Below are 57,671 nucleotides of genomic sequence, written 5' to 3' on the forward strand. Positions count from 1 at the left end.
ACGTGTTACTCACCCGTCCGCCGCTATCCCCGAAGGGACCGCTCGACTTGCATGTATTAGGCACGCCGCCAGCGTTCGTCCTGAGCCAGGATCAAACTCTCCAAAGTACCCCAAAAAGTGAAGCGAACCTCCGTAGAGAATTCCGATTACTTTTCGGGGGCCCCATACTAGATGGGTGTTACCTTTATTGAAAGCTGAATAGCTCAATTTCAAAGCTGACGAGATTTTGCAATCTCTTGTTTTGGTTGATTGCTCAACCTTGCTTCTTCACTCGTTGTTCAGTTTTCAAAGAACAATTTCTTTCGTTTGCTGCCGTGTTACCGGAGCAGCGAGTAGTAATATACCATGTCTAAATTTCTTTTGCAAGTACTTTTTTAAAAATTCTTTTTCGATCCATCCATGAAGAAAATCAACATATTCAGACCTTGTGTAGAACTTCATAAGTGCTTGCAATGCCTGTCCGTTTGGGGCAGGAGTTATAATATAGCACACATCGTTATAATTATGCAAATTCAAAATTTTGCCTATTTTATGAATCGCTTTAAACGATTTTTTTGTTTCGCTTATAAGCTCGCGCAAATATACGATTGGACGGAATATGCCCGGCGGACTGCGCCCCACGCGATTTAACGAATGGGCGGTCGGCAAACCAGGAAGGAAAAAACTTGCGAAAGTACAGGTCTTTCCTGCGGTGAGGTTCATTTTGGCGAAAAGCCTGCGAAAGTGCCGGAATTTTCAGCGAAAATAAGCCTGAATCCACGTACATAACGAAAAAACTGCACAATTGCAGGAATTCTTCATGTCCAGCGTATCAAGGACGCAAATTCATGTATTTTTGCAGGTTTTCTTCGTGCCGCACCGCCGGGCGGATTGTGGCTATCGGCTCCGGCGTGGGGATTTTTCAACAACCTGAGGCCTTTTTTTGCAAAAGGCGCTCTTTCATTCCCTCTACTTTAGTTTAAAATATCAAAATTTATAAACCGTTGCTTCTCCAGCTTGCTTTTCTCCGCGGCCGTTAGCACGGTAACGAAAACTCCCTGATCGATTTGAACCGAAGCATATTGGTACCCCGTATCGCTGATCATGTTATTTATTTCGACAAGCACACTCGTATCGATAAAATCGTTCAGAAACAAGGGATGTATCGTCCGCTTCTTTCCGGCCAACGTAAAACTGACTGTCAGCGGCCCCTCTTCGGAATCCCAAGACTCCACGATATTTGTGGGCTGAAAGGCGCCGCGGGAGATTTCACTCCATTGCCGCAGCGTCCGCACGTAGCTATCGCTGCCTTTTGCAACATCTGCCTCCGTATCCTCTAACCATACGCGATCCTTGTCCTGCATAAGAACGTAGAGATCCGCAAATTCGGCATCATACGCCTTGAAATCAAACGGATTCCAGTCATCGCTGACGAAACCTTTATACAATTTCAGAAATTTATCATCGAACTGCTGGCCTGTAAGATCCTTATCCTTTTGAAAAAATCCAGCTTCCCTATAATAGTGAGCCGCATCAAGCAAACGTTCTTGCGGAGTGAAAGAACCGAATTTCTCTTGTCTCTGCTCGAACGCCGGCTTTAGCTCCCGGAATGTTTGGATAATGTGCTGGTATTCTTTTTCAGCCTCGGAATGATCAGAGTCTCCCGACACCAGCACGATTCGATAGAAGGCGTATTGGCCTTTTATCAAAGTCTGAACAACGTTCAATGTAAGACCTTCGCTCGTCGCATAGGAATAGGAGAATTGAACGGTCTCTTTTCCGTTGGCATTCAACATTTTATCAGTGCTGAAATCCGCATTCAGGTAGGATAAAGAATCTTTTATCGCATCCTCATATTGTTGAAGCGTTTTTATGGATGACGTTTCCGGGAAATCGGACGCCAGCATAATTCGGTTGCCGCCGTTAGCCAAATAAGCCTGAGCGCCCTCGAAAGGCGCCTTCTGGTCGAGCCATTTGCCGCTTACCGTTATTTGAGCGCTTCCGTCCCGGCCGACTACGCTTCTCTCGGGCATAAGATGGATGGTGTTCGTCCTGCTTGCCCAAGTAACCCCATAGCCGGACGATTCCCCTACAAAACGAATAGGCACAAAAACGCTGCCGTCCATACGTTTCGAGGCAACCTCAAGCTCTGTTGTTTTGCCGTTTGCAGCAGCTTCCTTATGATTGACCTGCAAGGAAATTCGTATGCTTTCTTTTTCTGCCTGAACGGTTTGCGTTTCTTCATTCCAATGCACGGTAAAACCAAGCTTTTCAAAAAGCGGACGAAACTGCACAAGAGTCGTTCCATCCTCAACGACCGGCGCGCGCTCAAACAAAACCCTATCCCCATTGACCATAACGGCAATTCCCGGGTTACTGCCTGCCTCGGAAAATTTCCCGTTCACGGAGATCCCCGACTGTTTGAACAGTTGAATCAACGAACGGGATTTCCCACTCAGCTTCTCTTCGTCTACATAAAGATTGCGGAGCGAATTCATGGACGCCGCGGCCGATATATCTGTGACAGGATTGTCCGCGATATTGAGCCATTTAATCGGCAATTTGGACAAAGCCGAAATATCCTCGATTTGATTACTATCTGCCAGCAGGTCCGTTAACGAGGTTAATCGGTAGAGGCAGCTGACATCTTTGATATGATTGCCGCTGATTAAAAGCTTTTCCAGGTTGCCTAAGCCCGCAAGGGAGCAAACATTTTCAATCTTATTCCGCTCTAAAGCTACAAAGTCAAGCTGGTACAGCTCCCTAAGCGGACTGACGTCCGAAATTTCCTGGCCGGGCAAAAACAATTCCTTCAAATTGTAGGCCATTTCCAGGCCTTTCAGGCTTTTAATTTTCTCCTCCCCTTGCGGATACAAGGAGGTCAACTTCCGCATCTCGGAAAAGTCAAGTACTTGATCGGCGTCAAGCTTAAGCTCCTCCCGGATCGCTTTTTCCAGCACTGGGTCCTCAATCTTGACTGCAGTCTGTTCCGCCGATGCCGGCAAGGCCGAGAAGACCGGCGCCGCCAAAAAGCAAACGGCCATGCATAATACCCGAATTTTCAATGAACGCTCACCTCTTCACTTTAATGAATTTGTCGTTGTATGTATCGTGCGGTTCGTACCATCCCACTCTACCTGCGCGCGCCCAGAGCCTCGCTGATAAAACGCAAAGGAACAAATATGGAACCTGGATAAATGAAGTTAACCATGTTAATTATAGATACGGACTCGCCGGATGTAAATTATACTTTACAAGAAAACCCGCACTATCGCCCTGAAACCTCTCTGCCGGCGGCTCAACAGCAGCTCTTCAACAAATAAAAGCGCATGCGCGAGGTATTCATCCAGGCACATGCACTTTTTAGGCAAACGGTAATTCCTATGGCTGAAAATAATAGAAAAAATTCAAACCGCCGCATTCCGACGAACCGGCGCTGCCGGCATGAGCATGAATGCGCAAATTGTGCGCGGCGTCATCTTCGATGCTGACGAACCTTTCCGACAAATGAGCCAAGTGCAACAAGGCTTCGCAATCCGCGTCAACGATCATCGTTTTCGCATAGGTCTCGGTATGAAGCGTTTTATAGGGCTTCTCCTGGTCAAACTGCGCTGGCTCCGGTTGTATGCTCATGCCGGCTTTTTCCACAGATCCGAGGGAATCGATGGCTTTCCTGATTTCTTTTGGCCGGATGCGCAGGTGGCGGGAATCGAATAAAACAAGCTCAAGATCGAACTCGCCGACACGATACGAGCCTTTAATCTCATCGGCAGTCCTTGCAGGCGTTCTTTCATTAAACCGCGGCCCCGGCACATAGAACATCACATGAGGCTCTTTAGTTTGAGCTGCAATCAAAAACAAGTCTCTCATAAAAGCGAACCCTTCGCCATTGGCAAGCAGGCTGCGCGAGTCGATGACCGGTTCTCCGAACCACAGCTGGCTCGGCGTTTGAAGAGGTTCCAACACTGTTACATTTTGCTTGTCGATCTGCAAGTGATAGGCTAAAAAGTTCATACCGGCGCTCCAAGGCCCTCTCCTATATAATTTCCATTCAAAATGCTACTCAAATCGTACCACAAAACAGTGCCGTTGAACGAGAATTTTTTTAATGTGGTTAATATTTCGGCAGCATACCCTATCGGCTCAGCGATTCAAAACTTGCAGCGTTGCCTGCCCGAGATCGCCAAGCCGCCACAGCGCAATTTTGTGGTAGCCTGCACGCCGCGAAATATCGATCCACTGGGATAAAGTGACGGAGTCGGCATACCAAACCGTGTGCTTCACGCTGTGATCGTGAACTCACCTACCCCTTGAGCCAGCGCAACTGCATAGCAATGAGCAAAAAGCCTTCAAATGTGAACTCCCCCCCTAGGGCCGGCGCATCTGCATAGCAACGAGCAAAAAGCCTGCAAAAGTGCAGGTTTTTGCTCGTTGATACGCTGGCCACGAAAAATTCCTGCAATTGTGCAGGCTTTTTGCGGCGAACTGGGGCTCAGACCCATTTTCAGCGAAAATTCCTGCACAATCGCAGGCTTTTTGCCAAAACGGGCCGCAAACAGAGAAAAAGCCTGCACTTTTGCAGGCTTTTCGGGTTGGCTTGGGCCATGAGTCTGCCAGATAAACTCAGCAGAAGGTATGTGTATGCGATATGGCGGATGTTATGCAACGTGAGCGGCATATTTGCAGCCATGATTCAGTGGGGATGCACAAATGCAACTCCGCCCGCCAGACCCCAAGAGCTGGTCGCACCCTACATGACAACACTGAAAATGAGCCCCCCTCCGACTGCCCAACACACGCTGTAGACCCGATTTTTTCCATTCAGTGGGGTCTACTAGCGCCCGCGGCTGTCATGAGGGTTTTCGCGGGGTTTAAGCCGCCAAACTGCGCGGCTCCGCCCGGCTCTTGCTCATACAGATGATTCCGCGCTTCCTCCCGCCGCAGCCATACGTGCCACTGCCCGTTCGATGTTGGCCAGGGCACCTTCAAGCACTGCTTTCGGAAAAGCGATGTTCATGCGCAAAAAGCCTTCGCCAGCGCCGAATACGGCTCCGTCCCGCAATCCGACTTTCGCTTCGCGTTCGAAAAAGGCAACCAGCTCCCCCGTCGGCACGTTCAACTTCCTCGCGTCCAGCCACATCAAATACGTAGCTTCCGGCTTGATCAGCTCAAGCTGGGGGATGCGTTCCGCCAAGTACGAAGACAGCAGCTTTACGTTGCCTTCAATATAGGGAACCAATTGGTCGACGTAATATCCGCCTTGGCGATAAGCCGTCTCAAGCCCCAGCACGCCAAAAACGGGCCGATCCAACGCCTTGTTGTTGATCAGACTGATGCGGTACGCTTCACGCACCCGCTCGTTAGGTATAATAACCGCCGCCGCACGCAGCCCTGCAAGATTGAAGGTTTTGCTCGGATTGATGCATACGAGGCAGTTGTCCGCAATTTGCCCGGAAATGGCCGGCAGCGGAATATGCTTGTAAGACGCATATACCAGATCGGAATGAACTTCGTCCGAGACGACGAAGACGTGATGCCGGACGCACAAGTCCGCGATCCGCTCCAGTTCCTCCCGGGTCCACACTCTCCCGACGGGGTTGTGGGGATGGCACAGAAGCATCAGCTTCGCTCGCGGATGGCTGAGCTGTTTTTCCAAATCGTCGAAGTCGATCTCATACCTGCCCTGCTTCAATTGCAGCTGATTGACCGCCTTCACCCTGCCGCTGTTCTCGATCAAGCTGTGAAAATTATGATAGACAGGCGTCTGGATGACCACTCTGTCGCCTGGATGGGTAAACGTTTGAATCGCGTAAAGCAGCGATGTGCCTACGGAAGGCGCATACTCGACCCATTCCTGCTGTATAAGCCAGGAGAACCGGCTCTCCATCCAATGCTTGACCGCGTCCTGAAAGCTGCCGCTCTCGGCCACGTAGCCGAACGAGCCTTGCAGAGCCCTCGCCGCAAGCGCTTCTGTAATCGGCCGGGCCGTTCGAAAATCCGTTTCCGCCAAATGCATAGGCAGCACGTCGTCCGGGTATAGAGCGTACATTTGAGAATCGGTGCCCCTGCGGTCGATCCGCTCGTCGAAATTGTGCTCAAGCTGCACGGTTCTATCCCCTTCCATCCTTCTCCCCCCGCTGCACCGACGCCAAAAACTTGCGCGTCCGTTCCTGCTTCGGCTGTCCGAACAGGCTTTGCGGGTCTCCCTCTTCCACAATCAATCCGTCCGACATGAAAATGATCCTGTCCGCGATGTCTCTGGCAAAAGCCATTTCATGAGTGACGATGATCAGCGTAGTCTTGTGATCGACAATCGACCGGATGGCCTGCAGCACTTCGCCGACCAGTTCGGGGTCCAGCGCCGAGGTCGGCTCGTCCAGCAGCATGACGGAAGGCTTGACCGCCAAAGCTCTGGCGATCGCGACGCGCTGCTGCTGGCCGCCGGACAACGTCGACGGATAGCTGTCGGCTTTGTGCCCGAGGCCGACGCGTTCCAGCAGCTGCCTGCCGATCGCTTCGGCCTCCGGCCGGCTCATTTTTTTGACGATAAGGAGAGACTCCGTCACATTTTGCAGCGCGGTTTTGTTTTTGAACAAATTATAGTGCTGAAAAACCATCGCCGACTTCTGCCGCAAAGCCGAGGCGTCCGACTTCTTAATACGGCCGCAATCGACGGCGATTTGATCGATTTGAATAACGCCCTTCTCCGGCGTTTCCAGCAAATTCAGGCAGCGCAGCAAAGTCGATTTGCCCGAGCCCGAAGGTCCGATGATGGCCACGACTTCTCCTTGAGCGATCTCAAGATCGATATTTTTCAGCACCGGCAGCTCGCCAAAGCTTTTGCTTAATCCGTTAATTTTTAGCATAACCGAACTCCTATCGATAAGGTCTGTCCAGCACTTTCTCCAGTCTGCCCTGCAGCATCGTCAGCAAAATCGTAACTCCCCAATAAATAAGCGCGACAGCGATATAGCTTTCAAGGAATCTGAAGGAATTGCTGGCCATAATTTTCGTTTGCGCGAAAATATCGGAGACGCCTACCGTAAAGGCCAGGGACGATTCCTTGATCAGCATGATCAAATAGTTGCTCATCCCCGGAACGGCGATTCTGATCGTTTGCGGCAGCACAACTCTGCGCAGCCCCTGCCAGCGGGTCATTCCGACCGACAGGCAGGCCTCCATCTGGCCCGGATCGACCGAGTTCATCGCTCCTCTGAATTCCTCGGCCAAACTCGCGGCATTTTTAAAGCTCAACGCAATAATGGTCGCCGTGACCGCATTAATAATGCTGATTTCGGGAAAAATTTGCGGGATACCGAAATAAAAAATAAACAGCGTAACCAGCGTAGGAACCGATCGGAAAAAGGAAATGTAAATATTGGCCAGCGGCGTCAAAACTTTAACGTTATTTCTAATGATGACTGCCAGCACCAAGCCGAGGATCGATGCAAAAAGCATCGATGCAATGGCCAGCAGCAGCGTCATGGGCAAATACTTCAGCAGCTCCGGGACGGCCTTGAACAGAAATTCAAGATCGAAACTCATCGTCAGTGCGCCTTACTGATATCTTGCTTCAACCATTTATTGGATATTTCGCTTAATGTTCCGTCCTTGGCCAACTCGTCCAACGCCTTGTTAAACGCTTCCTTCTGCGTATTGCCTTTGTCGTTTTTCGGGAAAGGGAACGCTTCCTCGTACGTGTATACAGGGTCTCCGGCAAGCTTGAGCGGCAGCCCGGAATTATCAATCAAAAGCTGCGCGCCGGCGCGGTCCATAATATAGGCGTCGAGGCGGCCGAGAGCAACGTCTTTCATAATCGCGCTCGGGTCTTCATAGGTAACGATGTTCAGCTCTTTGTTCGGATCGTTCTCTCTCAGGTACGTTTCTTTGCTCGTTCCGACATTGACGCCGATTTTTTTGCCTTTCAGGTCTTTGAGCGACTGGATGGAATTGTCTTCCTTGCGGACTATAAGCTGGGCACCGGAGTAGATATACGTTTGCGAGAACGAATATTTGTCCTTGCGTTTGGCATTCGCTTCCACCTGGTTGGCGATCGTGTCGATTTTGCCGGAATCCAGCATGCCGAACAAACCGGTCATGTCTGCCGTCGTCCACGTTACTTTGGTATAACCGAGCTTTTTGGCAATAGCTTCCGTCACAGCGATATCATATCCTTCCAGCACGTTGGAACTGTTTTTGATAGAAAAGCCGATGCTCACCCCGTAGGTGCCGACCCGCAGTTCCTTCTCTTCCGTTTTGCCGGCGGCATTTCCGGAATCCGCCGGTTTTCCGCAGGCGCTAAGCAGTAACAGCATGGCCGTGCAAACTACAAGTATTCCCCTTTTTGACTTCAACATCTCTTCATCACCCTTCGTCCCATAGATCGATCTACTAAAAGCGAAAAAAATTTTCGAGCTGTTTCCGGGCTCATGATGCCCTCCTGGATGCCGATTCCCCCTTCATCCAAAAGCTGAAATATCATTTCCTATTAGTTTTATTGGAATTGATAATAGCAAGTTCAAATTTTAAAGTCAACAACATAATTTCATAGGGCGCATTCCTCAATGCGCACCCATGAAATTTGTGGAAGAATCGCGGACGACAAGCCGCGGCGGCACGATGATGCGCACCGCATCATGTTCCCCTTCTCCCGCTAATCTTTGGTGCAGCAGCTCGGCGGCTTCCACTCCCCATTGCTCCAATCCGATCGCAACGGATGTGAGCCCGGGATTGGAGGTCGCGGCCTCCTTGATGTCGTCAAAGCCGACCAGAGCCAAGTCTTTTCCAGCGGCGAGCCCGATCGACTGCAGCCCCGCTATCGCCCCCAATGCGACGATATCGTTATGGCACAAGGCGGCTGTCGGCGGCCTGTCGCCCCGCATCATTTCAATAACGGCGGTCATGCCGCCCTCCCTCGTTGGAATGCTCGGAACAACGAGCGATTGTTCAAACTGAATGCCGCATTCCGCGAGTGCGTCGAGATAGCCTTCCAGCCGCTCTTCGTAGGCCGAAGTGTTCGGCACCCCTCCGATAAATGCGATTCTGCGGTGTCCCTGGTCCGCCAAATGGCGAACCGCCTGCTTCGTTCCCAGCCTGAAATCGGTGCCGATGTAGTCGGCAGGCGCGCCGGTAATTTCCCGGCCAATCAGCACGCAGGGCACCTTCAATTTCTCCAGCCGCGTAAATATGTCCATCGAAGTGTCGGCTACCGGCGCCATAATAATCCCACACACCCGATGCTCCAGCATCGTTTCCAGCACGCGCTGCTGCTTGCTTTCCGATTCGACCGTCATTCCCAGCAGCATCGTGTAGCCCTTCTCGTCCAAGTTGTCCTCGACGCTCGCCAGCAGCTCCGAGAAAAACGGGTTTCCGATGTTTGTGATGATTACGCCTACCGTAGAAGAACGTCTTGAACGAAAACTGGCGGCAACCCGATCGTATACATAGCCGAGCTTGTTCATCGATGCGTATACTTTTTTCTTCGTTTTGTCGGGGATTGTGCTACTGCCCCGGATGACCAGAGATGCAGTAGAACGAGACACGCCGGCATCCCTGGCTACATCTTCAAGTGTAATACGCTTTTGAAAATCCTCCCCCACTGTTCGCACACCTCCGTCTAAAAAGTATAGTACATTACTGTGTATTTTGAAAATGTTTTCATTGAATCATTTGCCCGTCCACGTTATTGTTGACACGATTGTTTGGCTGTATTTATAATATAACCTAAACTAGATCGATCCAGTAAGGTGGTTCATAATGAACAATAAACCAAGTATTGAATTCAGAAAAGAAGGTTATGTAGGCATTATCCGCTTCGACAACCCTCCTCTGAATTTGGGAACGAACGGCGGCCTTCATTATTTGGAGGAAATTTTTGCGAATATCGAAGCCGACCGGGAGCTGCGCGTCGTCATCCTATGCGCCGCAGGCAAAGTATTTTCGGCGGGATCGGATATGAAAGAAATCGGCGAGCATCTGAATGCAGGCACTTACGTCAGCGCCAAAATGGAAGCGGAAATCCGGCTGCGCACCCGTCTCTCCATGCTCCCTATCCCGACGATAGCGGCTTTGGACGGCTCCGCTTACGGCGGGGGCTTCGACTGGGCGCTCAGCTGCGACATGCGCGTCGCAGCGCCGCATATCGTGCTCAGCCTGCCCGAAGTCAACATCGGCTCTTTTCCCGGCAGCGGGAGCGCCTACCGGTTAACCCGCCTGATCGGGGCGGGCAGAGCGCTGGAGCTCATGCTGTTCGCGAAGCAAATGACGGCGCAGGAAGCTCTGGAGCTCGGCGTCGTCAATGCGATTGCGCAGGAAGGAACGGCTTACGAGCTCGCCCTGGCATGGGCGGAAGAGATCGCCGCCAAATCCGCCACAGCGACCCGGGCCGTCAAAGCGGCGGTCAGCGGCATTTTCAGCCCCAGCCAGCCATGGATGGACCAGCTGCAAATGGATATTTCCCAGATCGTATCTGAAAGCGCGGATTTTCGGGAAGGCATGCAAGCTTTTTTTGAAAAGCGGCCTCCCCGCTTTGAAGGGCCGCCGCCAATAACTTCCACGAAGGAGAATAACTAGCCGTGAACGCAATCTCTCACAAAAGAACGGGCCCCGTTCCAGTGCTTAGCCCGGAAGAAGCGGTTCAGCTTATTCCCGACGGGGCGACCGTTGCCATCAGCGGGGCCGGAGGCGGAATCGTCGACCCCACCCATATCATCGAAGCGCTGGCCAACCGCTATCGCCAGGAGCAAAAGCCGAGCGGCCTGACGTTCCTGCATACGACCGGACTCGGAGACCGGGCCGACCGCGGGATGAGTCCGCTGGCCATTCCAGGCCTGTGCGCCAGAGCCATCGGCGGGCACTGGGGACAGTCACCGCGGATGTCCGAACTGGCCGAGTCCAACCAAATCGAGGCTTATTGCTTTCCGCAAGGCGTCATTGCGCAGTTGTTTCGCGCTACCGCTGCCGGGCATCCGGGCATTTTGTCCCATGTCGGGCTCGGATCTTTCGTCGATCCCCGCCAGCAGGGCGGCAAGCTGAACGAGCGGACTACCGAGGATTTGGTCCGCCTGATGGAGCTTGACGGCAAGGAATGGCTGTTCTACCCGTCCATTCGCCCGAATGTCGCCATCATCCGGGGGACGACTTCGGACACCGACGGCTACATCAGCATGGAGGACGAACCTGCGTTCCTCGATGTGCTGAGCATCGCGCAAGCTACCAAAAACAGCGGCGGAATCGTCATCGTGCAGGTGCAGCGAATGGTGCAAGCCCGCTCGATTCACCCCAAATCCATAAAAATCCCGGGCTTTCTCGTTGACGCCGTCGTGGTCGTCCCCGATCAGCAGCAAACGTACGAAACGGCCTCCAACCGCTTTATGAGCGGCGATCTTATCGCCGTGCCGGACGACATCAAGCCGCTTCCGCTCACCGAGCGAAAAGTGATTGCCCGGCGCGCCCTGATGGAAGCATCTCCAGGCGATGTGGCCAATCTGGGCGTCGGCATTTCGGACGGCGTCGGTTTCGTTGCCGCGGAGGAAGGAATCAGCGATCAGCTGACCTTTACCGTAGAGCTCGGCCCGATCGGCGGAACGCCGGCCAAAGGCATTATTTTCGGCGCGACGATCAGTCCCCGGGCGGTTATCGACCAGCCCTACCAATTCGACTTTTACGATGGCGGCGGACTCGATACAAGTTTCCTGAGCTTTGCCGAAATCGACCAGGCGGGCAACGTGAACGTTCATAAGTTTAACGGCAAAATCATGGGCGTAGGCGGTTTTATCGATATCGCGCAAAATTCCAAAAAAGTCGTTTTCAGCGGCACCTTTACGGCCGGAGGGCTCAAAACTTCCATGGTTGACGGCAAGCTGAACATCGATCAGGAAGGCCGGTTCCGTAAAATCGTACCGCAATTATCGGATATATCTTTTAACGGCTCCGAAGCCGCAAAAATCGGCAAAGAGGTTGTGTATATTACGGAGCGCGCCGTTTTCAGGCTGACCCCGCAAGGTCTCATGCTCTGCGAAATTGCGCCCGGAATCGAGCTGGAACGCGACATTTTGTCCCATCTGGCATTTAAACCGCTCATTTCCCCCGATCTCAAGCAGATGGACGCCAGGCTGTTCGCGCCTTCGCTTATGCATCTGAAAGCCGATTGGGGCACCGCATAACGATAGATCATTTGGAAAAACACCCTGATTCCCAGGGTGTTTTTGTTTTGTTTTGATCTCCCCTGCGTAGCTTTACAACGATTTTATGGCCGCCTGCGCGGCAGGCATCCATTTTGCGGCGGCGGCTGGCGCTTATGTTTTTGCCGCTAAGAATAGCCCCTTTCTCCGGGTGGATTGGTATATAGATTTGCAGGTATGAAGCGCCTGGGACTACATGGCACACAATTTGGATGTCGAATGATGCAGGTATTTATTGTAATATGTAGAATACGATTTTAATGCAACTCTAGAACCATGATCAGGGTTCTGCCAACAGAGTACGATGCATAATACGTTTTACGGGGAGAGTTGAAAGATGAAAGTAGTTTTAACGAAGAAAGTCTTGGTAAGCATGATAGGAGCAACATTGACTTTGGGCATTGCAGCAGGCGCATATGCCGATTCCGCTTTGAAGCAAGTTACAGCTTATCAAAATGCTAATCTGCAAGTTAAGGTGAACGGCAAACAAATCGACCAGTCAAGTGAAGACGGGACTATGTACCCATTGGTTTATGACGGGCACAGCTATGTATCCGCCAAAGGTCTTGCGGAAGCGATGGGCGGTAAAGTGTCCTATGACGAAGCGACGAAAACCGTTCATGTATCAACAAACGGATACGTGCCTCCGGCCTCCGGGGAGCCGACTAAAGACAATACTTCTTCGTCGGGGAAAAGTTCATCCGGTGCAAGTTCCAACACTAGTACTCAATCCGGAAATTATACGACCAAATTGCCTGCCGATTATTCTGCAGACGCTACTGTTGGTGCGATGAAACCTCTCGCGTTGGATCTGCTCAAAAAGTATGCTGCGGCGTTGAAATCGGGGGATACATCCGAGCTGGAAAGTTTCTATAACAAAACGGTTTGGTACGATAAAGATAACGGAATTACTGATTCTCACAATTACAAAGAAAAGATGGTCAAAGATATCAAAGCACTCCGAGATGCCAATGATGCTGACACCATCGCTAAATGGGCCAGTGAAATTCAAAATTCCTCAATATCGGATTTAGAAATTTTTTATAACGAGAAGCTGGATAATATCGGTGTTTTTCAATTTAATTTAAAAGTTTCCGGATTTTCTGCATATAGTCACCCGTTTATTTCCTTGGACTTCCAAAAACCTTTTCATGATGAAACGGTGTATAAACTGGGATCTATGCGTGTAGCATTGTAACCATGGCAGGACAAAATCGAAAATAGGCCACCTGCCCAAGGGGAACGCCATGTAATGGGCCGTTCCCCTTACAGGCTATGGCTTGGTAATTATAAAAGCCAGCCACCACTTAATACCAAACATTTTTTCGATACCTGCAAAAGTATCAGGGTAGGCTCTACCAACTTAAACAGGTCTTATCAACGATATACTCCGCGTTTGTGAGTACGTGCTTCCAATACCTTCTCTCGGATTGAGATCCGTTGCTCTTCATTAACTGCTATAATTCTCTCCTGTCTTCGCAAATGATACGAGATTCGTTTCAGAAGAATACGCAAACCCTCTGTATGGGAATGCCCTTTAAATAATATCCACCGAAACGTATATCCTACTAAGAGAGTCACGACAAGAACAAGGGCTGCAACTTTGGCAAGATCAATAGCTATCCAAAATCCACTTGATAATTGAATATCTGCTTGATGTTTCTGCAGTTCCCAGTTATTGCGGAACTGGTTATAGTTATCGAGGATTGAAAAGGACAACAATCCAAAAAGAGATAGTGGATAAGAAAGCTTCCATTGTGCGCGTGTATTGTCCACTTCCACTTCTTCAGCTATAATATCAATTTCTTCAGATATATCGATATTTTCTTTAATTAGAAATTCCATCAAGTTATGATAGCGTAGATCCTGCAGCCATTCAAAAAAATTATAAGATTCGATCCCATAGCGTTTTTTCCGTATTTCTCCCCAAATCATGCTTGTAATTAGAATCACTAGACCAGCTAGCATAATGAAGGCAAAATTGGCGTTTTGAGTTTTATCCAGGCTCTGTAACATGGCAGCTGACACCATGATTCCACCCCCACTAGAAAATGCAAGCATAGGAATTCGAATATACCTGAATTGGGATTTATCTTTGAGTCCGAGTAAAGCCAGCCCTGATAAAAATAACATCGCCCCGATAAAATTAATACTGACAAGCCAAACAGATAAATGATAGAAATTACTTGCAATATTTAAACCCAATAAGATAAGCAGCCCTACTATGACCATCATCACTTCGCGCCAGCTTGGATTAAATATCAGCTTTCGTGCAGTCAATTCGTACTTATAGTATTGAACTATTTTTTGTTTATTATCCATTATTATCCATCCTCTGTCGCCAATTACGATCTCATTTTGGGTTTCATAATTCGACATAATTTTCGCACTATATTGGGTAAAACTATATCCGCATAAGCGATTCCTTTGCGAATGGTGCGAAGCTTCATGCCGGAATTCGGGTTTTTCTTAATGAGAAAAGAAAACTGCGGATTGCTGGACTTAATAGCCATTTGTGCCTTTCCTTTGAAAGTCGACCGTTCTGTTTTAATCCTTATACGGATCAAATTCATCCGCTCCCGCCATGCAGACGCCGATCGGCTTCAGAACGTGCATAACCTCGATTGTTTCGGCATGAGCATCCAGCACTTCTTGGAGCTTCCTGTACACAAACGGGCTCTCGTCCGTACCGGCGCCGCGGAGCTCGACGCCAAAGCTGCGAACGGCATCCAGCATTTGCGCCGTGGAGATTTGTCCGCCGCTGCGGGCGCGGGTTCTCCAGTTCATTTTGCCAGCCGCTTGCGTCCGGCTCATAATGCGGCCCGCTCCATGAACGGTGCTGTAGTAAGCATCGCGGTTCTCCGCAGTATCCTTGCCTTTTACGATCACAGAGATGTCCCCCATGCTCCCGCCGATAAAGCCAAGCTGCCCCGGCGCGGACGGCGTCGCTCCCTTGCGGACCACAACCGCTTCCTTCCCGTTATGCGTCTCTTTCCAGGCAAAATTATGATGATTGTGGACTTCAAAATCCGCTTCCGTCCCCAGCATCGACAGCACTTCTTGAATGACATAATCGCGTCCGGCATATGCGTACCGCCCGGCGAGCTTCATCGCGCGGTAATACATATCGCCGAGTTCGCTGCTTAAATCGAGCAGCACGGGAGGCTGATCCATCTTTTCGCCGGGGGCGCTGTCCAAAAATCCTCTGCCGGCCGCCAGGTTGATGAAACCGCTGGCCGTTTTATGCCCGAAGCCGCGGCTGCCAAAATGGTTGCCGATCCAAACCCGGCCCGTTTCCGGTTCTACGAACAAGTCGACAAAATGGTTACCGCTGCCGACGGTGCCGAGCTGGCTCCGGGCCAGAGTTTTCAGCTTGTCGTGCTCCTGCTTCCCGACCGCCGCGTAAACCGCCCAGTCCGGGTCATCGAACAGGTCGTGATCGACCTTTTCATTATTGACGCGGCCTATGCCGAACGAGATTTTGCGCGCTATTTCGTCCATGACGGCTGCCAGCCTGGGCAGCACATCTTCCACAGTCAGCTTCGTCCTCACCGCTTTGTTCCCGCATGCGATATCGTACCCTACGCCGGAAGGGGAAATCTGCCCGTCATACACGACGACACCGCCGATCGGCTGGCTGTATCCTTTGTGATGATCGGCCATAAGCAGCGCTTGGACGACATTCCCGGTCTTTGCGCACGTTTTGGCTTGGTCTAGCGCACCTTCGTCGGGTTTCCCCCAGACAAGTACGCCGTCTATATTTTGATATGCCATAAAACTCAACTCCTATAATAAATGACTGCAGCTCCAGCTTATATGTTTCTTGCTTCCCGCAGCTTTTGAATACGTTCCCGCACCGACTCGTTCGGTTCGATTTCCGCCAGTCGCATCAGCGCCTCGACAAGCTCATTTCCCCATGAAGCAAGCTCCCAGGCTTCCAACGCTTTAAGCGCCATATTCCGGTTACGGGTCACCGGACTGTTCAAACCTGCAGCAATCAATTCTCTTCCGAACCCGGCATGCCTGTCCAAACTTTGCAAAATGCTGTCGAGGCACGAATGCGCCGCATACTCCTTGCCAAATCCCATTTCATCTTCGGGGCCTGTGGCGATTTGCCGCAGCGGCAGCCGGATTTCGGCGAACTGAACGAGCCGGCGGATTCTATCCGGATTTTCCGATTTCATCAGCTCCAAATAGTGCGCATCCTGAATCGGATTGTCCGCAAGCTGCGAGAAGAGCAGCTCCCATATATCGATGCCCAGTTTCGCAGCGCAAATCACGCCATAGTGACGGCCGAAAGAATCGCCGGATGCGACCGCATCCAGAACCATGCCGCTCCATCTGGCCTGAGCGATAATCGTTCGGCAAGCCTCCGCCTGCTCGCTTCTCAACTGCTCTGTCCGACCGTTTGCTCTTCGCCGCTCCCACGCAGAATCGGCTTCCGTCAAAAATTCAAGAATACTCAAAACCGCCGACAACTGCTTCAAGGTGCCGCACATGGTTCCGGCCAACCTCAAATAATCGGACATCGCCTGCGGCGCGTCATCATAATCATCGATGTTTTCAGCCGGGCCTCCGTATATCAGCGCTTGAATGATATCAGTCGCGCCTTCAAATAAATCGCGATCTACCGTGCTCGATGAGAGAGCTTCGCGCAAGTTCCCGTTGCGGGCACAAATGCAAGCTAAATATTCGTTCATCACGCTATTCTGACAGCCTTTGCGCACTAACCAGTCCCGAATCTCCCGGGTGCTCGGCTCCAGCCTCTCGACGATCTGAATTTTCCCCCAGCCGTTAACGCTTTTCGCCAGATCAAAAAGAACGTTGTTGCTGTCCTCCATCCCGTTTCGAATAGCGACTGCAGCATAAAGGGTAAATTCGTCATGCTTGCCGAGAGTGAGAAGCAGCTCCTTCTCCTGTTCAATTGCAAAAAGACCGAGCAGTGCGATGCCAAGCTTGACCGGATTGCGGTGTGCCGCGTTTTCCGCCAGCCATTTGGCCTCTATATACAGTTCATCGGGCCGGACGCCCGGATGCTTGCGCACCCCGTCCAACACATCGTCGATCATACTTCCTATATCCGCACCGATGAGCTTGGAATAAACAGCCTTTCGCCCGCTATGCCCAGGCTTTCGGGTCTGTTTGGCCAGCAAATGAACCAGTTCTTGCACCTCTTGGGTCTTGCTGCTTGGAACGGAGTGATGCCCCATCGCCCCATCCAAAGCGCCGGCTGCCCAGCGAAGTTGGCCCCCTGCCCAAAATTGCTCGTCGTCAGGCAAAGAACCGCCGACAACCTGCCCATGTTCGCAGACTTGCGCTTGAATGTAAGCGTAGATAGAGATCTTATCCGCCCAAGGCGCTTCCTTCGCTTTATTAAAAAAGATTAACATATTCATCACCTTAATCCCATATTTCCTTTAATACCGCCCGGAACAATTCGTCCAGCCGATGATCCTGATCGCCGGCAGAAGCAGGCATGCCGGATGCGGCCCGTTCGTAATAAGCTATTCTTTCCTCCAAAAATTCATTGATCGGATGGATTCTTGGCTCATAGTCCAATTCGTCGCCCGCTATTTTACGAGCCAGCAAATCCAGGATCACCGCCCTTAGCTCGCTGCCTTCGGGCACCAAATCGTCAACCAGCGTTTGGAACCGGGTGGGCGGCATCGTGTTGTGCTTTTCCATCCATTCGCATGCCAGAACCGGGCGCAGCACGTAAAAATATTTTTTGATTTTGACCTGCTCGCCCTGCAAATATTCCCGAAAGTTCCCTTTCGCCATATGCAGATAATGATGCATGCAGGATTTTGGCGAAAAAGTCAGCGGAGAGATGCCCCGGATTTGCTCGGCGACCGAGCTGTGCTCCATATAGACGATCGGGGATTGCAGCCACTCCAGCAGCGGCGGGTTCGATTTGCGAAACAGATTCAAAGCTTTTTTCAGGTCCCAACCGTTTACATCGAGCATATCGCTGATCGGCCTCTCGATGACGTCCCGCTTCTCGAAAATGGACAAATACCATTCCACCGGCCTGATATATAAAAATCTTACGTCATAGTCGCTATCCTGCGACGGGAACCCCCATGCCCGGCTGCCTGACTCGCAAGCGTATAAAATCCGGACGTTTTCTTCCCTTTCGATCCGCTTCAACTGTTCCACAATTTGCCTCCGATACTCAGGCATACGGTGCACCCTCCCTTATCCGTTTTATCCGGGCTTTCACCGTTCGGTGCCGGCCTCCTGAACTATCTTCGCCGATTTTCGTACAATCGAACATGGCAAAAGTATTACGACGGCAGAAAGATTTCCATTTCGCCCCAATCCAACCCCTGTTACAATAGAGAAAGGCACGTTGATTGAACGGAGGATTATAGTGGCCAAGGAAAGCTTCGATAAAGAGATCCAATTTCTGCGCATGCTCGTGCTGACAAGCGGCGCGTACAGCAGACAGCAATTCGCTGAACGGCTGGGCATTTCCGTACATACCTTCGACAAAACGCTCCGGCGGCTCAAAGAAATCGTGAACACCATATATAGGCAGCTGCCGCAGGAGCAGGGCAAAGAATTTGCCGAATCGATCCGCTTCAGCTACTACGAGTCGACCGATCCGATGCTGTTGTTCCTGTTTCGCGCCAAATCCTTGAAGGAATCCGAATCTCACAGAGTCTCGCTGCTCCTGGCGGCTTTGAACGAACAAGCGCTGACGACTATGGAGCTTATGGACATTTGCTGCAGCGGTTTAAGTTCCGATCTCCCCCTCCCTGATGAAAAGACGATCCGGTCGGATCTCAAATATTTGGAAGAGGTCGGCGTGATCAAAAGGGAGCCCGGGGCCCGCCCCTACCGGTACCGGCTTCAAAACGACCTGATCCGGGAATTGTCGGATGAGGAGCTTTTTGATCTGTACGATTTTGTGGACGTTATGGCGAACACGCAGGTGCCTTCCGTGCAAGGCTATTTGCTGCGCGACGGGTTGAAGAAACAATTTATGCGCAATCAAGCGGAAAAGCATGCTATCGAGCCATTTTTATATAAGTATCACTATTACTCGCGGATTTTGGATGAAGCGCATCTGTTCACGCTCCTGAGCGCCATCCGCGGCCGCCGCAAAGTCCGATTTTTGTATTTCTCGCCCAAAGCCGATAAAAGCTACGCCTCCAAGAACACCAACCCTCTGTTCGAGCGCGAAACGGAAGGCAAAATGGAAACGACGCTTCCGCTGAAGGTCGTCTACGATCATCAGTACGGACGGTGGTATTTGCTCGCGAGCGGCAGAGAGGGAGTTCGGAAATACCGTATGGAGGGCATGACTCAGATCGAAGAAGATGAAGTTGTCGCAGAGGATTTGTTCAAGGAGAAGACAACCGATTTGGAGGCAAAAATCAAGTACAGCTGGCTGATCGATACCGGACGGCCGGTGACGGTGCGCGCCCGATTTTACAATCCGGACAGCCTGGAGCCCAATTTCATTAAAGAGCGCGTCCTGCTGCAAGGACAATGGGGGCAAATCGTGTACGAGGATGAACATTCTTTTATATTTGAAATTACCGTTAACGGAACTACTGAAATTAAGCCATGGCTGCGAAGCTTCGGGTCAAGCTGCGAAATTTTGGAGCCGGTCCGGTTCCGCCGGGAAATGATTGCCGAATGGAAGGAGATTCAAGAGTACTATGAATCTTTTTGAAAAAATCTTCAACTACCAGATCATCTCCCGGCTGGAGGATTCCGGTACGTTCATGGTCACCTCGCACGAAAGGGCTTGGCTGAAAACGATGCTGGAGCATCCCGCTGCGGCCGAGGCTTTCACTGCCGGAACCTTGGAAAAGCTGCGCTCCCTGCTTGAAGCCGACCTCGTCATGGATACCTCGGAGCACCTGATCGAAAAAGCGAGAAGCATGGAGAAACAGGTCTACCACCCGCTCCTCCGCACTTTGCGCCGCTATATGACGAATAAGTGCGGGATTCGAATTACTTACTCGATCAAGGGCGGGCGAGTGAATTCGGACCATTCGGGGCTGCCGTACAAATTGGAATACTCCATGGTCAAAAGAGAATGGTACCTGCTGTGGTACCACCTCCGGCACCATGCATTAATGAGCACAAGGCTAACGAACATTGTCTCCGTCTCGGCAGAGCCTGTCGAGCAGGCGGAAGCAGACGCCATCTTCGCCAAAATCAGCCGGACGCTCGACTCGCGCAAAGCCGAAGCCGTCATCGGAGTGGTCCGCGAATACAACAGAGAATTGTCGCGCATCCTTTATGCCTTCTCCTGCTTCGAAAAGGATGTCGAGTACGACGCCGGGAACGACGTTTATCAAGTCAGGATATGCTTGCTCGAAGACGAATACGAATATTTGCTCTCCAAAATCCGTTTCCTCGGCAAGCGGGTCCGGGTTATCCAAGGCGATTATCTGAAAAAGCGGATGCTGGAATCGTCAACAAAAGCGCTGGAGCGGTATGGTGTTATGCAATCCGAAGAAGAGGAGCTTTCTTCGTAAAAATTACAGCAGCGGGGCCGCGGGCCCGCTTCTTTTGTCATTCGCACCGCTTTTAATCTACTCTGGCTCCAAAGGATTTTAAAAAGATAACCGCTTGAATACTATCCATTCGCACCCCCTTCAAATTAAGGCTCTTTAAATCAACCCCATCTAGGTTAGCGCCTCTCAGGTCCGCTCCTTGCAGCTTGGCTTTGGCCAATGACACTCTGGTCAAGTCGCAATTTCTTAAATCGGCCTTTTCCAAATTTGCATCCGCAAAATCGGTCTCAAAGAAGCGAACTCCCCTTAAATCTTGTTTGCTTAGCGCCACATGCCTTAAATTGGTGTAAGACCAGTCCCCTCCTTGAATCGTAATCCCATCCAACTGGGCGCCTGCAAAGTCGGAACCTGTCATTTTGCAAGACGTGAATTTAGATACGAAAAGATTTGCTCCGGTAAAATGACAGTTTTCGAAAGCTGTCTCCGTATGTACAGAGCCGTTTAAGGCGGCTCCGCGGAAAATGCATTCGACGAAACGGCAGTTGCTTGTAGTCACTTCTTCCATTGAGGCATTCATAAACGTACATTTTTTGAATGTACAGTGTACTAACTCGCCGTATCGTAAATCTCGCCCGTCAAATTGCACCTCATCATAGGACTGATTCTTGTATTGGTACATACTTAATCCTCCTGCCAACAAACATTTCAGCCGTTCGTACGGCTACTTCTTTTTTGTTACGGCTTTTTTCTTGGATGGCTTTGCTTTCTTATCAATGGCTTGTCGCTCGGCTAGTATGGAAGCTGCTCGCTCCGCCTCTTCTCTGAGCAGCTTTTCCCGATGTTGTTTTTCCGCTTCGAGCTGTTCCTGCTTCCGCTTATATTCCGAGAAAACAAAGTCCTGAATGACGGGGTTGTTCATTCGCAGGTATTGCTCGAAGACGTCCGGATATACAAACGTTTTTTGCCCGATTGTGTCCGTAAATACGACCATTACCCGCTCGTCATCCTTGTTCACTACCCGCCCGGCGCCAAATTTAATATGAGTAACTTCGTGATCAATCAGATTCATTCGTTTGCTTCCCCTTCAGCTCATTTCGCAAATAGTGCCCGGTATAGCTTATCTCGCATTCCGCCACTTCCTCCGGAGTACCGGAGCAGACCAGGTGACCTCCATTTATGCCGCCCTCGGGTCCCAGATCAATGATATAATCGGCGTTTTTTATCACATCCAAGTTGTGCTCAATTATAACAACCGTATTTCCGCTGTCAACCAAGTCATGCAAAATGTGAACCAATTGATGCACATCCGCAACGTGCAAGCCCGTTGTCGGTTCATCCATCACGTATAGAGTCGAGCCCGTAGCCGGTTTAAGCAGTTCCGCTGCAAGCTTCACCCGCTGCGCTTCGCCGCCTGAAAGCGTCGTTGAGGCCTGCCCGAGCTGAACATAACCTAGCCCTACCTTGCAAAGCGCCTCTATTCTTCTGCGGATTTTAGGAATACTTCCAAAAAACGCAACAGCTTCGTCTGCAGTCATCGCTAACACATCTGCAATGCTTTTGCCCTTATAGTGAATTTCCAGCGTTTCACGGCCATAACGTTTCCCTTTGCAAACATCACAGGGGACAAAGACATCGGGAAGAAAATGCATTTCTATTTTCATAAGACCATCGCCGGAACAAGCCTCACAGCGGCCGCCCGGAACGTTAAACGAAAATCTTTTCGCATCGTATCCGCGAATTTTCGCTTCATTTGTCTGCGCGTAGAGTGACCGGATCAGGTCAAAAAGACCCGTGTAGGTAGCCGGATTGGAACGGGGCGTGCGCCCGATCGGGCTTTGGTCGATATAAATAATTTTGTCGAGAGAAACCACTCCCTCTATTTGCTTATGTTTGCCTGCGCGAGTATGGGCCCGGTTAAGCTCCGCAGCAAGCTTTTTGTACAATATTTCATTGATTAAGCTGGACTTTCCGGAGCCCGAAACGCCGGTAACACAGGTCAGTGTGCCAAGAGGGATCGAAACGTCGATTCCCTTCAAATTATTTTCCGCCGCGCCGATGATGGTCAGGGATTTTCCGCTGCCCATGCGCCGCATTTGGGGCACCGCAATTTGTTTCTTGCCGGAAATATATTGACCGGTTATGGAGTTTGGTTCGTTTATAAGGTTGTCAAGCGTTCCTTGCGCAACAACTTGTCCGCCATGTTTTCCCGCTCTCGGCCCTATATCTACAATCCAATCCGCTTGCCGGATCGTATCTTCGTCATGTTCAACAATAATGAGCGTGTTCCCCTTATCGCACAAGTCCCTTAACGCGGACAAGAGGAGCGCATTGTCCCGCTGATGAAGTCCAATAGAAGGTTCGTCCAAAACATACAGCACTCCGGTCAAGCCCGAGCCAATTTGCGTAGCTAGCCGAATGCGCTGATTTTCACCGCCGGAAAGCGTGCCTGAAGCTCTGGAAAGCGTTAAATACTCCAGACCGACGTTTTTCATGAACATAAGCCGGGAGCGAATTTCTGCAAGGATTGAATCCGCGATTGCCGCTTTCGCTCCGGGCAGCCTCAGATTTGCTATAAAATCGATCGCGTCGTTAACGGATAATTTGCAGAAATCGGCAATGTTTATACCACCGACCTTTACAGCCAGGAGCATAGGGGCCAGGCGGTCGCCATGACAATCGGGGCACGGCGGTGCAGAGAGGTCATCCTCAACCTCCTTCTGCATGTTGGAAAACTGCTCATACGAGCCCGCTTTGAAATGAAATCCGAGTCCGTAGCAAGTCTGGCAGGCCCCGTATTGGTTATTGAACGAAAACATTCGCGGCGATAACTCGGGAAGCGATTGACCGCATCGCGAACAGCTGTAGCTTTGAGAAAAGCAAGTTTCTTTTTGACTCTCGTATTGATATATAGTTACGACATCGCCGGATAACGAAAACGCTGATTCCAGGGAATCGACCAGACGCTGCGCATCCTCCGCCCGAACCATGAGCCGGTCTACGACGATTTCAATCGTATGCATTTTGTTTTTATGAAGTTGAATATCTTCATTCAAGGAATAGAAAGTGCCGTCCACTCGAACACGCGCATATCCGTTCAGCTTGGCCTGCTCAAGTACCTTAAGGTGCTCGCCTTTTTCGCCCCGGATTACCGGCGCCAATACCGCAAATTTGGTTCCTTGCGGCAGCTTGTAAATATGATCGACGATTTCATCGATAGATTGCCGGCTAATTTCTTCCTTGCAATCGGGGCAATACGGAGTGCCTGTCCTAGCCCACAGCAGACGCAAGTAATCGTAAATTTCTGTCACCGTACCGACAGTGGAACGGGGATTTTTCGAGGTTGTTTTTTGTTCAATCGCGATAGCGGGCGAAAGCCCTTCAATAGAATCAACGTCCGGTGTTTGGACTTGCCCCAAAAATTGGCGGGCATATGCGGATAGTGATTCCACGTAGCGTTTTTGACCCTCGGCATAAAGCGTATCGAACGCCAGACTGGACTTCCCCGAACCGCTCACTCCGGTGAATACAACGACTTGATCGCGCGGAATTTTAATACTGATGTTTTTTAAATTATTTTCCCTTGCGCCGCTAACATGTATGAAGCTGTGCATAAGGTGACCTCCTCGAACACATCAAATAGATACCGCATCCAGCTCAGAAGTTGAGGACTTAACGGGCGACTTTGGGCATCGACATATTTAAAGGTATCATATACAATTATGACAACAGTATGTCATAGTTTTTATGCGCTAATTAAAAAATTTAAGGTGATTACAGTGAAGATAGATCGATTGCTATCCATTGTCATGCTGCTGCTTGAGCGTAATAAAGTCAGTGCTTCCAAGCTTGCGGAAATGTTTGAAGTCACGCCTCGAACCATCTTTAGAGACATAGAAGCAATAAACAAGGCAGGTATCCCGATCATTACTTATCCTGGCGCTAACGGCGGTATCGGCATCATGGAAGAATACAAAATAGAAAAAAAGCTGTTTACGGTTACGGACATCACTGCGCTGCTAATCGGACTTAATAGCATCCATTCTTCTATGTCCAGCGAAGAAATCCTCAATACGATGGCAAAAGTAAAAGGGTTGGTTCCGGAAGAGCAAATCAGGAATTTCGAAAGTCAGATTACCATTGATCATACGCCGTGGTTCGGCAGCAGAAACGTAAAGCCAAACTTTGAGGAAATGAAAGTTGCGCTCGATGAGAAGCGGTTATTGTCTTTTAATTATTCCGACCAAAATGACAGACGAACTCAAAGGAGGATCGAGCCATATAGATTGGTGTTAAAAGATTCGGCTTGGTATTTGCACGGCTATTGTACTTCCAAGCAAGACTTCCGTACCTTTAAACTTTCGCGCATTACGTCGCTAAAACTACTCGATGAGAGATTTGTTCCCAGAGAATTTGAATCCGGGACGTTGAACTCCTCCGAAAATAATACGATTACGATTAAACTTCTAATCGATGAATCACTCAGAGATTTTATGACGGACTATTGCGGAGAAGAAAACATCGAGTCTTATGGGGAAAATAAATGGATCGTTTCCTTTCCATTTATTGAAAATGACCACGGATACGGTTATTTGCTTCGTTTTGGAGATAAATGCGAATGCCTGGAGCCTGAAAATGTTCGATTAGAGATTATTCGAAGAATTAACAGATTAATGGGGATTTATAAAATAAAAAACGTCAGCCAGCTTTAGCTGCTTGACGTTTTGCCCGTGTTCTCGGAGTACTGCCCGCGCAGTCTTGCGATTTGCTCCGACAATGTATCGAGCTTGCTTTTAATAATTATCGCATCCGAATATTGCCGGGGAATATTGTCGAATCCATAATGGACGCCGGCCAGACCTCCTGCAATTGCGGCTATCGTATCGGAATCCCCTCCCAAATTGGCCGCATGCTGAACGACTTCAGGGAAGGAGGCGGTATGAAGCAGTATGTGAAGTACCCAACGAAACGTATGAACGACAAAACCGCTCGGTTCGCAGTCGGGTTCATTTGTAAGGATATCCCGGTATTCCGTATCGACGATTTCACTCTTGATCGCTTCATTGAGGGCCTCACCGTTGAAGAGTCTGCAAACTATGCGATTGTATATGTCACAGGCTTGATTGCAGCGTTCGTCATAGTGCGTCATTTTCGACTGCATTCGTGAAATTGTTTCAATATCCGAAAGATTAGGATAGCTTAATCCTACAGGGAGACAGCGCATGAGTGAGCCGTTGCCGGCGCTCTGTCCCAGATCCAAATCAGCCAGGAATGCGGCCTCAAACCAATTTCCGCGATAGGTGGCGAACACTCTTCGAATGATGTTCCCGATATCTTTGGGATCGGACCGGTACCACCCAAGAAACTTTTCACCGATTGCTTGGCCAGGGTCGTGAGGGTTTTCTAAAATTCCCTCCGCCACACACAAAGTCATCATCGTATCGTCAGTCACTTCACCGGGAGCTAAATCCCAGACTCCGCCGCCGATAATTTCAGTAAGATAGCCATATTTCTGCTGAACTTCTTTCTTCGTCATAAATTCCGTCGTACCGCCTAGCGCATCTCCAATCGCAACGCCGTATAGCCCACCCTTGATTTTATCGATACTCATCAAAATTCCTCCTTGTTCCCGCGGCGTTAAGGCTTATATTGATAGAGCGTAACTGCTACATCTGTGAAAATATCGTGGATCATAGTCGAGACAACGGCCCAGTCTCCGCCACCCCGATCACAACCGATTCGATAAGGGAGCGCAACGGAGTATTGATTCGTTTTGGCAAACTCATATAATTGCCCCAAAGCACCCCTTAAAGCTTCATCGTTCGTATATTTCTTACCGTCCCTGCCAAAATATTGCTGTCCAAACAAGTTGGCCACATACTTATCCGTTCCAACTGCAACTAGCTGGCAGCTTCCAAGCAAATTCTCTTTATTTCGCAGACAAAACTGTAAATATTCCGTAAACGCTTTGGGATAAAGCTGTTTAACCTGTTTGGCTACTCCCGATCCCATTACTGCCTGGCAATTCACCTGATGACCAATGATATGTTCCGATGCTTGAAGCAAATTTCCCGTAACAAGATTAACCGTCATATCCTCACTTCGCCCCTTCTCCACATTCTTCCTTCAGTGCCGATTCCAGCTTGGGTTAAACCGGTAAAGCTTAGAGGGACGATGTCCCGCGTCCTTTGTGAATTCATTTGTCTCCTTGACCATAGGCGCAATCTTTCTCCGGAATGCAGCGGCTAAAAGTTCTTTTCCAAGCACGACCTCATATACCTGTTGAAGTTCCGATAGCGTGAATAACGGGGGCATGAGGTTGAAGGCGATGTCTGTGTACTCGATTTTGTTGCGCAATCGTTCTATCGCGTACTCGATAATTTTGGCGTGGTCGAAAGCGATGCCCAGTGAGTCCACAACCTCTCGGATAATTTTTGTTGTTCGCTGAATCGCTGTCTCCGTAATTTTTACCGTTGCAGTTAAATTGTCGGTTTCGTTTCGCAGGACGATCTTGATAAGCCTTTCGATTTCATAACCTTCATCCAGATTGGTGATCTTCTCTTGGAAAACGGTATACGTTACATCGAACCATTTGGCGTCGTCCGCATCGTCTCCAGCCCGAACATCCAAGGATGTACGGGCTACAAGCGCCATATAAGAGCAGCTGATAACCCGCGTTCTCGGATCCCGGTCAACGTCGCCCCATGTAAACAACTGTTCCATATACACATTCCCGATATTGGTTTCGCTCTTCAGTTCCCGCCTGGCCGCATCCTCAATGCTCTCATGAATGGAAACGAAGCCTCCCGGCAAAGCCCATTGACCAATAAAAGGGTGCTCCCCTCTCCTAATAAGCAGAAGCTGTAACGACTTCTCCGGAAGCTTCCTGTAATTATCCTGAACTTGATCCATAACGGTAAAAATAAGCATATCCACTGTAACAGAAGGACTTTCGTATATACTTGCATCATAGGAATCTAAGTACTCCTTCTCAGTCATGCCATTCCGGTCACGGATGAATGATGGTTCGCTCATGATCATACAACCTGCCTCATTTTGTTATTATCAAAATGTTATTATCTATTTGTTATTATACATCAACTTCATAACGCAATGTCAATACGCACCGGTTCAGGAAAAATTAAAAAAACGCCGGCCCTTCACGGGCCAACGTTCTTCATTTTTTGCTTTATAAAGCCGGTGAATGCGTCATGATTTTCACGATGACTTTGTCATGACCCGTTTGCTGTATTCAGCTGAACATTCGGGCGTCGGCCCAATTTTACCCTAATGGAAACCCTGAGACTCATACTTCATTCATCCCTCGAGAGAGTCTTGCGGCCCAAAATATGATGACTGAGTCACAATTGTTGTCATTATGGGTCATGTTTTCGCAATTCCGGCTGCCTATCGATTGTAGGAGAACATGCTGGGCGTTATACTTACCGAAACGGATCCGGCAGATAGTTACTTTTTAATATTGAATCCGGTTGTTGAATCATAGCTTGCTGTTAGCGCAAGTTCATCGACGGCAAACTTCCATGTCATAGGGAAATATACAACGTCATTATAAACAATTACAGGATACTCTTCTTTGGCATTATCGAGCCATGCATCATTTACAAATATGTTGCCGGACGGAAGATTGACCACGTATTCTGCGTTCAAACTGTTATATGACCCTTTTTCTTGAGTAAAATCAGCGCCTTTATTATCAGTCTTTCTGATCGAAAAACCGGTATCCGCACTCCAGCTAATGTCTAGAGCAAGCGCTTGGGTGTATGTCCAAGTCATCGGAAAATAAGTAATGTCTTTAAAAGATAAGACGGGATACTTGGCATATGTATTATCGATTTCTTTGTCATTGATCTTAACTTTATAATTTGGCAAAGACGCCTTTAGTCTATGATCAGGCTCTGCTTTCTTGGGTTCGCTTGCCGGAGTTTTGGTTGAGGGCGATGAAGAGGAACTGTCTGAACTGCCGGAACTGGAGCTGCCTCCGTTATGATAGTGATAACCCGTACATAATCCTTTGGCTTGTGACTTGGCAGAGCAATTATGGCCGCCATTTGAATCCGTTCGTCCTGAATGAGCAGAAGCGATCGAGGATGAAGTAAAAAGAATGAGCAGTGCCATTATTAAGATACATAATCTGTACTTCATAGATAATTCCCCCTTTGTTGTAATCTTCATTCGACAGTGCCCCCATAAAGTTGTTGAAAACCAGCCCGATAGTTCTCACGACTTATTCCACATTCTAACTGGAAATTCCTTTTTTCGACAGTAATTTTTTCCACTCATATACACTGCCGCGAGCCTCATTAAATGAAAATGAGGACCATGCACAACGCACGTCCTCATTTCGTTCCCCAACTATCTCTTTAATTCGCTCTATAGAACTTTCGCCAAAAAATCCTTCGTACGGGCGTTAGACGGGCTTCCGAACACCTGCTCAGGCGTTCCTTCCTCCACGATCACGCCTTTGTCCATAAACACAATCCTGTCGCCCACTTCGCGGGCAAACCCCATCTCATGGGTTACGATAATCATGGTCATGCCGCCTTCAGCCAGCTTCTTCATGACATCCAGCACCTCGCCGACCATTTCCGGATCAAGCGCTGAAGTCGGCTCGTCAAACAGCATCACATGCGGCTGCATCGCCAATGCGCGCGCGATGGCAATCCGCTGCTGCTGCCCGCCGGAGAGCTGGGACGGGTAAACATCCCTTTTGTCTGCCAGTCCGACAGTATGCAGCAGCTCCATCGCAGTCTTTTCCGCTTCAGCGGCTGGCAGGCCTTTCACCTTGATAGGTGCAAGGGTTAGATTTTGCAGAACAGTCTTATGCGGAAATAGGTTGAAATGCTGGAACACCATGCCCATTTTCTCCCGGGTGGCGTTAATGTTGTGTCCACGGCTTGTAATGGACGCGTTCTCGAACATAATTTCGCCGCCGCTCGGCTGCTCAAGCAGGTTCATACAACGCAGAAATGTGCTTTTGCCCGAGCCGCTAGGCCCGATGACAACAACGACCTCGCCGCCTGCAATGCTGATATCGATTCCTTTGAGAATTTCTGTGCTCCCATACGATTTGCGCAACCCTTTAACGGTGATCACTTGCTCCCATCCTCCTTTCCCATGCACCAAGCAGTTTGGACAGCAAGAAAGTCAATACAAAATAAATCGCGGCTGCAATAATGAACGGGCTAAGTCCCTTGTACGTAATGTTTTTCACGATCCCCGCCTGGTACATAATATCTGCCATCCCGATCACAGAGATGATGGAGGATTCCTTGATAATCGTAATAAACTCGTTCCCGATCGCAGGAAGGACGGACTTGAACGCCTGCGGCAAAATAATATGGCGCATCGCCAGCGCCCTGCTCATCCCTAGCGAACGGGCTGCTTCCATCTGCCCGCGGTTCACGCCTTGAATGCCCGCGCGGAAAATCTCCGCCAAATAGGCCGAACTGTTCAGGGACAGCGTAATAATCCCCGACTGCAGCGGGGTAAAGTTGATGTTCAGAGTGAGCGCCAGCCCATAGTGGACGATCATGAGCTGCACCAGCATCGGCGTTCCGCGCAACACCTCGACATACGTGGTGCCCAGCCAGCGGATCACCCGGGTACCCGACATCCGCAGCAGACAGATGATCAGGCCGATCACAAAGCCGAACAAGACGCCAAGCGCCGACAGCAGCAGGGTATAGCCAAGACCAAGCGCATAATAGCTGCGGTATTCCCAGAATGTTGTGAATATATTGCCGGTAGACGGCTGTCTTTCAACAGATAGCTGGCTCGCTTGTTTAACCATCTCGGCAATGCGGTCCTCGCTCTTCAGACGGGTGATTGTCGAGTTGGCTTTGGCCAGCAGCTCTGCGTTGCCTTTGCGGATGCCAATGGCCGCCTGAACAGGTGCCTGGTCCGGAACGGCTTCCGCAAGTGTAAGCCCTTTGTCCTGCAGGTAGCCGAGCGCGACGGTATCTTCCAGGATGACGGCATTAACCCGTTTCGTCTGCAATTGCAGAACAAGATCCGGTATGCGGTCCAGGGATGTAATCACAGCCCCGGGAATGGACTGCGCGATCTCCTCCTGAATGGAACCTTTTTGCGCGCCAATTTTTTCCCCGTTGAGGCTGTCCATGGTTTTATAACGTTCCTTGTCTTCGGTACGAACCATCAAGACCTGCTTGGATTGGTAATAATTATCCGAAAAATCGATGCTTTGCCTGCGTTCATCCGTCGGCGTCATGCCCGATATGACCAAATCAACCCGGCCGCTCTGCAAAGCGGGCAGCAGGGCATCAAAACTCATATCCTCAATAACAAGCTTCGCTCCCATATCCTTGGCGATCTCGCCCGCAATGTCAATGTCAAAACCTACAATCTGATCTTTCCCATTGATCGTTTTATGAAATTCATACGGCGCATACTCGGCGCTGGTACCCAGCACAAGAGTTCTCTCTGACTGGCTGCCTGCCCCATAAGCGGTCAGAACGGGAAAACTTGCCAGCAGCATCAACAGCATAAGAACCGTATAACGGTAAATTTTTTTCAACCTGCTTCTCTCCCAACTCATAAAATAAACATGAACCCTGAGCAATTATAAAGGAGTACGGCTCATTATGCAATTAAAGCCGCGGCAGCAGCTAAGACAAACTATTTGTAACCTGGGGGGGATTTTGTCTAAAAGCTGTCCTCTAACTGAACAAAACCCAGGCGTTATCTCCGCTTGAGTTCTGCAGGCTATACAATTAGATAAAATGTGCTACTTTTCAATGATCTGCCATCACATCTGTAATACTCCCCTGCCTTTTATCTAATCAGCATTCATATACCTAATAACCTCTCGAACAATTTCGAATTTTTTTATCTTCGAAAAATCGTTTCCTACAGAAATAAAAGCATGTTGGATCTTTTTGCGCCATTCCGGATCCATATCCGAACGTACAGAAATGGTGTCGTTTGGGTATGTCACTTCTAGCACCTAATACCCACTAGAGCTATTATAGTACCAATTAACTATGATTGAATATACAAAGTTTTACAAAAAATCTATGAAGGGAATAGATTCCTAATGGAGAATTTATAAGTATTAACTTTACAAAAGGGGTTTGATTCATGGCAAAAAAGAGAAGGCTTCCATCCATCCTTGTTAGGCCCGCGTTAATAGTTCCCTTGCTCCTCTCACTTGTGTTTACGGTTCCCGCTCAAATCATCTATGCCGAGGATAGTTTTATCGGATGGAAGGACATAGCAGTAGGAGGCAGAGTCAGTCTCGGGATTAAAAATGATGGAACCGTATGGGCATGGGGGGAATCCAACCGTTCAGGTGTTTTTGGAAATGGGGAAAAGGGGCCATCAGCAGCCAACACAAAGTTTCCTACCCAAGTGAAAGATATACAAGATGTGATCTCGATTTCCGCCGGTGCCGATCATGCACTTGCAGTTAAGAAAGACGGTACCGTATGGACTTGGGGTGACAATACAGACGGTCAAATCGGAGACGGTACGGAAACAACTCGTGCAACAGGCTCCGGGCAAGTAGTCTCAGATAATAATAGAGCCATTCCGACTCAAGTTCAAGGATTGTCCCACGTCGTTGCCGTTTGGGGAACCTGGACCCAAAGCTACGCCATTAAAGATGACGGTACCCTTTGGGCTTGGGGAGGTCTATATTACAAAAAGTCTGATGGTACTATGGGCAACTACAAAACTCCAGTGCAATTGCGCTTCGACAATGTCGCTTCCATTTCCACGGGATACGGCGATAATCTGTTGGTTCTGAAACAGGACGGAACCGTGTGGACGTTAAATCGGGGTGCAGTGATAAAAATTGAAGGTTTAAACGATATAAAAGAAGTCGCGGCGGGCGGCGCAAGCTCTTACGCGCTACAAAAAGACGGAACTGTTTGGGTATTCGGTTCAAACGGCCAAGGCGTAGCAGCCGGACAAGATACCTCAAATAAATCCACGCCTCAGAAGGTGCAAGGAATCCAAGATGTCATGGATCTCCGTGCAACTGCCGGCGGTCCTCTTTTCTTAAAAAGCGATGGCACAGTTTGGGCAAGCGGCGATAACCGCGGCGGCCAATTAGGCATTGGTTCCTACGACAATAGCGATATCCCTGTACAAGTAAAGGGGCTCATGAAAATCAAAAAAATTGCCGCCCACGGTTCCGGATATCGCTCTATGGCACTGCGTGAAGACGGAACGTTATGGTCATGGGGCGGCGGATATACCGGCGACGGTACGGAGTGGTATCGTACTGAACCGGTGTGGATTAAAAGCAATGATACGGAACCAACACCTCCGACTGAATTAATCTCTGTCACTTTAGACGGTAAACCTCTATCATTTGAACAGCAACCAACAATCGTCAACGGAAGCACTTTAGTGCCGCTTCGAAAAATATTCGAATCATTAGGAGCGAGCGTAAGATGGGATGCGCCCACCTCATCGGTAACGGCGATGAAAGGCCTGAACGTGATTAGCCTGACCGTCGGCAATCAAACTGCTACATTGAACGGTAATCCTATACTCCTAGACACGCCGCCCACGATCATGAATAGCAGCACTCTTGTTCCCGTTCGATTTATTGCCGAGTCGCTAGGCACAAAGGTCGAATGGGTGACAGAAACAAAAACTGTCAAAATCATAACGAAGTGAAAATAAGGCCATTCCTCCTTTTAGGGAATGGCCTCTTTTACAAACAAGAGAGTGACTATTCGAAAGATATAAATGGGATATAACGATCCTGCTGTATCTTTGTCTTCTCTTCTGCCGTCAATACGGTCACAAATGCCTCTTGATCGACCTCAACTTCTACAAACTGATATCCGCTTTCCTTAATCATATCATTAATATCCTTGAGTATCCCTGTATCAATAAAATCATTCATATACCGAGGATGAATGACCTTCTTCTGACCATTAAGAGAAAAACTTAGAGTAACTGGCCCTTCATCACTTCCCCATGTTTCCATAATATCGGTCGGCTGGAAAGCGCCGCGAGATATTTCACTCCACTTTTTCAATACATCCACATATACGCCGCTCCCCTTGCCGACATCTGCTTCCGTATCTTCGAACCAGACCCGACCCAGGTCTTCCTTCAATACATACAAATCAGCAAGCTCATCATAATACTTAGCTGCGTCAAACGGGTCCCAGTTCTTAGTTACAAGCCCCTTGTAAAACTCAATGAATTTATCATCAAATTGCTGGCTCGTCAACCCCTTATCCTTCTCAAAATACCCTAGTTTCCGATAGTAATGTGCTGCATCCAGCAGACGTTCAGTTGGTTTAAGTGTTCCAAATTTCTCATGACTTTGTTGACTCATTGTTTTGATCTCTTCAAAAGTTTGAATGATGTCCTGATAGTCTTTATTTACTTCTGAATAAACGAGGTCCCAAATAACTAGAATCACTCTAAAATAGTTATACTTTCCCTCAAATAGGGTTTGAACGACCGTATAACTTGCTCCATTCGTCCCAGTAGCAGAATAGGAAAATTGACGAGCATTCATTCCATTAATTTTCATGATCGTGTCTTTAGAAAATTGCGTGACGTGCTGCGGTTCCATTGATTTTTTAACTGCTTCCTCATATTCCTCAAGCGTGCTTATCTTCGTCTCATTGGCTTCCGGTTTGGGTTCCGTAATCGTAATTAACCCATTATTACCGTTCACAGCATATATTTGATACATAGAGGCCGTTTGTGGCAGTGGTTTACTGAGCCATTTCCCGCTGACTGTTAACTTTGACTTCCCGTCATGGCTTATTATCGTATGAATCGGCATGAGATAAATGGTTTTGGTGGGACTTTCCCAGGTAACATCGTATTTGGATGCTTCCCCTACGAAACGAATCGGCACAAATATACTGCCGTCAACATTTCTTGGCGCAACCGGCATCGTATAGGGTGTACCATTCAAGGTACCAATCGGATTATCGACTTGCAGAGTAAGCTGCATTCCCTCTTTCTCCGCTTGAATGGTTCTGGTATTACTATCCCAGTGAATAACGAAACCCAATTTTTCGAAAAGAGGCCGGAATTGCACCAAAGTCGTCCCAGCGTCCACCAAAGGAGCATGATCAAATAAAACTCTTTCGTCATTAACATAAACAGATATACCTGATATGCCGTCCGCAGCGGCCGCAGTGCGATTCACTGCTACTCCCGATTGTTCGAGCTGCTGAAGCAGTGATTGTGACTGATCATTTAGATGGTCTTGATCAACGTATATATGATGGAGCTTCTCCATGGAGCCGATAGGTAATATGTCTGTAACGGGATTATTCGCAACATCAAGCCAACCTATTTTAAGCTTTACCAGTGGGCTTATATTTTGAATTTTGTTACTGCTAGCAAGTAAATCAGTCAGGGACCTCAGATGGGAAAAGCAACTAATATCCTCAATTTGATTGCTGCTGATCACTAGCTTTTGTAATTGAGGAAGGGTGGATATCGGACATGCATTTTGAATTTGATTATGATCCAATGCAAGAAACGTCAAATTATATAAATCACTTAGAGGGCTGATATCTGTAATCTCCTGATTAGACAGAAATAATTGCTGGAGATTAAGTGCCATTTCCAAGCCTTTTAAACTCTTGACTTTCTCTTTCCCTTTTGGATAAAGGGAGGTTAGCTTTTGTAAAGCCTTAAAATCCAATGTTGCGTCGGCATCCAGCTTCAATTCTTCTCGTATTGCTTTTTCAAGAACAGGGTCCTCAATGTTAACTCCTGTGGAGGCTGCATATGTCTTCGGTTGAACAAAAGCTGTCAGTAGCAGAAAAAAAGCTAGAAGAACGGTCATAATTCTATTTATCACTTCGGTCACTCCCCTATAATTACAGTATGATTTTGACCATCCCAATTTACTTTTACCCCAAAGGCTTCACTGATAATTCGGACCGGGACAAATGTAGTTCCATTTTGAAGTTTAGGAGCTGCTTCCAGTTGAACACTGCGTCCATCGACCCAGGCTTCATTCGAATCAATAGTTAACTTAATCACCGTGCTGCCCTTTGTCGCTGTTACAGTTCGGGTTTCTTCATTCCAAGAGGCACTAGCCCCTAGTGCAAAAAATATTCGGCGCATGGGAAGCAGCACATTACCATTCTCTAGTACCGGTTTCTCGCCATTGGAGAAAAGTTGAACAACTTTATTAATCATGACGACAACCTCATCGCCATAGGAAATGACAACCCCGCGTTTTTGGGCATCCTGGAGCAGTTTAACCGAAAGATCATCAAGCGGATTGTTTACTATTTCAATTTCCCAAAGATTCGAATGGTCGTTTAATGCCTCGATATTGGTTATCTGATTATGAGAAAGATTTACTTTATTTAACTTTCTAAGAGTATTAATTGCTGAAATGTCCTTGATACGATTGTAACTTATATCCAAATCATTTAAGGTTGAGAGCGTTTTTAGCGCTTGAATATCGGACAGCCTATTATTAGATGCGCTTAAACCTACCAAATGGCTAAGTCCTTTAACCGGGCTTAAATCCTGAATGTTATTCCCATCAAGAGAAATGTATTGCAGTCTCTCTAAGTTAGAAATGAAGTTGATATCGGAAATACTATTATAGTTCATAGTCAAAAATGAAAGATTAGTCATATAGCCCATCTTCGAAAAGTCTTGTGCAGGTACACGGTCCAAAAACAAGGTCGATAGGCTAGACAATTGTTGTAGCGGAGTAATATCCGTGATCGGATTACTACTGATCTGTAAATCCGTTAAGTTATTCAACAGGGTTAGCGGATTGAGATCCATGATCTGATTTTCCATTAAATTCAAACTGGTTAATGCTGTTAACTTGGAGAGCGGCCTTATATCTTTTATGTGATTTTTAGAAAGATCTAAATCCGTTAAACTTTGCATATCTTGCAGGAAAAAGAGATCTTCGATATCAAAATTTGAAATATTTAGACGTTCAAGTTTTTTCAAATATTTCAACGCGGTAAAGTCTTTCAAAGGGTTATTTTCAAGATGTAAAATCCAGATATCAGGCATGTTTCTAAGGACCTGAATGTCTGATATACGGTTTCCGCTGATTGATAGTGAAGTAAGTTTCGTTAAATTATGTAATGAACTAATATCATCGATCTGGTTATGATCTATATATAAAGTCTTCAAATTCGTTAAACCTGACAACGGAGAGATATCTTTGATGTGGTTAAAATAAACCGTTATCGAATCCAAATTTTTTAATCCTTGCAAGGGGGAAAGATCAGATACATTATTATCATATAAATCAAGACTTTGGAGCTTCGATAGCTGCTTCAGAGGCTCTAAGTTACTTATTTGGTTATTGTATAGAGAGAGATATTTGAGATTTGTAAGGCCTTGTAAAGGAGTAATGTCTGTTATTTCATTATGATTAAAATCAATAGAAGTTAACTGGCTTAAATTTGCTATAGGTGAAAGGTCTGAAATTTTATTTTCCTCAATATGCAGTGTGGTAAGATTGGTTGCAAACTCCAATCCTTTTAGACTTTTGATTCCTAACCAACTAGCTCTAGAAATAGTGTGTAACGACAGCATGTCCTCTTCGGTTAAAGGAGTGTCATCTGGAATTCTCAATTGTTTATGAAGAAAAGCATTTAATGCAGGATCTTCGATATTCACCACACTAGTCGAAACGGCCTTCGCAACGCTTGAATAAAATGTAAATACCCCAATTGACAAAGAGACTATTAGTATTGCAGCAATATAACGAAATCTGCTAAATATCAAGTTTTACTCCTCCCGCTCTCATTATAGTCAAACGTGACTAAATCGTATACTAAATTTTACAATTACAAAAATTTGAGCTGACTAGCTCTCGAACGATCTGCAAGCAATAACTTATTCCTCTTCATTCGACAAAATGGGAATACTTCCCTTCCATTTTTATTCTTGAAGTGCTAATAAGAGGCCACCTATTGGCATGGGTTCATAAATAATAAAAAGGAGGCAGCAATCGTCCTCCTTTATCCTTCTATATTTTTCTCCTAAATATCGATCGCATCGACCCGCTCCGCTAGCGAGGAGTAGCCTTGTACAGACTGCGCGATATAGGAAAGTACGGTATCGCTCCATCCATAAATGTAGAACGTTTGCGGATCCTGATCCGGTACCATCGCATGCCGGTAGGGAGCAATGTCAACGATAAATGCCTTCACATCCCGGTTTACTTTCGAGCGGTACAGTTTTAGCTGCTCGTAAAACGGGCTTCCGCTGTTTTGCTGCTCGTCTGTGATGATAATGATTTGGTCTACTTTCCTCCGCTCCTGGATCAGCTTCCGAACGGGCGCCCCCGTATCGGTTCCTCCACGGGCATGGATTTGCGCCGCCTGCGTTAAAATACTGTCTTTGCGGGAAGGCTTGGCGTCCATGACCTCCGTATCGAACAGCCAGAACAACGAGTTGCCCTGCGTTTTTTTGTACAGAGCCAAAGCAAATACCGAACCGATCTCCAAATATTGGCCGTTCATTGAGCCGGATATATCAAGGAAAATCGCCGTTTGTTCTCCGAGTTCCGGGAGGTTATCAAACGTAAGCTCAGCGGCTTCCCGCAAAGCATCCCGAAGCTCCGGATGATCCACCTGACGGAAAGCCGTTGCTAACCGGAACGGCAGGATTTTGGCTTTCCTCAGTGCCTGTTCGTCGGTTATACGTTGTACGACATAGTCCAGGTTGCGTTGTTCCTCCAAGACCCCGGCCCTCTGCAAAGCGTTCATATGCCGGAGAAGGGCGAATGTCGGCATCTGGTAAAGCAGCGCTTCCCAAACGGCTTTGGACGGTTTGATAGCCCCGGTAACCGTTTCATACGGAAGCTTGCCGCGTTCAATCCACGCGATCTGCTCTTCTTCGGTCAAAGCAAGCTTCAGCTTTTCCAGGGCCTCGACTTGGGGCACCAAGGTAAGATTAGCCTCCAGCCCCCTCAAATACCGGAACAATGCCTGCTGCTTCAAGTCTTCCGGCTTCGGATGTGCGGTTGCAATGGCATCCCCCAGACTGTATCCGCGTCCACGTCCGTTATACTTGATTGCCCAATATTCGGACACTCCGGATAAAAAACGGTTCACCTGCCGCTTGACGGCTCGGCCTCCTTCACCGCGTCCAAGTCCTTTCAGTATCGTTAGGAAATCCGACAAATCGGAAGGAACCCGCACAACCTGCAGGAAAATCTTCGCAAACAAATCCGGACGATAAATCGAAAGGATAGCTAAGCCAAACAAAGGCTGCAGCCTCATAAAACCTTCGTTCCGCGCAAACACAATCGCCTTGGCCATGAAACTCGGATTGCTGTCCGCCATCTCATGATGGAACTGTCCCGCCTCGCTAAGCAGCTCATTTTGATCCGCATAAAAAGTGTTGCTTATCGTATTGGTCAGAAGCGTCTGTAAATACTGCTCCTCAAGAGATCGTGTGAATGCCGGGTAGCGATCTTTATTCCATGTATCCGGTCTAAGCGAGCCGAACACTTTCTTTGCTATACTCACGATAAAATACCCTCCTTCATGTAACACCGGTGAGGAAAAAGCGGGATAGGTTTGCTGCAGGAGTCGAACCTGCCGTATTGCCCGGGTATACCATTGGTCGATTAAGCTCGAAGTAACCCATCCCAGCGCCTCATCGGCTGCTTAACTTATTTCATAACGAAGCGAGGAAATGATTGAAAAGGCCGTTAGTGCCTGACAGACACCATCAATACTTATCCCATATAAGTCGAAGGAACCCTTTCTGGCGCCTCGCTTCGCGATTCACTTTTTGAAGATCATCGAGGAAGTTGGTCGGAAAGGTACATGCTGCTCTACCAACTGAGCTATTCCCCCATCGGGAGGAAGTTGGACTCGAACCAACGACAAGCCGATTAAAAGTCGAAGTAACCCTTCCATGCGCCTCGATGATCTTTTCAGCCGCCACGTTTGCCGCATCGGCCTTCTGTGTCTATATTCGCTTATTTTCGGAGCAATGAACATGGCGAAAGTATTACGACCGAACATAAACTTTTCCATTTCGCCCAAATCCCACCCCTGTTACAATAGAGGAAGAGGATGACATTCTGAAAAATATCGAACAGAATTTGGATTCGCGTAAAAGATCGTAGATGAACTTACTGATGGAGGAGTAAAATGAAGGACTACATTAAGGTCAATCAAACTACCATTTCCCTGATTAAAGGGGACATTACGAAAGTAACGGCCGACATCATCGTCAACGCGGCGAACACAAGCTTACTAGGCGGCGGTGGCGTGGACGGTGCCATTCATAAGGCCGGCGGCAAAAGCATTCTCAAAGAATGCGTAAAGATCAGAGAGCGGCAAGGGGGCTGCGCAGTCGGCGAAGCAGTCATTACTACAGCAGGCAACCTGCCTGCCTCCTATGTTATTCACACCGTGGGCCCTGTATGGAATGGAGGAACTAACAACGAAATTGAAAAACTAAGAAGCTGCTATAAAAATTCACTGCTACTTGCCTCGGAATATAAAGCCAAGAGCATTGCTTTTCCGAATATCAGCACAGGTATTTATCGTTTTCCTAAACAGCTCGCGGCTGAAACCGCGCTTGAGGCTGTGTTAAGTGCCGACCAGGGAACGATTGAGCAGATATATTTTGTCTGCTTTGATGATGAGAATTTTGATATATATCGTAAATTGTTTTTCTGACATATGCTCCTCCCATGTTTCTATTCCAAAGTTTAACGAGTCTTCGCAGGCAACTAGGTGCTATAATGCTCCCCTCAGCAAGCCCTAATTAACCTCAGACTCCAATATTGATTTATAAAAATGTTCCGGATCCGCATGACTCGGAAGCCCGGAGACCTGCCCATCCCCTATTTCAATAACCGTCCATTCTCCGCTTGCGGTTTTGGCAATGTCCATCGTAAAAAAACGGCTCGCTACACCCTCGGCTAACTCTATAAATGAATCAAGCCCTGGAATCTCCTCTTGGTAGACCGCCTCATCCCAATACTCCGTACATTCTATCAGCTTGTGATGAAGAAAAAACAGCCGGTACTCGTTCGATAAAGGCATACCGCTTTTCGGATGCTTGGTGAGCGCCTCCAACTGAATAAACTCGCGAATCACGATGCCGCCGTTAAGCTCCGAGCCTTGGCGATCGATGAAGTTTCGAAGGACCATTTGAACTCTCTGCTTGTCGGATGCTTTGGGTATATAGCAGGCTTCTTCCCACTCATGCTTTCTGGATTTTACATAATCCTTGACAATAACCGGTTTGTTGTCGAATATGCGCATCTTCTCAAACAAAGCATCATACCCATTTGAAAGTTCTCCTATTTCGAGCCAAATACTCTGCGGGGTCGCCTTTTTAATGGCCTCATAAGAATAAGGGAAATAGTGCCCATTTTTATATTCCGTAGGAGAATTGATCAAGACGGCATTTTTCCGCTCTAGTGCATAATATAATTGTTCGTAATCGTGCGGCTTAAGCATCCATCCCCTGTAGATGAACCTTTCAGGCGTTTCGAATGTTGGAATTCGCTTAACTGCCTGGGTTAACTCCCCGTCTAAAACGGACTCCAGCGAGATCAAATGGACATCCATTCCCAATCGTCGGGCACATTTGTATTCCTGTTCATACTCCTGATCTACCGCCTTGCTATTCAAAGGATCAGAGCAAAATAAGATCTTCATCCGGTATCCCCCCACATAACAAAATAATACTAGCCAAATCGTACCATATGTTGGTGTTCCTCAGGGGGAGAAAATTTCATTTTTATGGAAACATATTTTTGTCGACGGCGTTTATATATACAGAAAACAACAAATTTTAGATGAGGTGAAATATGAAAACATTAGACGGCCTCTAGCTTCCCCCTAAGGAGGTTAGAGAGTCAAATGAGCAGAAGTGTAAAAAAATCAACCGTATGGACAGACCACCATACACCCGGTACCCGCTGGAGTAAACGGCAGGCCAACAAAGCGGTGCGACGCTTCACAGACGACGTTCAAAATGGCAAGTGGTATCGAAAATTATTCTGTTCCTGGAATATTTGCGACTACCGTTTCTTCAAAACCAGTCAGCAAGCAATACACGAATGGAAGACATCCCCATGGCTTCGGGGTCGGTTATTAACACAGGCAGAAGTCATTCAACACTGGGAAAAGTTCTATAAAAGAAAATAAGCTCAAGCGTCGGTCAGGGAAGCCCGGCGCTTGAACTTTTATATCCTTTTACAGACGCGGGTCAATCTCCCGCTCCTGCGCAACTTCAAACAGCAAATTGGCCGCGATCTCTTTATAGGCCTCATGCTCAGGCGCAATCTCGTCAAATGGCACCGCCAGCATTCGCATTCCAAGCTGATACTCATTAAGCGAGGTACGAAGCTTTTGACCCACATTCTTTTGCCTCATCAGCTTGCGGTATTTATGCGGGAACTTGTAGTCGTACCCGTAAATGATGGACAAATAATCGGGATTCCGCGCCTTCATATAGGGCACCGTTTTTCCATCCCACATCTCCGGTTTAATCACGACGCCCTCCATATGGTTCTCCATCGTAAGCTTAGAGAAGTAGTAATCCGCTTTCTCCAAGCAGTCCGGCTCGGACAGATCCAGCGTGAGCGCCTCGTCTTCAGACAGAAAACCGTACATTTCAGAGGTCTTCCATTCCGGGACTTGTTCGTTTCCGTCCTCATATACGATTTTCAGAACGGCAAACGGCTTATACTCCATGGCCTCGTCTTCCGCATACAGCTCCAACTGTCTTCTGTACGTTTGATAGGCCTCCATGTGTTCGGATAAAGGGACATAAGTTTCCCGAATATCATGGACGTACTTATAATTTTGGTACACACTCGCGCCGTATTTGTCGCTTAAAGCGGACTTGGCGGTATGATGCTGGTCTTTTTCAAACCCGCTCGCTTCATATTCGGCAATAAGTTTACTGTAGGCTTCTTCAAAACCGTTTTGCTGCAGGAACGCCAGCTCTGTCTCCAGCGCTTTCTCAATGGGCTTGAACTGTCTGTCGATCAGCCCTTCGCCCAGCGCCTTCCACGGGAGAAGCTCCCCGTCCAAAATCAGCATGGCAATCTTCTGCTCTTCCATATAGCCGCCGAACTTGAGCAGCAGCTTGCCGTAAATTTCGGATAAATCCACCTGATTGATCTTATAGCCGTTACGGCTGACTGCGAAGCATTGCTCCTGATTCTTATGCAAATAAACGTTGCATCTCGAACCCATATATTTGGGCTGCAGGACAACTTGCCGGACGCCGCGTTCCCTGAAATAATCGAGACCGCGCTTTAAAGACTCCAGTTCATTCGTCTCGTCGTTCTTATCCGCCGGTGACATGGTACCTGAGATGAAATTGATTTTGTTTCGCGTGCAATAGTGAAGTCGGCGAATGTCATCTTCCCCAAGATCTTGAATGGACACCTTTCGCTCTTGCTTGAATAGGATCTGCAGTTCCTCGGCAATCACCGCTTGGCTGGACTTCCGGGACTTCATAAACGGTTTATACGAAATGCTGACGGAGGTCAACAGGTTGCCATATACGCTGCCGGTATCGATATGGATTTTGTTCCTGATCCGGAAAGACTGCTTGGCCGCGACATGTCCGAACACGTGGTAAGGATGATTTTTGACCGCTTCCTCCTGCACAAAAGCAAGCTGCCCCTCCAGCGGCGCTTCCCGGTCGATCCGAAAACTCCTCTGATGCCGGACGGAATTCGTATCCAGCTTACCGATGTACTTATTCCGGCACGGGGCATGAGTGACATAGAAGGACGGCCCCTTCGCCCCCACATACCGATAAAATGGCTGCGAAATCGACGCCAGGTGCTGGAATTTTCCCAGCAAATCCGGATCGCTCAACAATACTTGCGCTGAGTCAAAATATGTATGCAGCAGCTCTTGGTCGACGCCGTTAATTTCGCCCCGCGTATACTTGTAAACAAAGTTTTCGTGATTCCCAAGCACGAAGTAAAAGTGCTCCTGGTTATCATACAGGAACTGAACGATGTCCTTCGTTTGTTTGCCTTTATCAATCCAGTCCCCGACCAGAACAAGCTTAGTTTGCTTCAGCTTCTCCGGCGCAACCAGCTTACCTGCTTCGATCCGGTATCCATAGTCAAGCAGCAGCCCCTTCAAATCATCCACACATTCGTGGACATCGCCAATGATGACGTACTGCTGATCCGGAGGGAGGATGGCCGCTAAGTAAGCATCCAAATCCTCGATGACGATGTTGTATTCTGGATTCGCCTTTCCTTCTTCGGCCAGATAAAAGTCCTTTGCACGCACTTTATGGATCTTGCCGTATCCTTCGCGAGCCAGCGAGCCGAGGACGTCCTTTTTCAACCGGTTAATGTGGTTCGTGATCAGCTTCTTCGAACGTTCCGACGCATAGTAATCGTCCCGCTTTCGATAATCGAAAACAATGACCTCAAGGTTATAGTTGTTCTGAAACGCAATCTCCTTCACCTTTGCCCGAAAATCCTCAGACAACCCGGTTGTATCAACGACCACAAACTCCGCCTTGACCGGAAAAGCCGTCGCCATCTTCAGCCTTTCAAACAACAGGTGAAAAGCTTGCTCACTGGCCTCAAGCATCACTTGGTCATACTTGTCGTATTCATAGCCAAGGATCTCCTGGCGGATCTGGTCGGAGGACAAATATTGAATATTGGCCCTGACATTCCTGCCGGCATCTTCAAAACGCAGCCCCGGAATCAGCACTTCCTTGGCAAACGTCGTTTTGCCGCATTCCGTAGACCCGATCAGCATGAAAACCGTGTGAACCTTCGTTTGGATGTCCATGGGTCAGGCCCCCCTTTTCTTAAGAATAACGCCCTGCGTAGTCTTGATATTGTTGACGCCGTCTCCGACAGCTACAAATTCGGCATGCAGATTCGTTTCCTTAATCACTTCACGCATCCACTGTTGAAAAGATTGTTCCCCCATCTCCCACTTGTGGTCGTCATGCCGGAAATCGCTCAGCTCATAGTAGCGGTTAAAATCGGCGTTAGGCGTCGTAATGATGAACTTGTCAAAATCGACATGCGCGCAGATTTGATGGATCAACAGCTTTGCCTCATCCTGGCTCATATGTTCAATGACTTCTGTCAAAATCACATCAACCTGCTCCCCGTTATAGCTTTCCAGGAACTGATCGATCGAGCCGAAAGTGACGATATTGTCGATCTCTTTGGCCCCCGCTTTACGCTTTACCTTCTCCAGCAGCTCCTCATTGATGTCTACCGCATAGTAGCTGCCCTCGATTTTCCCGGCAAAAGGAATCGCATAAAACCCCTCTCCACAGCCCACATCCAAGATCGACTTGTCAAAAGCCAGCGCACTCCCGATGTAATTCCTCCGCTGCAGCCCCGTCCCCCCGTAGGCGAACTGAATGTCATAACGCTCCGTTTTCTCAAGCTCCGCCTTGTACTTCTGAAACCGATCTCTGGAGGACAAAAAGTTCCGTACAAACAAGCTGCGAATATAAAATGGCGCATCAATCACATTCATGCTCTTGATGTACTTATCCAGGATGCTATCCGAGATATCGATATTTTCGTTACCGAACATGGAAAGGAACAAGCACAAAACACTTACGGCATGGAGCAGCTGATACAGGCTCTTCCTCGTCGTAACAGTAAGCGAATAGCTCTTATGAGCCTGATGGGTGATTTCAAACGAGAAATCCTTCAAATGCTTCTCAAAAAACTCAATATACCGAACCAGTTCGATATGGATCATATTGATGAAAAAAGTATGCTCGTAACCCTCCGCGTCGCGTTCGTCTCGTGCCTTAAGCGGTGCAGAGAAGAACTCGTTAATCGTATTCAGCGGAAATAAAGGCGTGTTGTACCTCGATACATTCAAATACTCGAAATTCTCCTGCTCATGCTGCTTATAGGAGATCTCATTGTCCGCATCTTTAAAATATACATTAAAAGTCCGCTCATCCGCGTACCAGCCATACGCCATACCCCTGCGGACCGAGCGAAGCATCATGCTGGAATTCGGATTTTTCTTGATCAAAAACGAAAACTGAGGGTTGGTGGATCTGACTTGGACAATTGCCATCTCAATCTACTCCTAAACTACAAATTGGGAACCGTGAGGGATAACCTTTACGGGCCCTCGTTTTGTCACTTATCGTGGAAAGACCATCGAGGAAAAAAGTTGGATAGGTTCGGACTGCTCTACCACTGAGCTATTCCGCTTTTTTCCAGCGGAAGTTGGATTCGAACCAACGACACGTCGCGTAATGGGCGAAGTAACCCATCCAAGCGCCTCGATGATCTTGGGCACTGATCGTATTTTCGCTTAGTTATAACCAAACGAACAGGGTGGAAGTATTACGAGGGTGGGAATATGAATCACACTAGCATCCCATTCCTCCTCTAAATCAGTTCAGGACAGAAACCAAACCCACCATCTCTGTTGACGGGTTAGTTATTCGCATTAACCAAATCGTGACTATGAAAACAAAGAGCCCACTTATAAAAAGCGGGCCCTTGATGGTTAATTATTATATAGAGTCTCTTTCTTACACTTCCTGAACCTCAATCCCCAAAACAGTACTCCCTAAATCCACATGCTCCCGATCCAGCGTCACCTTGACCTTACCAGTGCGCCGTTTCTCCCGCCAATCTCTAAGTTCTTCATCGCTTTCCAAGCGTAATTCCGCGACTTCCTTAGCTCTACGAAACATGTAATCCGTCGTATACACAATCCTATGTATACCGTGCCCCGCAGGAACAATAACGTCCTTCCGCCTATGCCATTCCTCCACTTCAAAAACAACGTAGAGCTCATCTGTTGCCCCTCTACTCGAGGGTATCTGCTTAATGGCCGAACGTGGAACTACCTTCCAATCACGGATCTTGCCATACCAGGAAATTCCCGCTTCAGCCCTACCAAATAGATGAATAGACTGGTATAGTGCCACAAATTCTAACCGGGTTAAAATCTTATGATCCGTAATGTTTCGAAGCGGGGTATGATAGAATCCATGCTCAAGTGCGGCATCCAGTTGCGTCTTTTTACTAAGCGCACCAACCAAGACATTTTTGCCGGACATCTTGTCCCTATAGTACTCCTTGGTCCCTCTAGGTCTCGTCGATCGCTCATATGCCTTCTCGGGACTATCCATTATAATCTCATCTAAGAACTTCTCCATCAAGCTCGTCGAATTCGGCAAGAATGGAAAAGCCCCAATATTGATAAGCTCAATACTCTTATAGAAACGATGCCCCTGAAACTTCCTCTCATCATGATAAGGGAATAGAACATACGCCCCAAACATGCTTCGCTCAAATTCTTTCCCCTGCCCCTCCGAGTATACAATGGCATCTCGATACCGATGCATCGTATTAATATCATCTTCTTCTGGTCCAGGCATCTGGTACTTTTCATAATAAGGAGTACCCTTATAGGCAGGATTAATGCGATACTTAGCATCGAAAATATATTTGTACTCCGCCGCGGCGTCGTTTTTCTTCAAAGTAAGGATGTTATCAGGCTTCTGGGCAAGCGTCTGACTCTTATCTCCTGAAGGCAGCGTGTTATAATATAACGTAAAAATCTCGCTATTTAGCGGATTCCTATAAACTATCTTCGCGTTCTGCGACTTATCCAACGTGACGAAAAGACCAGTATGATTTACCTTAATAATGTCTTGCTTCAGCAACTCATACTTTTTTCTTAGAAGATGATGAATCTTCAGAAAGCACCAATACTCATACAACTGAGCTAAGTCCTTCATTGATAGGCGGAACAGATCATTTTGAATCGACAAACCCTTCAATAGCATTAAATAATACCGATATACTTCGCGATACCCCGTAGCCATCTGCAAAACTAGAGATATCGATAGTTGTCTCATCCCGCCAACATTCAGAAAATCGTACTGCAACAAACGCTGGAGCTGACCTTGCATGAGATTCAGCTTTTTGGTTAACAGTGGATCCGCCACCCGATTCATTTTCGCTAATCGAATCTTTATCTCTTTTAACTTCTGTTGGATGCGTACAAGCACCCATTTTACGAAACGATTTTCGGCCGTATCATAATTGACATGCCGCCTGGTTTCCAGCAAGTAGCTAGGAATATAACGTCGTCCCTCTACCTCGACTACCCCATTCTTCCGATCCTCAAGCAATAAATGGGGCCGCTTAGCCAAATAAGAAATATTCTCTTTTCCAGCTTTCTTTACTCGTGCAGCTTCAATTAATCGATTTTCCACTTGTAACTTGGAATGGGGAGACAACTTAATCCGCTCAACCGCTTGAACTAGCTGTGTAAACACATGTTGCAGAATCGTAAAAAACTCTGTCAAACTCTGATGACTTGTTTCCTTCAATCCTGTAAGATTATAGGTCTTCCGTAAAAAATCAAACGATAGATTGTAAATCTGCTCGTTCACATCGTTCAGAATCATTTGGTAGTCATGCTTGTAATCCATTTTTGACGGGAAAATTTCTAATTGTAGACGAAAAATGGCTTCTCCATTTAGCCGAATCTCAAGCTCCGATAGTCCAACCTCATTTTGAAAATGGAGAACGCCTGATAAAATCATCTTCCCTAGTGGCTTAACAGCCTGCCTAAGTAGAACATTATCGTGATGGAAAGATAAGGGGATATCCGCCACCTTCTTTTCAATAACCAGTTCATACGATTGCGTCTCAAAAAAGCACGGAGTACACGTATCCCCCTGATTCCAGTCAACCATTCCCCCATGCTCACGAGAGAAAACAGAAATCGACTCTAGTTCAAGAGAATCCACAAGAGATGCAGCATGAAAATGAGCATCGATCCACTCTTCATTTACACCCCGATGGAGTTGTAAAGTTTCCACTGTAGGGTGAAACGGCTTCCCCTGAATATAGAGATTGAACAGATTCGTCTCAATGCGAAGTAATTCCGCACTCTGATTAAGAGAGCCAGTATGAGGTAAAGCCATCTTCTTCTAACCTCCGTAACATGAAGGCAATTTTTCGAGCGCTCTGCGGATATTTAGAGGCTGCGAGTTGATCCAGCGCAAAATAAAGTTTGGATGCATCTTCCATGTAATCCTGAATCCGCAAAGTACGATTCTGAGCCACTTGCATCAATTGAAGCAAGGTTTTTTTCACAGATGGACTACTTCCTTGAATCCGAGGCAAGATCTTCTGTAACAATTGCAAATCAAACGCCGTTTCCTTACTTAATAAATCAAAACGCTCGTTATAAATCATGTAAAAACAAATCGCATCCCGAATTCGAAAGCCTACATGCGAATGAATTTGCTCCAAAATTCCATTGATTTTAACTAAAATGTCCGTCGTCTCTTCCGTCAATTGCTTATAATCGCGATATACATCGACCAATTGCAAATATTCACTTCTCAACAACGAATTAAGCGGCGGCGAAACATGGGGAGCATCAGACAATCCATTGAGATCAGGGTACTGCCCGAGGTCAATGTAGTTGAATTCGATCGTATTGGCGCGGTCCAATACTTTTTTGCTAAAAGGATGCGTCGTCTCATCCATATTCACCGTTCCAACAATATACACATTGTCTGTGAGATGGAGATTACCATACACTTGTTTATCCTGCTCAGATTGCAATGAATCCTTATGTAAAAGAGGTGTAGTTACAATCCGATCGTTACGCCATTCTTGCGTCTCAAGTATACTTAATAAATCACTAAAGTAATGTTCCACGCGAGCCAAATTCATTTCATCCAAGCATATAAAATAAGGCTTATGCCGATTGCTTGCTTTTGAAGCTTCCACTAGCACTTCTGCTATCTTCCCAGGTCGGAAAGTTCCCGACAAATCCTTATACCCCAAAAGATCCGATGGATCGCTCCAGTCTGGCCGAACGGGAATCAACGTGAATTGGCCATTATTTGCAGTCGCTCCCACCGCTTCAGCAAAAAGCTTCACCAGCTTTGTTTTCCCCGTACCAGAAACCCCTGCCAAAATAACAAAAGGCTTAGATTTCAAAGACAAATAGAAGTTCTCAATCCAATGATCCGGGTACATAAAGCCTTTACTGACAATGAAATTCTTAATGGCTGCTACCCGCTCGCTAACAGTTAGTGAGTCCACAAGAGGTATCTCCTCCCATTGCATATACGTATACTGGTGCCCTGACTTTGAAATGAATTCTAGAAGCTCTAGCCAGTTGAGCATGAAAGTCGATTTATGCCTCTGAGTAACCTCCACCCAAGCCTGTTGCGTACCTAGCGCTTCGATAAATCGAGGGATGAAATCATCCAGTGTAAAAGATCCCAACTCCTGACAAATTTCGATTGCTTTATTGATACTTTGGACAAGTGGCGTTTGTCCTTCAGTGTTATTGAGCTGAGTTCTAATTAGCCTGATTTGCGTATCGCTTAACACCCAAATATTTTCGTCAAAATGTTTAGCATACTCCTGACCTAGGTAGGTTAATGAAAATTGATTCCCATTTATAGACAAAAGGCCAAGCTCTTGAAACGCCCGTCCCAGATGTCTGATCCTCTCCTTCGGATGCTTCACATCATCTCCAGAGAGAAGGACAGTGCCTTGGTTTGAGATTAAATCAGTCAATGAAATATTATCCGGGCCTTGATCATGCAAATATTTGATAATACCATGTCCAGCGTATAGGTGGCTGATCGTGTAATTAAAACTAACTGATGATTGAGAATCGTATTGTGGATTCAATACTTTTCCGACGTATTCGTTATAGTTTGTTACAGCATTATTTAAGTCTGAGATGAGCTCGTTATCATCAGGAATTTGTCCCACGTCATAACGGTAATAAGCAACGGTAGATACCTGATAATCTTGGCCTAAACCGCCGGACGTTAGGTAGATTGCGTCGTCTTTTTCCATTCCTTCTAAGGGCAGAAGTATTCGGATTTCTTGTACTTTTTGTTTGAAGTATTCGTAGGCTGCAGGCCTGCCTTTTGTGTCAATTGGGATAGTAACACCTTGATTAAAGGTCAGGTAGACAGATTTCATGTCTTCAGAAAAAAGGTATACAACATACTCCCCCTGCCGAGTGGTTTCAGTGATACGTTTATCCATAATAGCAACCCACGGAATAGTTGCCCAATTACCCTGTCCAACTGATCCTGCGATCTTCAAATTGGAATGGATGAAAGGCAGCTTTCTTAGCTCATTTGGAATCTCTTGGCGAACGAGGTTACCAAGTCTATGACCTGCAAGATTCTCCCTTTTGGCTTGAGTATAGGTTAATAGGATGTCTGATAAAACTTCTTTCAAAGAGAATCCCGTACTGTGCTGGTTGTAGTAGTACTCTAGCTCTCTTTGGGCATAATCATAGAGTTCGCCTAGAACTTCTTCTGGCCATTTGGCGTATAAGTTTTCCTTGAATCCGATTGTTTGTTGTTCAGTATTATGATCCAAAATGGAGCTTAGTGCTGAGATAGGGGTACTGATAACAGAATTCAAATTGCTTACGCTCATGGATTCCCAGCGAGCTCCGGCTTTCTCAGGTGGTTGATCGACAGGTAAGCCGCTTGCTTCTCTATCTTGAAGCAGTGCGAGGAAGCGGGTTTTTACTTTGAGTAGCGAAACAGTTTGCCGACCTGCTTCTTCCATCTCAGTTAAAAGCGCAAGTATTAACACCATTTTGTCGGATTTTTGTTTATTGAAAAATATGTTGGATAACTCTGATGGAAGTTTCACTTTATCACCTTTATTATTTATACAAGTTATATGACAATTGTCCAATGCATTCGACAAAATGGTAGTATATCCCTGCTTTTCACAGCAAAAACGCTAATGCAATTAACATTAGCGATTAAAAGTTATTCTCCGTCACTACTCGGTCGGTAAATATTAGGTCCTTCCGCAGCGATGGGTAAATTATTAAAGCTTGATACATATGAATGTAGTTGTATTGCTCAAATTCCAACTCATAGAAAAGTTGTGTTCTTCAATAAAAATATCATGAACCGTACTATTCCCTTTTCCTTCGATCTTCCAATCCCAACAGTATCCCGTAAGTATTCTTGCTTTATTATTAGCTAGGTTCTTCTTGAAAATTTCACTCTGAAGCTCATTCGGATCATCGAATATCTTAAGATCATATGCGTGTAATTCTAGAAAGAGCTAAAAAAGAAACCGCATATACTAATCCAAAAGGGAAAACTCGTTATCGGACCACCAAGAAAGAACTCAAACTTGCAATACCAAAAGAAGATCATAACTGGAGATATAAATATATTAACGAGAAAACAGAAAGTGACCAGTCGTTCTTAAAAGACTACCATGATGCCATCCCTTACTTGTACAGTAATAAAGCAATGACTGGTGCTGAATTAGACAAATTTATTTACTAGTCAGAACTAATACATAGTTTGAACTAAAGATCCCTACAAGGATTACCCTATTATCTCATCAAATAAAGTTGAAACCAACTTAATTAAAGCAATTGCTTGACGATTGAATAACAAGAAACAGCCCTCGACCGCCGAATAAAGCGGTAAAGGGCTGTTTCTGTGTATAGTTTACAATGAAGGCTTAGGCATCCCCGTTAATTGAAAACCCGATGCAATGACACTACCGCTTCCATATGCACCGTATGCGGGAGCATAGGCTATTTGGTTTCTACCTGGCGCGGCGGGATAAAGCCTTGATTTATAAGGGATTTCTCCAATCTTATAGGGTTCTGTCTGGTTGACGTTTACTCGGAATTGATGGCTTTCGTCCCCAATTCGTCCCCCATCATTATCTGAATTAATAGTACAGTTACATCATGCCGCCCATAACATTAGAACGGTTTTATGGGATTTTGCTGAACTTGTGGTCTTTTGCGTCTGGAAATTAAGCTAAATACGTTCAATGCGTGCTGATGAAATACTGCTTCCGACGAGTACGTGGTCAAATTATGGTCGGTACAAAAAGTATAATTATGCGATGCTTCAACGTCTGTATCCAGTAGTTCCATTATCGGGTATAATTATTTGTAAGTAGAGATCGAAGAGGTTCGTAGGAATCAAACGATTCAGAATTCAATTTAAAAGGAGTGGTTCTCCATGTCAATGGTACGCAAACTCCATCCTCATATAGCAAAGGACTTAAGGGAGTTTTTATCTGAAAACAATATTTCCACCAAGAAGCTTGTCATAGATCTTGAAGCAGAAACCATCGAGGACTTTGATGATTACTCAGTAGATGACATTTTAAGTGTGGCTGGAATTCTGAAGCCCGGGGAAGCGCAAGAATTATTAGACCACATTCAGGAGTCACGGGAGGGCTGGGGAAAGTGACCCACAACCACTCCGGATATTTATTCGATTCGAACATCGTCATCGCCATTCTGGACAACGATCATGCCGCCGTTAACTTAGTACGACAAGCCCAAGAAGAAAAACGGCGAATATTCTTTTCGACGATTACGGAATGTGAAGTACTGAGCGGTGTCAAACACAATCAGTTCTTAATCGCAGAAAGGCTTTTCTCCCCTAGGCATATGATACATGTCGATTCCGCTGTCGCAAGAAAAGCAGCTTCTATGCAAAGCGAGCAAAGAAGCAAGGGACGGAAAATAAAAACTCCTGATGCACTCATTATTGCAACTGCCTTTACAGCTAATTTAATACTGGTTTCCCGGGATTCAGACATGAACTTTGTTACGAATGAGTATGGGATGACTTTGTTAAAAGTATGATGATAAAGACAACGTAGAAGACGACTTAGATTTTCCACACTCTTGGTCTGTACATGTAAGCGAAGGGAGAGCGAATAAATGCTCTCCCTTTCCAAATCCAGATACTGAAGCAGCTTTATGCGATAGCATCTGAATTTAACAAATTGTAATAATGTACGAGAAAGGCCTCCAACTCTCGCGTACGGGAAATGTTATCACTGATAATGTCTAGTCCTCCGGCTGCATAACGGTTTAGAAAATCAAACCCATTAGAACTTAATTTAGTTGGCTCCTCATGATCGATGAGTGATAAAATCAGATTTTGAATACTGTCTCGGTTGTGAGACTCAATCTTTTTTCGATCCATTTCTGCGTCAACAAGTAATCCCGCAATCAAATATAATTTGTCTGCGTATGGACCAGGGTAAGAATCTGTGAAGTGATCGTGTCTAATTCTATCTATATCCCCGAGTTTACGCTTTGCAAGACCGACCATTAAACACAAGTAGTAAATATCAAAATCATATTTAAATTTCACGCCACCAGGTTGTTCTTTAATCAGCCGGAAATAATCCGCAGCACCCTTCGGTAATTTAAAGGCCAAGTACAGTTCTTCCTTTCTTAGCTAATCTCTTTTTCTTGTTCATGGTCTTGAAATGTCTGAAACGTATCTCTTCCCTCAATGCATGTCGCGCTTTCACCAAGTGCTCTTGAAATAGTCAAAAATTGTACTTTATCACCCATTCGATAAAAAAAGTCCGCAAAGCCGCCGCGCTCACCTGATGTAATAAAAATAATTAGCTGTTCAAATAAATTTGGCAATATTACTGAAACCTCTCTTCGGACATCCAAATCTAAGGCACCTGCAGGAGAGTCAACCACAAACGGAAGCTCATATGAAGAAGCTTCAAACATCGAACCTAGGAATGAATAGGCAATAGCTAGAGTTTGACCTACACTTGCCCCTGACTTATTTTTGAGTGACAAATGACCATCAATTTTTTCAACATGAATTGATTCTGTACGTATAATACTGGAAATTTTCTCGTTGGTGTTCTGTTTAATCTTTTCTTTTAATTTTTTTAATGCCTCTTTTTCTATTAGCTCGAGGTACTGCTTCGTTTTGGCAGCTTTTTTCGATAAATTAACAGTACCGGTTGCTTCTTCAAGTCTTTTCTCTGCTTCTGCTAACTTTTCTCTACAAAGTGGGATGTTCTGATCATACTCCAAATTTGTCTGTTCGGCTTTATCTTTTGTTATCATTTTTTTTAGCGTAGTAGATAAATCATGAATTGCAATTTCAAGCGTTCTCTGTTCTTGCTCAAGTTGTTCAAGCTCTATATCCCCCGCTTCTTTGCGCTTCGTTTGAAGCCTATCCCAGTCACTTGTAATTGTGTATCTTTCAGTAATACTTTGTTGCAGCCCATCTACCTCATCTTTGATATCAACATTATATTCCAAACTTCTAATTGATAACTTAATCGCATTAACAACACTGATTTGATCATCGGCTAAGTAGTCCTCTGACTTTTCTAAGATAAAATGTCGATGCTCTTCTTCGATTTGACGTCCGCAGACGCAAAATGGTTGATTTGAAAGCTCCTCAAAAAACTGCTTTGACATTGTTTTCGGTAATTTAAGTTGTTGCATTTTTTGGGATAGGGATTGAAGCCGCTCAGGGATGGCGTTACTTAATAAAAAGGGACTTCGAAATGCATCTAGAATAGCTTGTGTTTTTTCAGCAATATCAATGTCGACTTTTTTCTTCTTACTCTCCAGTTCTTCTGCTTCGACCCGAAGATTGTTATCAGCTTTAATATGTTCGGAAACTTTAGTTCTGATGGCCTCACTTCGTTTTCGTTTTACTTGCAGTTCAAGCTCTAACTTCCCCTGTAGTTCCAGCAGCTCGCCAAGTTTGATGCTGACTTTTTCTTTATCCGTTCTTAATCTGTTTAGTCCTTGTTCTGTTTTAGCCGATGTATTCTCCGACTTTTGTTGCGCATGATCGACAATATTTTTAATTCGTTGACTAAGCATGGAGATGTAATTCAACTGATATAAATATCGAATAGCATCCTCTGCTTCACTTTTGTTACTTTGAAGAATGCTTGTTGCCCATTCTCCATCAAAAATAAATCTTTTTACAAAATCAGTGGTAAAGATATATTTAGCTTTGCTAACTAGATTGTGCCCATCATCAAGTCCGCCTTCATCTCCTACCCTTGATGTCTTATATTCAGCTCTACCTTGTTCATAATTTAAACGCAAGAGAATCACAAACCTCTGGTTATCTATCATCAACGTTGCTTTAAACTCTCCTACTCTAACAAGACTGCCTGGAGGTTTAAATTCTCGTACTTCACTTGAGGACCAGTTTGTAGCCTGCCCATCAAAAACTGCTCGTAACAATGTAATAGTTGTAGTTTTTCCGGTACCATTTGGCATCATCAAGAGAGTAGTAGAATATGGAACCCCGACATGGTTAACAAGAGAAATCTCAAGATCATTGACACCGCGTATTCCTTTGTATGACCATTCTATTATGCGAACTTTCATGTGATTACCCCACTTTCAAATCTTTACCAAGTCAATCACATCGTGTATATCGTCGTCACTGTATGAATTATTAATATAATTGTAGATAAGTTGTTTTAAACGTTGTTTAAATTCCTCATCTTCTTCTGCCTGACCGAGTATTATCTCAATTGCTTCATGAAGTTCATTATTATTTCGCATACTAACGCTCCCTCTTTATGCTTGAAAGTTCCGTCAACCATATTCGACGTTGTTCATCTGTCGACAATTTATCGGGATCTTGTTCTGAATCTTGGTCGCTCACACTTATAAAATCAAGTACGCTGGCACGTTTACTTGGCGAGTTTGGATCCAATCTCAAGCTTCGGCCAATCCTTTGAATCGTTTGGATCTTGGCCTTATCTGCAGAGAATAGAAGGATGTTACTCACAGAACTAATATCAATGCCCTCAGATATTCGCTTACTTGTAATGAGGCAGTTCAGTTCCCCTGAACTAAAGCGGGTTAAATTATTTCGATGATCATCCCCATAATAAGTATGGTAGTTTGGTTCATATTGAATCAGAATGTTTTGCACATCTAATCCAAATTCTTTCGTTTCCACGAAAATAATGGAACGATTTAGCACCTCACGATGGTTCTTGAGAAATGTACGGAAAACAGGAAGTTTTGCTAGAGAGACTTTCTTTACCCTAGCAATATTTCGGTAAAGTTCCTCGTCGCTAACGTGCTCGCCCATTTTTCTACGTGCATTATGAGCCGCGATTAAACGCTTAATATCATTTTTATCTTCTTGCGTCATTTCGAATTCCAGAGGGACATAATCAAATTCACATAAAATTCCCCTGCGAATTGCATCTTCAATTTGAAACCGGAAGATAACCTCGCCTATTTCTTCAAGCAAAAATTGATTGCCTTCCTCATCATATTCGCGTTCTGGAGTCGCACTTAACCCGAGTCGATATTTAAAAGGTTTGATTTTCCCGCTAAGTCCAGCGATGGAAGAAGGAGAACCAAGACCATGCACCTCATCACATATAATGATGCTTTTTTCAAGATTAGTTGGATTACGGCCGAAAAACTTTATTGCATCAGCCAGAAATTCTCTTGATACAACTAATGCGGAATTAATCGGAGCCAAAGTGAAGGCAGACAGCTCCTTATGGGAAGAATAAAATCGAAATAGCTTCATCTTGGTCCATTTTCTGACTTCGTCACACCATTGGTCAAGTAGATCCGTTCCATCAACCGATATAATAACACTGTTAATTTTATTTTGTTCAAGTAGCTTATTAACAATCGTCAAGGATGTTCTTGTCTTTCCAGTACCAGTCGCCATTTCCAAAATACCATTTCCATTTTTCAAAAAAGTGGCTACTGCTTCATCCTGATGACGCCATTTGTTCTCTATTTGATAAGTTGCTCCTGTCTCAACAATACCACTGGCACCCACTTCATCATTTTCCTTTGGATGTTTATTTGAATAATGAAAATCTGTAGGAGATAACTCAATTAATTGCTTCCTAAAAGCATCTGGGAACTCATACGTTTTCATTGTCTTAAAATCGCCATTCCAAAGTCGTTCAAAATATTGCTTCCGGGATTTCGCTCTATTGGACACTCCCGCATCCCAGCTTCCATAAACCTCAAACGATTCCAAATTGTGGAACCATCCCCCGATTGATTCATTATTCGAGCCAAAAAAAACAACGAAATCATTTAACCGATCAGAGAAAACTCCAATTTTGTCATGAAAAATTCCGAGTGGCGTTTGTTCACGAATTGCCGATAAATCAGGCATTGTGATTCGAATGTCCAATCGACCGCACTTGATTAACCAGAAGAGATTTGCCACATCGTAATTGTGGCGTCTTGCATAA

General features: G+C 46.7%; 47 protein-coding genes, 1 rRNA gene and 2 pseudogenes (1 of these 50 running past the window's edge). 12 read left to right on the forward strand and 38 right to left on the reverse strand.

Annotated elements, in window-relative coordinates; translation table 11 throughout:
* From AC0LWT_RS27685 to AC0LWT_RS27730, 10 genes are all read right to left on the reverse strand, one after another.
* Nucleotides 1–107 (reverse strand): 16S ribosomal RNA (locus AC0LWT_RS27685); the annotation flags it as partial.
* 178 nt (nucleotides 108–285) lie between these two features.
* Nucleotides 286–702: a hypothetical protein gene (locus AC0LWT_RS27690; RefSeq protein WP_474684522.1), complete on the reverse strand. Its 417-nt coding sequence runs from the start codon at nucleotides 700–702 to the stop codon at nucleotides 286–288.
* Nucleotides 703–953: 251 nt separating this feature from the next.
* Nucleotides 954–3,044 (reverse strand): stalk domain-containing protein, encoded by a 2,091-nt coding sequence (locus tag AC0LWT_RS27695; protein ID WP_474684523.1) that lies wholly within the window; start codon nucleotides 3,042–3,044, stop codon nucleotides 954–956.
* A 316-nt stretch (nucleotides 3,045–3,360) separates the two neighbouring features.
* On the reverse strand, nucleotides 3,361–3,993 hold the full coding sequence (locus AC0LWT_RS27700) for a hypothetical protein (protein ID WP_474684524.1): 633 nt from the start codon (nucleotides 3,991–3,993) through the stop codon (nucleotides 3,361–3,363).
* A 129-nt stretch (nucleotides 3,994–4,122) separates the two neighbouring features.
* On the reverse strand, nucleotides 4,123–4,263 hold the full coding sequence (locus AC0LWT_RS27705) for a hypothetical protein (RefSeq protein WP_474684525.1): 141 nt from the start codon (nucleotides 4,261–4,263) through the stop codon (nucleotides 4,123–4,125).
* A 625-nt stretch (nucleotides 4,264–4,888) separates the two neighbouring features.
* Nucleotides 4,889–6,103 carry a MalY/PatB family protein gene (locus AC0LWT_RS27710; RefSeq protein ID WP_474684526.1) on the reverse strand — a complete coding sequence of 405 codons (1,215 nt, stop codon included), beginning with the start codon at nucleotides 6,101–6,103 and terminating at the stop codon, nucleotides 4,889–4,891.
* Nucleotides 6,090–6,845, reverse strand: coding sequence for an amino acid ABC transporter ATP-binding protein (locus AC0LWT_RS27715; RefSeq protein ID WP_474684527.1), 756 nt, complete (start codon nucleotides 6,843–6,845; stop codon nucleotides 6,090–6,092). The genes AC0LWT_RS27710 and AC0LWT_RS27715 overlap by 14 nt, the downstream gene beginning before the upstream one ends.
* A 10-nt stretch (nucleotides 6,846–6,855) precedes the next feature.
* Entirely contained in the window at nucleotides 6,856–7,524 is a 669-nt protein-coding gene (locus AC0LWT_RS27720) for an amino acid ABC transporter permease (protein WP_474684528.1), read from the reverse strand.
* Between the two features lie 2 nt (nucleotides 7,525–7,526).
* Entirely contained in the window at nucleotides 7,527–8,336 is an 810-nt protein-coding gene (locus AC0LWT_RS27725) for a transporter substrate-binding domain-containing protein (RefSeq protein ID WP_474684529.1), read from the reverse strand.
* A 204-nt stretch (nucleotides 8,337–8,540) separates the two neighbouring features.
* Entirely contained in the window at nucleotides 8,541–9,578 is a 1,038-nt protein-coding gene (locus AC0LWT_RS27730) for a LacI family DNA-binding transcriptional regulator (RefSeq protein ID WP_474684530.1), read from the reverse strand.
* 157 nt (nucleotides 9,579–9,735) lie between these two features.
* On the opposite strand from AC0LWT_RS27730, the gene AC0LWT_RS27735 reads away from it, so the two are divergent.
* The 3 genes from AC0LWT_RS27735 to AC0LWT_RS27745 all read left to right on the forward strand — a co-directional run bounded on the left by AC0LWT_RS27735 (nucleotide 9,736) and on the right by AC0LWT_RS27745 (nucleotide 13,359).
* A complete protein-coding gene (locus AC0LWT_RS27735; RefSeq protein WP_474684531.1) occupies nucleotides 9,736–10,551 on the forward strand; it encodes an enoyl-CoA hydratase/isomerase family protein in 816 nt (271 codons plus the stop codon).
* Between the two features lie 2 nt (nucleotides 10,552–10,553).
* Nucleotides 10,554–12,143 (forward strand): acyl CoA:acetate/3-ketoacid CoA transferase, encoded by a 1,590-nt coding sequence (locus AC0LWT_RS27740; protein ID WP_474684532.1) that lies wholly within the window; start codon nucleotides 10,554–10,556, stop codon nucleotides 12,141–12,143.
* A 355-nt stretch (nucleotides 12,144–12,498) separates the two neighbouring features.
* A complete protein-coding gene (locus AC0LWT_RS27745) occupies nucleotides 12,499–13,359 on the forward strand; it encodes a stalk domain-containing protein (RefSeq protein ID WP_474684533.1) in 861 nt (286 codons plus the stop codon).
* A gap of 179 nt (nucleotides 13,360–13,538) precedes the next feature.
* Here the strand turns inward: AC0LWT_RS27745 and AC0LWT_RS27750 are convergent, their stop codons facing one another.
* The 5 genes and pseudogenes from AC0LWT_RS27750 to AC0LWT_RS27770 all read right to left on the reverse strand — a co-directional run bounded on the left by AC0LWT_RS27750 (nucleotide 13,539) and on the right by AC0LWT_RS27770 (nucleotide 18,344).
* On the reverse strand, nucleotides 13,539–14,483 hold the full coding sequence (locus tag AC0LWT_RS27750) for a hypothetical protein (protein WP_474684534.1): 945 nt from the start codon (nucleotides 14,481–14,483) through the stop codon (nucleotides 13,539–13,541).
* Nucleotides 14,484–14,575: 92 nt separating this feature from the next.
* A pseudogene (locus AC0LWT_RS27755) lies at nucleotides 14,576–14,674 on the reverse strand (hypothetical protein); the annotation flags it as partial.
* Between the two features lie 34 nt (nucleotides 14,675–14,708).
* Nucleotides 14,709–15,935: an RtcB family protein gene (locus tag AC0LWT_RS27760; protein WP_474684535.1), complete on the reverse strand. Its 1,227-nt coding sequence runs from the start codon at nucleotides 15,933–15,935 to the stop codon at nucleotides 14,709–14,711.
* Between the two features lie 38 nt (nucleotides 15,936–15,973).
* Complete coding sequence (locus tag AC0LWT_RS27765; protein ID WP_474684536.1) at nucleotides 15,974–17,551, reverse strand: limonene hydroxylase; 1,578 nt, start codon at nucleotides 17,549–17,551, stop codon at nucleotides 15,974–15,976.
* Between the two features lie 10 nt (nucleotides 17,552–17,561).
* On the reverse strand, nucleotides 17,562–18,344 hold the full coding sequence (locus AC0LWT_RS27770) for a nucleotidyltransferase domain-containing protein (RefSeq protein WP_474684537.1): 783 nt from the start codon (nucleotides 18,342–18,344) through the stop codon (nucleotides 17,562–17,564).
* A gap of 190 nt (nucleotides 18,345–18,534) precedes the next feature.
* On the opposite strand from AC0LWT_RS27770, the gene AC0LWT_RS27775 reads away from it, so the two are divergent.
* Nucleotides 18,535–19,845 (forward strand): helix-turn-helix transcriptional regulator, encoded by a 1,311-nt coding sequence (locus AC0LWT_RS27775; RefSeq protein WP_474684538.1) that lies wholly within the window; start codon nucleotides 18,535–18,537, stop codon nucleotides 19,843–19,845.
* On the forward strand, nucleotides 19,832–20,659 hold the full coding sequence (locus AC0LWT_RS27780; RefSeq protein ID WP_474684539.1) for a WYL domain-containing protein: 828 nt from the start codon (nucleotides 19,832–19,834) through the stop codon (nucleotides 20,657–20,659). Before AC0LWT_RS27775 ends, AC0LWT_RS27780 begins: the two co-directional genes overlap by 14 nt.
* Before the next feature lie 52 nt (nucleotides 20,660–20,711).
* Here the strand turns inward: AC0LWT_RS27780 and AC0LWT_RS27785 are convergent, their stop codons facing one another.
* The 3 genes from AC0LWT_RS27785 to uvrA are packed head-to-tail and all read right to left on the reverse strand — an operon-like array spanning nucleotide 20,712 to nucleotide 24,249.
* Nucleotides 20,712–21,317, reverse strand: a complete 606-nt coding sequence (locus AC0LWT_RS27785) for a pentapeptide repeat-containing protein (RefSeq protein ID WP_474684540.1) — start codon at nucleotides 21,315–21,317, stop codon at nucleotides 20,712–20,714.
* A gap of 42 nt (nucleotides 21,318–21,359) precedes the next feature.
* Nucleotides 21,360–21,707 (reverse strand): hypothetical protein, encoded by a 348-nt coding sequence (locus AC0LWT_RS27790; protein ID WP_474684541.1) that lies wholly within the window; start codon nucleotides 21,705–21,707, stop codon nucleotides 21,360–21,362.
* The gene (gene uvrA / locus AC0LWT_RS27795; protein ID WP_474684542.1) at nucleotides 21,694–24,249 is read right to left on the reverse strand and encodes an excinuclease ABC subunit UvrA; all 2,556 of its coding nucleotides are present in this window, start codon (nucleotides 24,247–24,249) and stop codon (nucleotides 21,694–21,696) included. Before uvrA ends, AC0LWT_RS27790 begins: the two co-directional genes overlap by 14 nt.
* Nucleotides 24,250–24,414: 165 nt before the next feature.
* On the opposite strand from uvrA, the gene AC0LWT_RS27800 reads away from it, so the two are divergent.
* On the forward strand, nucleotides 24,415–25,347 hold the full coding sequence (locus tag AC0LWT_RS27800; protein WP_474684543.1) for a helix-turn-helix transcriptional regulator: 933 nt from the start codon (nucleotides 24,415–24,417) through the stop codon (nucleotides 25,345–25,347).
* Here AC0LWT_RS27800 and AC0LWT_RS27805 read toward each other — a convergent pair.
* The 7 genes and pseudogenes from AC0LWT_RS27805 to AC0LWT_RS27835 all read right to left on the reverse strand — a co-directional run.
* Entirely contained in the window at nucleotides 25,344–26,246 is a 903-nt protein-coding gene (locus tag AC0LWT_RS27805) for an ADP-ribosylglycohydrolase family protein (protein WP_474684544.1), read from the reverse strand. The two genes, AC0LWT_RS27800 and AC0LWT_RS27805, sit on opposite strands and share 4 nt — an antisense overlap.
* Before the next feature lie 26 nt (nucleotides 26,247–26,272).
* Nucleotides 26,273–26,728, reverse strand: coding sequence for a macro domain-containing protein (locus AC0LWT_RS27810; protein ID WP_474684545.1), 456 nt, complete (start codon nucleotides 26,726–26,728; stop codon nucleotides 26,273–26,275).
* A 33-nt stretch (nucleotides 26,729–26,761) separates the two neighbouring features.
* Nucleotides 26,762–27,670 (reverse strand): NUDIX hydrolase, encoded by a 909-nt coding sequence (locus tag AC0LWT_RS27815; RefSeq protein WP_474684546.1) that lies wholly within the window; start codon nucleotides 27,668–27,670, stop codon nucleotides 26,762–26,764.
* A gap of 432 nt (nucleotides 27,671–28,102) precedes the next feature.
* Nucleotides 28,103–28,798: a YHYH domain-containing protein gene (locus AC0LWT_RS27820; RefSeq protein ID WP_474684547.1), complete on the reverse strand. Its 696-nt coding sequence runs from the start codon at nucleotides 28,796–28,798 to the stop codon at nucleotides 28,103–28,105.
* A 228-nt stretch (nucleotides 28,799–29,026) separates the two neighbouring features.
* Nucleotides 29,027–29,749 (reverse strand): amino acid ABC transporter ATP-binding protein, encoded by a 723-nt coding sequence (locus AC0LWT_RS27825; protein ID WP_474684548.1) that lies wholly within the window; start codon nucleotides 29,747–29,749, stop codon nucleotides 29,027–29,029.
* Nucleotides 29,736–31,190 (reverse strand): ABC transporter substrate-binding protein/permease, encoded by a 1,455-nt coding sequence (locus tag AC0LWT_RS27830; RefSeq protein WP_474684549.1) that lies wholly within the window; start codon nucleotides 31,188–31,190, stop codon nucleotides 29,736–29,738. Before AC0LWT_RS27830 ends, AC0LWT_RS27825 begins: the two co-directional genes overlap by 14 nt.
* A 261-nt stretch (nucleotides 31,191–31,451) precedes the next feature.
* Nucleotides 31,452–31,601: pseudogene (locus tag AC0LWT_RS27835) on the reverse strand (phosphate/phosphite/phosphonate ABC transporter substrate-binding protein); the annotation flags it as partial.
* A gap of 152 nt (nucleotides 31,602–31,753) precedes the next feature.
* Here AC0LWT_RS27835 and AC0LWT_RS27840 point away from each other — a divergent pair.
* On the forward strand, nucleotides 31,754–33,301 hold the full coding sequence (locus AC0LWT_RS27840; RefSeq protein WP_474684550.1) for an RCC1 domain-containing protein: 1,548 nt from the start codon (nucleotides 31,754–31,756) through the stop codon (nucleotides 33,299–33,301).
* Between the two features lie 55 nt (nucleotides 33,302–33,356).
* Here the strand turns inward: AC0LWT_RS27840 and AC0LWT_RS27845 are convergent, their stop codons facing one another.
* From AC0LWT_RS27845 to AC0LWT_RS27855, 3 genes are all read right to left on the reverse strand, one after another.
* Nucleotides 33,357–35,468 carry a stalk domain-containing protein gene (locus AC0LWT_RS27845; RefSeq protein ID WP_474684551.1) on the reverse strand — a complete coding sequence of 704 codons (2,112 nt, stop codon included), beginning with the start codon at nucleotides 35,466–35,468 and terminating at the stop codon, nucleotides 33,357–33,359.
* Between the two features lie 5 nt (nucleotides 35,469–35,473).
* Nucleotides 35,474–37,381 carry a leucine-rich repeat domain-containing protein gene (locus AC0LWT_RS27850; RefSeq protein WP_474684552.1) on the reverse strand — a complete coding sequence of 636 codons (1,908 nt, stop codon included), beginning with the start codon at nucleotides 37,379–37,381 and terminating at the stop codon, nucleotides 35,474–35,476.
* Nucleotides 37,382–37,638: 257 nt separating this feature from the next.
* A complete protein-coding gene (locus AC0LWT_RS27855) occupies nucleotides 37,639–39,132 on the reverse strand; it encodes a TROVE domain-containing protein (RefSeq protein ID WP_474684553.1) in 1,494 nt (497 codons plus the stop codon).
* A gap of 633 nt (nucleotides 39,133–39,765) precedes the next feature.
* On the opposite strand from AC0LWT_RS27855, the gene AC0LWT_RS27860 reads away from it, so the two are divergent.
* Nucleotides 39,766–40,299 carry an O-acetyl-ADP-ribose deacetylase gene (locus tag AC0LWT_RS27860; protein ID WP_474684554.1) on the forward strand — a complete coding sequence of 178 codons (534 nt, stop codon included), beginning with the start codon at nucleotides 39,766–39,768 and terminating at the stop codon, nucleotides 40,297–40,299.
* Nucleotides 40,300–40,383: 84 nt separating this feature from the next.
* Here AC0LWT_RS27860 and AC0LWT_RS27865 read toward each other — a convergent pair whose 3' ends face one another.
* Nucleotides 40,384–41,289 (reverse strand): ATP-grasp domain-containing protein, encoded by a 906-nt coding sequence (locus AC0LWT_RS27865; protein ID WP_474684555.1) that lies wholly within the window; start codon nucleotides 41,287–41,289, stop codon nucleotides 40,384–40,386.
* 204 nt (nucleotides 41,290–41,493) lie between these two features.
* Between AC0LWT_RS27865 and AC0LWT_RS27870 the strand changes: the two genes are divergently transcribed.
* Nucleotides 41,494–41,781, forward strand: coding sequence for a hypothetical protein (locus tag AC0LWT_RS27870; protein ID WP_474684556.1), 288 nt, complete (start codon nucleotides 41,494–41,496; stop codon nucleotides 41,779–41,781).
* A gap of 48 nt (nucleotides 41,782–41,829) precedes the next feature.
* Here AC0LWT_RS27870 and AC0LWT_RS27875 read toward each other — a convergent pair whose 3' ends face one another.
* From AC0LWT_RS27875 to AC0LWT_RS27895, 5 genes are all read right to left on the reverse strand, one after another.
* Nucleotides 41,830–44,415 carry a metallophosphoesterase gene (locus AC0LWT_RS27875; protein ID WP_474684557.1) on the reverse strand — a complete coding sequence of 862 codons (2,586 nt, stop codon included), beginning with the start codon at nucleotides 44,413–44,415 and terminating at the stop codon, nucleotides 41,830–41,832.
* A gap of 3 nt (nucleotides 44,416–44,418) precedes the next feature.
* Nucleotides 44,419–45,684 carry a class I SAM-dependent methyltransferase gene (locus tag AC0LWT_RS27880; protein ID WP_474684558.1) on the reverse strand — a complete coding sequence of 422 codons (1,266 nt, stop codon included), beginning with the start codon at nucleotides 45,682–45,684 and terminating at the stop codon, nucleotides 44,419–44,421.
* A gap of 466 nt (nucleotides 45,685–46,150) precedes the next feature.
* Nucleotides 46,151–48,565: a DUF2357 domain-containing protein gene (locus AC0LWT_RS27885; protein WP_474684559.1), complete on the reverse strand. Its 2,415-nt coding sequence runs from the start codon at nucleotides 48,563–48,565 to the stop codon at nucleotides 46,151–46,153.
* Nucleotides 48,537–51,290: an MrcB family domain-containing protein gene (locus AC0LWT_RS27890; protein WP_474684560.1), complete on the reverse strand. Its 2,754-nt coding sequence runs from the start codon at nucleotides 51,288–51,290 to the stop codon at nucleotides 48,537–48,539. The genes AC0LWT_RS27885 and AC0LWT_RS27890 overlap by 29 nt, the downstream gene beginning before the upstream one ends.
* 183 nt (nucleotides 51,291–51,473) lie before the next feature.
* Entirely contained in the window at nucleotides 51,474–51,683 is a 210-nt protein-coding gene (locus AC0LWT_RS27895) for a DNA/RNA helicase domain-containing protein (RefSeq protein WP_474684637.1), read from the reverse strand.
* An 11-nt stretch (nucleotides 51,684–51,694) separates the two neighbouring features.
* Between AC0LWT_RS27895 and AC0LWT_RS27900 the strand changes: the two genes are divergently transcribed.
* The 3 genes from AC0LWT_RS27900 (at nucleotide 51,695) to AC0LWT_RS27910 (ending at nucleotide 53,277) form a co-directional block, all read left to right on the forward strand.
* Nucleotides 51,695–51,946, forward strand: coding sequence for a hypothetical protein (locus AC0LWT_RS27900; protein WP_474684561.1), 252 nt, complete (start codon nucleotides 51,695–51,697; stop codon nucleotides 51,944–51,946).
* 696 nt (nucleotides 51,947–52,642) lie between these two features.
* On the forward strand, nucleotides 52,643–52,876 hold the full coding sequence (locus AC0LWT_RS27905; RefSeq protein WP_235886292.1) for a hypothetical protein: 234 nt from the start codon (nucleotides 52,643–52,645) through the stop codon (nucleotides 52,874–52,876).
* A complete protein-coding gene (locus AC0LWT_RS27910) occupies nucleotides 52,873–53,277 on the forward strand; it encodes a type II toxin-antitoxin system VapC family toxin (RefSeq protein ID WP_474684562.1) in 405 nt (134 codons plus the stop codon). The genes AC0LWT_RS27905 and AC0LWT_RS27910 overlap by 4 nt, the downstream gene beginning before the upstream one ends.
* A gap of 115 nt (nucleotides 53,278–53,392) precedes the next feature.
* Here AC0LWT_RS27910 and AC0LWT_RS27915 read toward each other — a convergent pair whose 3' ends face one another.
* The 4 genes in view from AC0LWT_RS27915 to AC0LWT_RS27930 are tightly spaced (at most 17 nt apart) and all read right to left on the reverse strand, a layout consistent with a single transcriptional unit that may run on beyond the window.
* The gene (locus AC0LWT_RS27915) at nucleotides 53,393–53,860 is read right to left on the reverse strand and encodes a hypothetical protein (protein WP_474684563.1); all 468 of its coding nucleotides are present in this window, start codon (nucleotides 53,858–53,860) and stop codon (nucleotides 53,393–53,395) included.
* Nucleotides 53,861–53,877: 17 nt separating this feature from the next.
* A complete protein-coding gene (locus tag AC0LWT_RS27920) occupies nucleotides 53,878–55,812 on the reverse strand; it encodes a coiled-coil domain-containing protein (RefSeq protein ID WP_474684564.1) in 1,935 nt (644 codons plus the stop codon).
* Between the two features lie 15 nt (nucleotides 55,813–55,827).
* A complete protein-coding gene (locus AC0LWT_RS27925; protein ID WP_474684565.1) occupies nucleotides 55,828–55,992 on the reverse strand; it encodes a hypothetical protein in 165 nt (54 codons plus the stop codon).
* A gap of 1 nt (nucleotide 55,993) precedes the next feature.
* Nucleotides 55,994–57,671, reverse strand: the 3' portion of a protein-coding gene (locus tag AC0LWT_RS27930) for a DEAD/DEAH box helicase family protein (protein WP_474684566.1). It continues 299 nt past the right edge of the window; the window shows 1,678 of its 1,977 coding nt (coding positions 300–1,977); the start codon falls outside the window, past its right edge — the gene reads right to left on this strand; it ends in the stop codon at nucleotides 55,994–55,996.

The organism is Paenibacillus sp. sgz302164, assembly GCF_056120505.1.

Bases quoted from the DNA above. Each gene is read 5' to 3' on its own strand.
- AC0LWT_RS27780 (WP_474684539.1), top strand. From the start codon at position 19,832: ATGAATCTTTTTGAAAAAATCTTCAACTACCAGATCATCTCCCGGCTG.
- AC0LWT_RS27725 (WP_474684529.1), bottom strand. From the start codon at position 8,336: ATGTTGAAGTCAAAAAGGGGAATACTTGTAGTTTGCACGGCCATGCTG.
- AC0LWT_RS27815 (WP_474684546.1), bottom strand. From the start codon at position 27,670: ATGAGCGAACCATCATTCATCCGTGACCGGAATGGCATGACTGAGAAG.
- AC0LWT_RS27870 (WP_474684556.1), top strand. From the start codon at position 41,494: ATGAGCAGAAGTGTAAAAAAATCAACCGTATGGACAGACCACCATACA.
- AC0LWT_RS27905 (WP_235886292.1), top strand. From the start codon at position 52,643: ATGTCAATGGTACGCAAACTCCATCCTCATATAGCAAAGGACTTAAGG.
- AC0LWT_RS27880 (WP_474684558.1), bottom strand. From the start codon at position 45,684: ATGGCAATTGTCCAAGTCAGATCCACCAACCCTCAGTTTTCGTTTTTG.
- AC0LWT_RS27900 (WP_474684561.1), top strand. From the start codon at position 51,695: ATGCGTGTAATTCTAGAAAGAGCTAAAAAAGAAACCGCATATACTAAT.
- AC0LWT_RS27790 (WP_474684541.1), bottom strand. From the start codon at position 21,707: ATGAATCTGATTGATCACGAAGTTACTCATATTAAATTTGGCGCCGGG.
- AC0LWT_RS27735 (WP_474684531.1), top strand. From the start codon at position 9,736: ATGAACAATAAACCAAGTATTGAATTCAGAAAAGAAGGTTATGTAGGC.
- AC0LWT_RS27720 (WP_474684528.1), bottom strand. From the start codon at position 7,524: ATGAGTTTCGATCTTGAATTTCTGTTCAAGGCCGTCCCGGAGCTGCTG.
- AC0LWT_RS27760 (WP_474684535.1), bottom strand. From the start codon at position 15,935: ATGGCATATCAAAATATAGACGGCGTACTTGTCTGGGGGAAACCCGAC.
- AC0LWT_RS27865 (WP_474684555.1), bottom strand. From the start codon at position 41,289: ATGAAGATCTTATTTTGCTCTGATCCTTTGAATAGCAAGGCGGTAGAT.
- AC0LWT_RS27690 (WP_474684522.1), bottom strand. From the start codon at position 702: ATGAACCTCACCGCAGGAAAGACCTGTACTTTCGCAAGTTTTTTCCTT.
- AC0LWT_RS27700 (WP_474684524.1), bottom strand. From the start codon at position 3,993: ATGAACTTTTTAGCCTATCACTTGCAGATCGACAAGCAAAATGTAACA.
- AC0LWT_RS27920 (WP_474684564.1), bottom strand. From the start codon at position 55,812: ATGAAAGTTCGCATAATAGAATGGTCATACAAAGGAATACGCGGTGTC.
- AC0LWT_RS27805 (WP_474684544.1), bottom strand. From the start codon at position 26,246: ATGAGTATCGATAAAATCAAGGGTGGGCTATACGGCGTTGCGATTGGA.
- AC0LWT_RS27875 (WP_474684557.1), bottom strand. From the start codon at position 44,415: ATGGACATCCAAACGAAGGTTCACACGGTTTTCATGCTGATCGGGTCT.
- AC0LWT_RS27765 (WP_474684536.1), bottom strand. From the start codon at position 17,551: ATGTTAATCTTTTTTAATAAAGCGAAGGAAGCGCCTTGGGCGGATAAG.
- AC0LWT_RS27925 (WP_474684565.1), bottom strand. From the start codon at position 55,992: ATGCGAAATAATAATGAACTTCATGAAGCAATTGAGATAATACTCGGT.
- AC0LWT_RS27745 (WP_474684533.1), top strand. From the start codon at position 12,499: ATGAAAGTAGTTTTAACGAAGAAAGTCTTGGTAAGCATGATAGGAGCA.
- AC0LWT_RS27770 (WP_474684537.1), bottom strand. From the start codon at position 18,344: ATGCCTGAGTATCGGAGGCAAATTGTGGAACAGTTGAAGCGGATCGAA.
- AC0LWT_RS27885 (WP_474684559.1), bottom strand. From the start codon at position 48,565: ATGGCTTTACCTCATACTGGCTCTCTTAATCAGAGTGCGGAATTACTT.
- AC0LWT_RS27750 (WP_474684534.1), bottom strand. From the start codon at position 14,483: ATGGATAATAAACAAAAAATAGTTCAATACTATAAGTACGAATTGACT.
- AC0LWT_RS27715 (WP_474684527.1), bottom strand. From the start codon at position 6,845: ATGCTAAAAATTAACGGATTAAGCAAAAGCTTTGGCGAGCTGCCGGTG.
- AC0LWT_RS27820 (WP_474684547.1), bottom strand. From the start codon at position 28,798: ATGAAGTACAGATTATGTATCTTAATAATGGCACTGCTCATTCTTTTT.
- AC0LWT_RS27860 (WP_474684554.1), top strand. From the start codon at position 39,766: ATGAAGGACTACATTAAGGTCAATCAAACTACCATTTCCCTGATTAAA.
- AC0LWT_RS27810 (WP_474684545.1), bottom strand. From the start codon at position 26,728: ATGACGGTTAATCTTGTTACGGGAAATTTGCTTCAAGCATCGGAACAT.
- uvrA (WP_474684542.1), bottom strand. From the start codon at position 24,249: ATGCACAGCTTCATACATGTTAGCGGCGCAAGGGAAAATAATTTAAAA.
- AC0LWT_RS27840 (WP_474684550.1), top strand. From the start codon at position 31,754: ATGGCAAAAAAGAGAAGGCTTCCATCCATCCTTGTTAGGCCCGCGTTA.
- AC0LWT_RS27785 (WP_474684540.1), bottom strand. From the start codon at position 21,317: ATGTACCAATACAAGAATCAGTCCTATGATGAGGTGCAATTTGACGGG.
- AC0LWT_RS27710 (WP_474684526.1), bottom strand. From the start codon at position 6,103: ATGGAAGGGGATAGAACCGTGCAGCTTGAGCACAATTTCGACGAGCGG.